Consider the following 57,671-nt stretch of genomic DNA (forward strand, 5'->3'; position numbering starts at 1 on the left):
CCTGTGACCCCATCATTATGAGTGATGTGCTCTAACCAGCTGAGCTACGTAGCCATTTCCATATTGTTGATTCTCTTCGAAAGTTGCCTTATCGCTGAGAACGGGGCGCATTATGCGGAGTTGAGTGTGATGCGTCAACTTTTTTTGTGAAGAAATTTGCGAAAAAGTGCCGTTCGAACTTTTTTTAATCAAACAGCTCTGTTTATGATCTAAAACTGCTAAAAAATTGTCGATTTTCTGAAGTGCTGTTTGCTCTGAAGTAAGGTCTCATTGTGAGTTGATAGCCTTGTAAAACAACAAAAGCCAGCAACTGCTGGCTTTTTAAACAATAACGAGTATGTAGAAATTACACGTTGAAGCGGAAGTGAACTACATCACCATCTTTAACGATGTATTCTTTACCTTCTAGACGCCATTTACCTGCATCTTTTGCTCCAGACTCGCCGTTGTATTGGATGAAGTCGTCATAACCAACAACTTCTGCACGAATGAAGCCTTTTTCGAAGTCAGTGTGGATCTTACCTGCCGCTTGCGGTGCAGTTGCACCAATAGGAATTGTCCAAGCTCGAACTTCTTTAACACCCGCTGTGAAATAGGTTTGTAGAGTCAGTAGCTCGTAACCAGAGCGGATCACTCGGTTAAGACCTGGTTCTTCAATACCCATATCAGCTAGGAACTCTTCGCGATCTTCGTCGTCTAGCTCAGAAAGCTCAGACTCGATAGATGCACAAACTGCAACAACCACGTTGTTTTCTTTTTCTGCGTACTCGCGTACTGCATCAAGATACGGGTTGTCTTCAAAACCATCTTCATTCACGTTTGCGATGTACATGGTTGGTTTTAGCGTTAGGAAGTTTAGGTAACCAACGGCTGCTAGCTCTTCTTTTGCAAGATCAACAGTACGCGCCATGCCACCTTCGGTAAGAACCGGTAGTAGTTTTTCAAGTACCGTTAGCTCGAACTTCGCGTCTTTATCGCCGCCCTTTGCTTTCTTAGCATTACGCTGAATTGCACGCTCACAAGAGTCTAGGTCAGCAAGAGCGAGCTCAAGGTTGATCACCTCGATATCTTCGATTGGTGATACTTTACCTGCAACGTGAACGATGTTTTCGTTCTCAAAACAACGAACTACGTGACCGATAGCGTCAGTTTCACGGATGTTCGCTAGGAATTTGTTGCCCAGACCTTCACCTTTAGATGCACCAGCAACAAGACCTGCGATGTCCACAAATTCCATTGTTGTTGGAAGGATCTTTTGTGGATTAACAATTTTCGCCAGCGCGTCTAGACGTAGATCTGGCACAGGTACTACGCCTGTGTTTGGTTCGATAGTACAGAACGGGAAGTTTGCTGCTTCGATACCAGCTTTAGTCAGTGCGTTAAACAGAGTTGACTTACCTACGTTTGGTAGACCAACGATGCCACATTTAAAACCCATGATTGTAAACCTTATTCAGCTTTGAAGGTGTGTAAGCGATTTTGTGCTTTTGTCAGGCCATCTTTCAGTAAGATGTCGAGACTGCGTACGGATTCATCGACAACAGCATCAAGGCATTCTTGCTCTTTTGCTGGTGCTTTACCGAGAACATAACCCGCTACTTTGTCTTTGTGCCCAGGATGGCCAATGCCGATCCTTAGACGATAAAATTCTTTATTGTTGCCCAGCTTGCTAATGGTGTCTTTTAAACCATTGTGTCCGCCATGACCACCACCTTTTTTGAACTTGGCAACGCCCGGAGGTAAGTCTAGCTCATCGTGAGCGACCATGATCTCTTCAGGCTTGATCTGATAAAACTTCGCAAGTGCTGCAATCGCTTTGCCAGACAGGTTCATAAATGTGGTCGGGATTAACAGTCTTAAGTCACTGCCATTGACCAGAATTCGTCCTGTGAGACCGAAGAACTTTGGTTCGTTTTTTAAAGTGACGTTATGGATACGAGCGAGTTCCTCTACCACCCAAGCACCTGCATTGTGACGCGTACGAGCGTATTCAGGTCCAGGATTGGCAAGGCCTACAAGCAATTTTATCTGCTGAGTCAACGTTAAGATCTCTCTTGAATCTCAAAAGCGCGGTATGATAGCACACTAAATTGGCACAAAAAAATGTGAATATAAAAAAACCACTTCGAAGGGAAGTGGTTTTCTCATTTCTAGGCGAGGATTACTTTGAAGTAAACATCGCAGAGATAGACTCTTCGTTGCTGATGCGACGAATAGCTTCAGCAAGCATGCTAGATAGAGTTAGCTGAGTCACTTTACCAGTGGCAGCCATCTCTTTAGAAAGCGTGATTGAGTCAGTCACGATAACTTGGTCAAGTACAGAGTCTTTGATGTTCTTAGCAGCGTTGCCAGAGAATACAGCGTGAGTTGCGTAAGCGAATACACGCTTAGCACCGCGCTCTTTAAGCGCTTCTGCTGCTTTACATAGCGTACCGCCAGTATCGATCATGTCGTCAACGATCACACAGTCGCGACCTTCAACATCACCGATTAGGTTCATCACTTCAGATACGTTAGCGCGTGGACGACGCTTGTCGACGATTGCGATATCGATGTCGCCTAGTGCTTTAGCTGTCGCACGAGCACGCACAACGCCGCCTAGGTCAGGTGAAACAACTACTGGATCTTCTAGACCACGCTCAGCCATATCTTCAAGAAGCACTGGCGTACCGAAGATGTTGTCTACAGGTACATCGAAGAAGCCTTGAATCTGCTCTGCGTGTAGGTCGATAGTAAGAACGCGGTCAACACCAACGTTTGAAAGGAAATCTGCAACAACCTTTGCAGTGATTGGCACACGTGCAGAACGTACTCGACGGTCTTGACGAGCGTAACCAAAGTAAGGAATAACAGCAGTAATACGGCCTGCTGAAGCGCGGCGCATTGCATCAATCATTACCACTAACTCCATTAGGTTGTCGTTAGTTGGCGCACAAGTTGACTGAATGATGAATACATCACTACCACGAACGTTTTCGTTGATTTGAACAGCGACTTCGCCGTCAGAGAAACGGTCAACAGTAGCATCTCCTAGAGAGATGTATAGACGGTCAGCAATACGTTGGGCTAGTTCAGGTGTTGCGTTACCAGCAAATAGCTTCATATCAGGCACGGTGGAAACCTCAGGGTTGCGTCCAGTTTAAACAGATTGTAATAGGGCTAATTCATAGTTAGCCAGGGTCTCTAGTAAAGGAGAGCGGTTGCACCCTTTCGCCACATAAGCGGAGACAGTGTCAGGAAGCAGTTCTAGGACTTTTTGTGCATTTTCCTGAGTTTTAAACTCTGAAAACACGCACGAGCCAGTACCCGTCAATCTTGACGGCGCGTATTGTAGCAGCCATGAAAGTTGGTTATCAACCTCTGGATACAGCATTCGGACAATTTTTTCGCAATCGTTTCCGTAAGGGCTGTCTAGAAGCGTTGCCAGCTCTTGCTTCGGCGTATTTCGCGTCAAGTCGGGATGGGTAAAGATATCCACGGTCGCAATGCTGACTTTTGGTTTTACGACCAAATACCAAAGCTCCTCGGGCTCGGCTGCGCTGAGTTTTTCACCAACACCTTCTGCAAATGCGGCGAAGCCACGCACAAATACCGGCACGTCAGCACCGAGCTTGAGACCAATTTCCGCCAGTTCATCAAAACTAAGTTGGGTTTGCCATAAGAAGTTCAGCGCTACCAATGCCGTTGCAGCATTCGATGAGCCGCCACCAATACCACCGCCCATTGGAAGAATTTTATCGAGCTTAATATGGGCGCCATAAGAGCACTGAGCCTTCGCTTGAAGCGCACTGGCTGCTTTCCAAATGAGGTTGTCTTGTGTGGCTACCCCTTCGATTTCTGGCGACAGCGTAATGTCGCCGCTGTCGTTAGCGGTGATTTCTAGTGAGTCACAAAGATCAATGAATTGAAACAGGGTTTGCAGCTCATGATAGCCATTGGCTTGTCGACCCGTGATGTAGAGAAACAAATTGAGTTTGGCTGGGCTTGGCCAAGTGGTGGTGTCGGTGATCATGGTACGTTCGGTCACTGTTTGATAGTCCATTTGGAAACAACGAGATTGAGTTTGGTATCGTCTTGCACTAGCTGCATTCGAGTTGGCATAGGTAGTGTGCGAGCTTCATCTTCAAGGGTGAAGCTGCGATATTCGGTGTAGTTTAGCTGCCAGTCCTTCTTGTTAAGTTGCTTGGTCAGGCTCGCTACCGTGTTGAACTCGTTAAGCTGATAGCTATCGGCAGAGTTTGGCTGACCAATAAGCCAACCTGACAACTGCTCGATAGGAATATTGAGCCCTGTTAACTGGTAAATAAGCAAGTTAGCGTCTTCACCAGACAGTTTTTGGTCGTCATAGGTTTCAATAAACGCGCCATTGGGCGTTGACGTGAGGTTAAAAACCGTTTGGCCAAGGAAGGTGGTAAGGCGAACTTGAGTCAAATTAGCAGAGTAAGTCCAATAGAAGTTCAAGGTTTGGCGCTGCTCTGGCGAAATGTAGCCAAGTTTACCACTAGCCTTATATTGGGTTAGGGCGTTGAGTTCGGCTTGGTGAGCTTGCCATTCGACACTTTGTGGCTCAGGCGGCATTGTGCTACAGCCAAACAAAAACAGTGCCGTCAATGTGTAAAACAGGCGACGAAAAAGTCTGTGCATAGGAAACTACTTACGTGATGGATTATTGTGCAAATTCAATACAATATTGACAGACTATAGCATCAATCCCACAAACTCAGGAAAACATATTGGTCAGAGTCTTTCAATAAGTGGTGCCATCAAGTAAAATTCTGCCCTATTTGTCAAATCTGTATCAGAGAATTCGCGTTACATGTCATTGCTTGCTATTGGTATTAACCACAATACAGCGTCAGTGGATCTGAGAGAAAAGGTGGCGTTCCCACCGGAAAAACTCGACCGAGCATTGAATGAGCTGAGAGACAATGCCAAAGTTAATGGCTCGGTAATTTTGTCGACCTGTAACCGCACAGAAATCTACTGCGACACCGGTGATACCAATAAAGCACAACTTATTGATTGGTTGGTGCGCTTTCACGACGTGCCAGCAGATGAGTTAAAGCCTTCTTTGTATGTGTACGAAGAGCAAGCGGCGATCAAACACTTAATGCGCGTGTCTTGCGGCCTAGACTCTTTAGTACTGGGTGAGCCGCAAATTCTTGGTCAAGTTAAGCAAGCCTATAGTGACGCTCGTGACCACCAATCGGTAGAAGGTGGTATAGAGAAACTGTTCCAAAAAACCTTCTCTGTTGCGAAACGCGTTCGTACTGAAACCGAAATTGGTGGCAGTGCGGTTTCTGTCGCTTATGCGGCAACGACACTGGCAAGACAGATCTTTGAATCTTTGGCGGACTCAACCGTGTTGCTGGTAGGCGCTGGTGAAACCATCGAATTGGTTGCTAAGCACCTCGAAGGACAAGGCTGTAAAAAGATGATCGTCGCCAACCGAACCAAAGAGCGCGCAGAAGTGCTCGCCACCCAGTTCGGTGCGCAGGTTATTGCGCTGAATGATATTCCCGAGGTATTGCCACAAGCCGATATCGTAATCAGTTCAACAGCGAGTCCATTGCCTATTATTGGTAAAGGCATGGTAGAGACCGCGATTAAGAAGCGCCGTTTTCAACCAATGCTGCTCATCGATATTGCTGTACCGCGTGACATTGAGTCACAAGTCGGCGAGCTAAATGATGCTTACCTTTACACCGTTGATGACCTACAGTCTATTGTCGATAGCAATATCGAGCAGCGTAAAGTAGAAGCCATTCAAGCTGAAGCGATTGTCAGCGAAGAGAGCGCGCAGTTTATGTCTTGGATGCGCTCATTGCAGGCAGTGGATAGTATTAGGCAGTATCGCAAACAAGCGAATGACACTAGACAAGATATACTTTCAAAAAGCTTACAAGCATTAGCAGCAGGGGGAGACCCAGAAAAAGTGCTGTTAGAGCTCAGTAATAAATTAACAAACAAGCTTATTCACGCGCCGACCAAAGCGCTGCAAGATGCTGCTGAGCAGGGTGATCCTGCGAAATTGGCAGTTATCCGACAGAGTTTGGGTTTAGACCAAACGAAATAAGCCTCACCCCGAGAAAAGACGCAATTATGAAAGCCTCCATTCTAGTAAAATTGGAAACTCTGGTTGAACGCTACGAAGAAGTTCAACATCTACTTGGTGACCCTGGTATTATCGGTGATCAAGACAAGTTCCGTGCTCTATCAAAAGAGTACTCTCAACTTGAAGAAGTGACCAAGTGTTTCCAAGCCTATCAGCAAGCGCAAGACGATCTTGAAGCAGCAGAAGAGATGGCAAAAGAAGACGATGCAGAAATGCGCGAAATGGCTCAAGAAGAGATCAAAGAAGCAAAAGCATCGATCGAATCGCTAGCGGATGAGCTGCAAATTCTTCTTCTTCCAAAAGATCCAAACGATGAGCGCAACTGTTTCCTTGAAATCCGTGCTGGCGCAGGTGGTGACGAAGCGGGTATCTTCGCGGGCAACCTATTCCGTATGTACTCTAAGTTTGCAGAGAAAAAAGGCTGGCGTATTGAGGTGATGAGCTGCAATGAGTCAGAGCAGGGCGGTTATAAAGAGATGATCGCGAAAGTATCTGGTGATGCAGTTTACGGTACAATGAAGTTTGAATCTGGTGGTCACCGTGTACAGCGTGTTCCAGAAACAGAATCGCAAGGTCGTGTTCACACGTCAGCATGTACTGTTGCGGTAATGCCTGAGATCCCAGAAGCGGATCTGCCAGAAATCAAAGCAGCGGATCTTAAGATTGATACCTTCCGTGCATCCGGCGCTGGTGGTCAGCACGTTAACACCACTGACTCTGCGATTCGTATTACCCACTTACCAACAGGTACAGTGGTAGAGTGTCAGGATGAGCGTTCACAGCATAAGAACAAAGCGAAAGCGATGGCTGTACTAGCAGCACGTATCGTTCAAGCTGAAGAAGCTCGCCGTGCGGCAGAGGTTTCTGATGCTCGTCGTAACCTACTAGGTTCTGGTGACCGTAGTGACCGTATCCGTACTTACAACTACCCACAAGGCCGTGTGTCTGATCACCGCATCAACCTAACACTGTACCGTTTGAATGAAGTAATGGAAGGTGATATGGCAAGCCTTATCGATCCAGTACTTCAAGAACACCAAGCGGATCAGCTGGCTGCGCTTGCAGAGAACCACTAATTCATGTCGCTAGATATGTCTATAGAAGCGGTGCTCAAACGAGCATCGTTTGTTCTTTCTGAGTCAGGTAGCGACTCGCCAAGCCTAGATGCGGCAGTATTGCTGTGTCACGCCCTTGAAAAGCCGCGAAGCTACTTGCTCACATGGCCGGAAAAAGAGCTAACCAAAGAGCAGACAACCCAGTTCGACGCGCTAATGGCAAGACGCACTGCAGGTGAGCCTGTCGCATATATCCTAGGCGAACGAGAGTTTTGGTCATTGCCACTCAATGTTGCACCTAGCACGCTTATCCCAAGACCTGATACTGAACGCTTAGTCGAGCTTGCCCTAGATAAAGCGATGCTTATCGATGGTGATCTGCTCGATCTAGGTACGGGTACTGGCGCGATTGCGCTTGCTTTGGCATCGGAGCTTCCAAAGCGTCAGCTTCAGGGAGTGGACTTTCAGCAAGAAGCCGTAGAGCTTGCCAACAGCAACGCCGCTAAACTGAATATTCGCAATGTTCGCTTTGCTCAAGGCAGCTGGTTTAGGCCAATTGACCATGGTCACAAGTTTGCGATTATTGTCTCCAACCCACCTTATATTGATGAAAACGACCCCCATCTTTCTCAAGGGGATGTGCGTTTTGAGCCGTCGTCTGCATTAGTTGCAGAAAATAACGGTTTGGCCGATATAGAAACGATTTCAGCGGCTGCACCAAGCTATTTGCTTGATGGTGGCTGGCTTTTGTTCGAACACGGTTTTGAACAGGGGGACGCGGTGAGACGCATCATGGAACACCATGGTTTTACCGAAGTCACCACAGAGAAAGATTACGGCAACAACGATAGAGTGACACTCGGAAAGTGGCACCCATAACAACCAAAAGAAAGTAAGAGAGACGCTCATATGTATGAAGGATTAAAGCATTTTCACTTGTTGACGATTGCGATTTCAGTGGCTTTATTGTCGGTTCGATACGGACTGATGATGATGAATTCCCCAAAAGTGAATTTACCGTTTCTAAAACGCTTCCCGCACATTAACGACTCTCTTTTACTGCTTTCTGGTTTTGGACTTATTGCTTACACCGGCTTTGTCCCTTTTACTGATGCAGCGCCTTGGATGACCGAGAAAGTGACTTGCATTATGGCCTACTTTGCATTGGCCTTTTTCACGCTAAAGCTGGCAAAGAACAATTTATTAAGAACATGCGCCTTTTTTGGTGCGCTAGGGTGGCTATTGATGGCAGCGAAGATTGCCATGCTAAAAACGCCATTCCTAATGGGGTAAACCATGATTGAACTGTTTGACGAAGATTTTGATGCGATAGAGTTAGCAGAAGGTGCACTGATCTTAAACAAAGCAGTGGATCCAGAGACGCAGCAGCATTGGGCTGAACTTGAACTCGCGCGCTTAGCCAAAGAGGCTGAGCAGCAATTGTTTCACGAAGTGGATGATAAGCAGCGTTTAGATGCGCTGCTTCGCTTGTTTTATACTGAGTGGCAATTTAAAGGTGATGACGATGAGTACTTCTCATCGGACAATGCCTTCATCGATAAGGTACTAGAGCGCCGTAAAGGTGTGCCAGTGAGCCTTGGCTCTATTTTGCTCTACCTTGGTAGCAAGCTTGGCTTACCTATGGAAGCTGTCACTTTCCCGACTCAATTTTTGGTCAAAGTGTGTTGGCCGAATGAAGCGCCAGTTTACATCAATCCATACGACGGTGAGTATGTTAGCAAAAAACGTTTACAGGCATGGCTGATTGGTCATGAAGGCCCACTTGCTAAGCTAGAAGCTAAGCACCTTGAAACGGTTGATAATCCAACTGTGATTGGTCGTTGGTTAGCGCTACTAAAAAGTGCGCTGCTACGTGAAGAGAAATATACCTTAGCTCTGCAATGTACCGATTTGGCTCTGACGTTTGTACCAGACGATCCATACGAAATTCGCGATCGCGGCTATATTTATCAACAGCTAGATTGTCATCAAATTGCGGCAAGTGATTTTCAATACTTTATTGAACAATGCCCAGATGACCCAGCAATCGAATTACTAAAAACACAGGTGACTGCGATTGGCCGTACCCCTGTGACCCTTCACTAAACTCTGAGAATAACAACATGGAAATGAAAACTGTACACGTAGGCGATATCCCAGTTGCGAATGACAAGCCTTTCACGCTATTCGCGGGTATGAACGTATTGGAATCACGTGATCTTGCGATGCAGATCTGTGAGCACTATGTGAAGGTAACAGAGAAGCTGGGTATTCCTTACGTATTCAAAGCTTCATTTGATAAAGCTAACCGCAGCTCTGTGCACTCATACCGTGGTCCAGGTCTGGAAGAAGGCATGAAAATCTTCCAAGAGCTGAAAGACACCTTCGGTGTGAAAATCATTACCGACGTTCACACTGAAGCGCAAGCTCAACCAGTCGCAGACGTAGTGGACGTGATTCAACTACCAGCATTCCTAGCTCGTCAAACAGACCTTGTTGAAGCGATGGCTAAGACAGGCGCTGTAATCAACGTGAAGAAGCCTCAGTTCATGAGCCCTGGCCAAGTTGGCAACATTGTGGATAAATTTGCTGAGTGCGGCAACGACAACATCATCCTTTGTGAGCGCGGCTCTTGCCATGGTTACGACAACCTAGTGGTTGACATGCTTGGTTTTGGTGTAATGAAGAAAGCCTCAAACGGCAGCCCAATTATCTTTGATGTGACGCACTCACTGCAGATGCGTGATCCATCTGGTGCAGCTTCAGGTGGCCGCCGCGAACAGACGGTAGAACTTGCGAAAGCAGGCCTTGCGACGGGCATTGCTGGTCTATTTATCGAGGCGCACCCAGACCCAGACAAAGCACGTTGTGACGGCCCATCAGCTTTACCACTCGACAAGTTAGAGCCGTTCTTAGCTCAAATGAAAGCGCTGGATGATTTGATTAAAGGGTTCGATCATATCGACATCAAATAGTCTCTAGCGACTCAATAGAAAACACAAAGCCAGCTTGTACTCGAGCTGGCTTTTTTTCATGTTAACTAATCCTGTTGGGCAATCGTTTCTTCGCAGAAAAATCGATCTTAACTGGTTGAATAGCTCGCTTTGTGGCGTCTCTATCCAGTACAGTTTCCGAGCAGCAGTATATATTACTGACTATTATGCCAGCGAGTTTATATCAACTTGTGATATAGATTACATAAAAGTGAAATCGGAATGTTATGTTTGGTAGCTTACTTTAAACTAACGCAAATTTTGTCAATGTTCTTCTTGGCATTTTAAAATATTTATCGGCAAAAAGAGAGCGATTTCAATATGCTCTAGGCAGTGGATCCCCAAAGTTCAAAAGGTATGACAATGAAAAAAAGCCTTATGTTTAAGTCCGTACTCAGTGCGGCTATCATCGCGTCACTAGCAGGATGCGCAACTCAACCCGAGCAAGAATGGAATGCTGATGAAACGTACAAGCTAACCATCCTGCATACCAATGACCATCACGGTCGCTTCTGGCAAAACAAATATGGCGAATATGGCATGGCAGCGCGTAAGACGTTGATCGACCAAATTCGCTCTGACGTGGAAGCTGAAGGCGGCAGCGTATTGCTACTTTCTGGTGGTGACATCAACACAGGTGTACCAGAGTCTGATCTTCAAGACGCTGAGCCGGACTTTAAAGGCATGAGCATGATTGGTTACGATGCGATGGCGCTAGGTAACCACGAATTTGATAACCCACTAGAAGTTCTGTTTAAACAGAAAGAGTGGGCAAACTTCCCAATGCTGTCTGCCAACATCTACGACAAAGAAACTGGCGAGCGCCTATTCGATGCCTACCACATGTTTGATAAGCAAGGCATCAAGATCGCGGTTATCGGTCTAACGACCGAAGATACGGCTAAAATTGGTAACCCTGAATACATCGGTGACATAGAATTCCGTGATCCAAAAGTAGAAGCGAAAAAGCTTATCGCTGAACTAAAAGAGACAGAAAAACCTGATCTTATTTTTGCTGTGACTCACATGGGCCACTATGAAAATGGTCAACGTGGTGTCAATGCACCAGGTGACGTAGCACTAGCGCGTTACTTGAATGAAGGCGACCTAGACATGATTGTGGGTGGTCACTCACAAGAGCCTGTATGTATGGAAGGGCCAAACGTCGTTAAGAAGAACTTCAAGCCAAGCGACGAATGTAAGCCAGATATGCAAAACGGTACTTGGATTGTTCAAGCGTACGAGTGGGGTAAATACGTAGGCCGTGCTGACTATGAGTTCAAAAACGGCGAGCTGAACATGGTGAGCTACGACTTGATTCCAGTGAACCTGAAGAAGAAAGTCAAAATTGACGGTAAGAAACAGCGCGTATTGGTTGAAGATGAAATCAAGCAAGATGCAGAGCTACTCGCTTTCCTATCACCATTCCAAGAAAAAGGCCAAGAGCAGCTAGGGGCGAAAATTGCTGACACAAACGGCAAGCTAGAGGGTGATCGTAATGTGGTTCGCTTTAGCCAAACTAACCTAGGCCGTTTGATTGGTACTGCACACATGGAACGCGCAAAAGCGGACTTTGCTGTGATGAACTCTGGTGGTGTTCGTGATTCTATCGCTGAAGGCGATGTCACTTATAAAGATGTACTGATCGTTCAACCATTTGGCAACATCATTACTTATACCGACATGACAGGTGCAGAAGTTCTTGATTACCTAAATGTTGTCGCGACAAAACCAGTAGACTCAGGTGCTTACGCGCAGTTCGCTGGCATTGAAATGACAGTGGGTAAAGAGTCAGTGTCTAACGTCGTTATTAATGGCAAAGCACTGGATCCTAAAGCGACTTACCGCTTTACCGTACCAAGCTTTAACGCTGCAGGTGGTGACGGCTATCCAAAACTGACGGGTCACCCAGGTCACGTCAACACAGGCTTTGTTGATGCAGAAGTACTAAAAGAGTACCTAGAAGCGAACAGCCCAATTGATGTGAATAAGTATCAGCCAAAAGGCGAAATTGTTTATAAAAACTAGACTTTAACTGGTTTTTATTCAATAAATAGAACGGTGCCGAAAGGCGCCGTTTTTTTGGTCTGCGAGTTTTGGAGTAAGCAATGACCCCGGCAATCAACCTAGCTAAAAAGAAGAAAATCACTCACACCGTTCACCAATACGATCACGATCCTCGCCATGAGAGTTATGGTTTGGAAGCGGTCGAAGCACTAGGGCAAGATCCCGCAACTGTATTTAAAACCTTACTGTTTGCTATCAATGGTGAACCCAAGAATCTAGCGGTTGCCGTCATTCCTGTGGCAGAAAAGCTCAATTTGAAGTTGGCAGCCAAAGCCGCTGGTGGCAAAAAAGCCGACATGGCAGATAAAGAGATCGCACAGAAAACGACAGGTTATGTGCTTGGTGGTATTAGCCCTCTAGGCCAGAAGAAAGCATTGCCGACGTTTATTCACAGTTCGGCCGAGAGCCTAGAGGCGATGTGCGTCAGTGCAGGAAAACGCGGGTTGGAGATTGAGTTAGCACCGACTGATTTGGCGGCACTAACTCGAGCGAAATTTGTGAATTTATGTGACGCTTAGTTTGCTGCTGAACTGAAATATCATTTTTTCAGCGATAAAGTCCCACCGACACGAGGCTTACGTTGTCCCGAATCTGACTGACCGGATTTCGGGTTGGCAGGTCTTTTGGCAGCAGGCCCAGTCTTTGACACAGGTTTAGCAGGGCGTGATTTATTACCAGAATGACTCGGTTTACGCTGGCTAGGTTTGCCTCCACGACCACCTTCACTGCGTTGGTTCTCTGAATCAGAATGACGACGCTTGCTTGGGCTACGGCGGTACTCATCGGCACCGTGACCAGAATATGTTTTCATGTTGTCACGGTTGTTGCGACTCGCTGAGCGCGGGTTTTTTCCGTCACGCTGGTTCTTCTCAAACTCAGCTTCTCGACGCGCATCGTGCAACTTAGCATCGGTAGCCTTAGTGATACGGCGACCCTTAGCGTCTTTGCGTGAAGCCTCTTCTGTACTGACAGAACCCTCACACATGCGCAGAATTTCTGCCACTTCTTCATCGCTTAGGTAGCGCCATTTGCCGTTAGGAATGCCATCAATAGAGATGTTCATAATACGCACGCGACGCAGTTTTAGAACGTCATAGCCTAATGCTTCACACATACGGCGGATCTGACGGTTGAGGCCTTGTGTCAGCGTAATACGGAACGAGAACTTGGTCTCTTGCTCAACTTTACACGGCAAAGTGACGGTATCAAGGATAGCGACACCTGCGCCCATCTTTTTGATGAAGTCTTTAGTGATCGGCTTATCGACGCGGACGACGTACTCTTTTTCGTGGTTGTTGCCAGCACGAAGAATTTTATTCACGATGTCGCCGTCATTGGTTAAGAAGATAAGACCATCGGAAGGTTTATCTAATCGACCAATAGGGAAGATACGCTTGTGGTGACCAACAAAGTCGACAATGTTTCCTGGCACATCACGCTCAGTAGTACAGGTAATACCCGTCGGCTTGTTAAGCGCGATGTAGATTGGCTTTTCCTTGCTACGAACAGGTTTACCATCAATCTCAACATCATCGCCAGGTAGCACCTTTGTGCCCATTTCCGGCACCTTGCCGTTGATCGTTACGCGTTGCTGCTCAATGAGCCTATCCGCTTCACGACGCGAGCAAAAGCCCGTTTCACTGATGTATTTGTTGAGACGTTTTCCGTCAGCAGGGTTCGACATGCGAGGTTATCACTCTATGTTGGTCAGTTTTAAAGGTCGCGTATTTTATACCCAACTTGGCCTTAAGTCACTTAACTCATGCGCTTTTGATGGCGTTCGCGGTTTTCAAGCTTCTTTTCTTGGCTCTTTCGCAACATAACATACACCGCACCACTGCCACCGTGGAAGCGTTGAGCACTATGAACACACTGGACATCTTTGATTTGCATTAGCCAGTTTGCCAAGTAGCTTTTCATAAGAGCGGGCGGGTTTGAGCGCTCCCCACGACCATGGACAATAATCACGGTGCGAATGTCCATTCGCATACATTGCTGCAAGAACTTAATCACGTCATCACGAGCTTCTTTCAGTGTTCGTCTGTGTAAGTCGAGTTTTGCTTGAAGCGGGTATTTGCCCAGCCTGAGCTTGCGATACACCCCTTCCTGCACACCATCACGTTTGAATTCGATAATGTCGTCAGGCTTGACCATAGGAGCATAGTCGATGGAGAGATATTCCGGGGCTTGCTCAGATAGCCAAAGTGCGGCCTGGCGCTTTGCTATTTGCGAGTCAGAAACCTGGTGGGACTTTTTCAGTTCGACGGTGTCGTGCTGGATAGGCTTCACATCGCCCATCATTTGTTGAAATAGGTCTAGATCATCGTCTTGAGACATAACTGCATCTCGAAATAAGCCAATTTAATCGCAGTATATACGAAGTCAGCACAAAAGTGAGAGCATAAAAAACCGGAGTGAACAGGCGATCCACTCCGGTGCATAGCAGTTATCTATTTACATAGACGCTAAGCGATTCTAGTGAGGAGATTTGTCATTCATTACTTTGTATATGAAGAAAGCACCGTAAAACAGCATCAGACCAAACGCCCCGAAGATGACAATCATCGAAGACAAGCCCACTGCATTACCAAATAGGAGATCAAGCCAAAAGTCCATGTTTCCTCCAAAAAGTAGTGAAGACAGAGTTACGTTAACGTTTGGTGTAAAAATGAACACTGATCTGGATCAATTGTACCCAGACTGTTAATGACCTGTATGTTAGTGTGTGTATTTGGTCACATTTTTCGTGCTTCTGGCTAGTTGCTGACCAAACAAGTCGGTTTTAGCAAAAAGATGCTATAAAAGCCTTGCACGCCTCAGAATTATCAGTAATATACGCATCCGTTGACAGGCAATAAGCCACTCAGCAATCTCGGTGAATAGCGCAGCTTGGTAGCGCATCTGGTTTGGGACCAGAGGGTCGGGGGTTCGAATCCCTCTTCACCGACCATTTTTAAAAAACCTCGCTAATCAGCGAGGTTTTTTTGCATTCTGACCTCTAGAAATACGAGATATTAAGAATGCGCATGAGGGGCGGGGGCTGGAAGCCCAGTCGCATCGAATCCCTCTTCACCGACCATTTTTAGAAAAGCCTCGCTATTTAGCGAGGCTTTTTGCGTTCTGGGGATATAGAATTCAAACAGTGTTGTTCGTGTTCCAAAGACAGGCGATGTGACGGTAGGAACGAGCCAGCCAGTTTAACCCACAGCAACCTCACGGCGCGCCATTACCTTCCCAATAACTCCTTCCACACCCAACACAGCAAAAATAATCGCAAAAAACGCCACAATTCCACCAAACGCACCAGTAAATGCCACATGCTGACCAAATAGCATCGCAATTACACCCATGGCCACAAACTTAGAGCCGACCAAAATAATGTATGAAGACACACCGCGTTTAAGTTTTGGCATCTTTTTGTGCGTTAGGAAATAAGCCGCCATCACTTTCTCCAAAGAAATCGCCCCTTTTAGCATTCCAGCCAATATGACAGAAGCCAGCACTGCCACTTCTAAGCTAGCAATAAATACCCAGTCCCAAGACGCGTTTAACACCAACATAACGATAGTGGTGATAACTGAGCTGATGGCGATATCTTTAAGCATTTTCATTGATTGATTCCTCTTGGAGTAGTTCTTGCTGACGTGCTTAAAGTATCAATTACGGGAGAGCTACATTTACCATTTTACGCCACCCTCTGACGCTGATTAAGTGTTATTGTCACACATTTTGTGGGTTTATTTTGACCTTTAAAAGTGTGTGGTTATACTAGAGGCAGTTATGCTCCTATTTGTAAATCCCCCTTTGCGGTGGACCCCCTGAGAGCGAAAAAAATTCTCATTTTAGATTTGTTCTACCACTGTGACGACGATCATAATCAGCTTGGTTGCTGACGATTTGCTGTACCTGCCACATCTTTATTGATTTGCTCGCAAAATGTAGCGTGCGAACTTATTGATGTTGATTCTGGGAGCGATCCGTCTTGATGCTACTCGGCATTCACAGTGGGCTAATAATCATCTGTCTAAAAAGAGATAGCTCTATGAATGTAATTATCAATGGTCAGTCTTACCTACTGCGCGAAAGCAAGAGCATTCTTGATGTGGCCAAAGATATCAAATTGGATGTTCCGTCGCTTTGCTCAATAAGCAAGCACGCCGAGAAACAATCATGCGACATGTGTGTGGTGGAAGTGGTCGGCCAAGGGGTGGTCAAAGCCTGTGAAACCCAAGTGCAGGATGGAATGACCATCGTCACCGAATCCACTCAACTCAACACATTGCGCCGTCAAGCGCTCAATAAGATATTCGCCGACCACAATGCCGATTGTGAAGCGCCTTGCAAAGTCGCTTGCCCAGCGAATGTCGATATTCAAACCTACCTGTACCACATCGCTGAGGCCGATCATCATCAAGCAGTGAAAGTCATCAAAGACACGCTGCCGATGCCAATATCCATAGGCCGAGTCTGCCCCGCATTTTGTGAGCACGAATGTCGCCGCAGCTTAGTCGACGAGCCGCTGGCCATTCGTCAGCTTAAGCGTCATGCCGCTGATATTGACTTGTCTCTTGCCGAGCAGTTCGAGCCTCCAAAGCTGCCATACAACGGCCATCGAGTCGCTATCGTTGGTGCTGGCCCTGGTGGTCTAGCTTGTGGTTACTACCTCAGTTACCAAGGTTTCGCTGTTGATGTGTTTGAGTCGATGCCGCAAGCGGGCGGTTGGCTGCGTTACGGCATCCCAGAATACCGTCTGCCTAAAGATATCCTAGATAAGGAAATTGAGCTGATGTGTCGTGGTGGGATGCAAATTCGAACCAACACTGTGCTTGGAAAAGACATCACACTCGATGATCTGACCGCGAATTATGAAGCGGTTTGCCTTGCCGTTGGCGCAACCAAAGCGGTGAATATGCCTTATCCAGGCTCCGATTTGGATGGCTGCATTCTAGGTGTTGATTACCTCAAAGATCATATGACCGATAAGCACTTTACTATGGGGCGTAAAGTGGCGGTGATTGGTGGCGGCAATACTGCGATAGACTGTGCGCGTACCGCTATCCGTGAGGGGGCAGATACCACGATTATTTATCGTCGTACTCGCAATGAAATGCCTGCAGAGCTACATGAAATTGAAGCGGCTGAACTTGAAGGTGTGAAGTTCAAGTTCTTGACCAACCCTAAGAGCAACGTTGCTAATGAAAAAGGCAGGGTTAAAGCGATTGAGCTAGAAATCATGGCATTAGGTGAACCGGATAGCTCAGGACGTCGCCGCCCAGTGGCTACTGGTGAAACCCAGACTTTGGAGTTTGATACCGTTATCTCTGCTTTATCACAAAAGCCGGATGTGGAGTTTCTAAAAACTGCCCGCCAATCTCTACCGCTGACCGATTGGGGAACCGCGTCCGCCGATGGTGATTCCATGCACCATGGCTATAACGTCTATAGTATCGGTGATTTTAGACGAGGCCCTGCGACCGCCATTGAAGCCATTGCCGATGGTAAAAAAGCCGCCGACGCCATTGAGCGCTACATTCTCGAAGGGCACTTTAAACCGGAACCAGCGCCGTTTAATAGCCGTAAAGCTGAGCGATTAACCGAAGTTCGTCAAGCGGAGTATTTACAAGAGCGCGCCAAGTCGAGAGCCAAAGCCACTCATCTCGATGCTGAACTGTGCCAAACCAGTTATCAAGAAGTAGAACTGGGAATGAGTGATGCGGACGCAATCGCAGAGGCCGCTCGCTGTTTAGAATGTGGTTGTCAGGCGAATACTCAATGTGACTTGCGCGATTACGCCAGTGAATATCAGGTTGATTATCGAGAGATTGATACCGAAGAACGCAAGATGTTTCCGGTGGACAAATCCAGCGAGTTCATTGTGTTCGATGCTAACCGTTGTATTAGTTGTGGTTCGTGTGTTCATGCCTGTCAGACCGAATCAGTACACGGCATTTTAAACTTCTCTGAATCTGCCCATAGACCGTCATTCCCAGATGGTGCCACAATGGGAGACAGTAATTGTGTTCAATGCGGTGCTTGTGTTCAGGTATGTCCAACAGGAGCGCTGGTGGATAAGCGAGACAAATCCCATAGCCGGATAGAGATGCTCACACCAGTCAAAACCATCTGTACCTATTGCGGGGTGGGTTGCCGCGTTGAAATGTATGTCGATGCGGAAAACAACAAAATTCGCTATGTCAAAGGTGACCCAACATCACCGGTCAACCAAGGTATGCTATGCGTGAAAGGTCGATTTGGCTTTGATTTCATTCATAGTGACGAGCGATTAACTACGCCTCTCATTCGCAAAGCGGGTGAGCTAGTACCGGCGTCTTGGGATGAAACCATCAGCTACGTTGCGGACAAACTAACCAAGATTAAGTCGATGTACGGCAATGATAGTTTAGCCGGGTTCTCGTCAGCCAAAACCACCAACGAAGATAACTTTGCGTTCCAAAAGTTGTTTAGACGAGAGTTGGGCACTAATAACATCGACCACTGTGCAAGACTTTGTCACTCATCAACGGTGACTGGTCTTGAAGCTTCATTTGGCAGTGGCGCAATGACCAATGATATTCCGAGCATCGCGCACTCCGATGTCATTTTTATCATTGGATCTGATACCAGTGCGGCGCACCCAATTATCGCGTCACACATCAAACAGGCGATTGCTGGTGGCGCTCGTCTTATTGTCGCGGATCCAAAACGCATCGATATGGCCGACCACGCCAAGCTTTATGTGCGTCATCGTCCCGGTACGGATGTGATGCTGCTCAATGCCATCATGCATGTTATCGACAAAAATGGCTGGCACGATCAAGCGTTCATCAATGAACGCACCGAGGGGTACGAGTCGTTCGTCACTGAGATCCGTAAATCGGACTACAGCCCAGAAAATGCAGCGCTCATTACTGGTGTCGCGGCATTTGATATTGAGCGAGTTGCCGAACTGATCGGTACCGCTAAAGTGACGTCTGTGTTCTATTCGATGGGCATCACCCAGCACACGACGGGTCATGATAATGTACGCTCTATTGCTAACTTGCAGATGCTTTGTGGCAATGTCGGCGTTGAAGGTGGCGGTATTAACCCGCTTCGCGGTCAATCAAACGTACAAGGCTCTTGTGATATGGGGGCGCTGCCAACCGACTTCCCGGGCTATCAAAAAGTCACCAACCCAGAAGTGCAAGCGAAGTTTGCTAAAGCATGGAACAGAGACAATTTGCCAACCGAGCGCGGTAAGACGCTGACAGAGATCATCGACGGTGCCTGCGATGGTGACATCAAAGCCTTATACGTAATGGGCGAGAACCCAGTATTGAGCGACCCAGATCAAGCACATGCGGTGCATGGCTTAAAATCTTTGGACTTCTTGGTAGTGCAAGATATCTTCCTCACCGAGACCGCGCAGTTAGCCGATGTCGTGTTGCCGTCCTATTCCTTTGCCGAAAAAGCGGGGCACTTCACTAATACTGAGCGACGAGTACAACGTTTGGTACCGGCTGTAAAAGCCCCAGGCGAGGCCTGTGAAGATTGGCAAATTATCCAATCTATCGCCAATGCGATGGGTAGTGATTGGCAGTATGAATCCGTTCAAGACATCACCGAAGAGATTGCTGATGTGACGCCGCAATACCATGGTATTCGCTGGCAATCGGTGGGTAAAAATGGATTGCAGTGGCCGTGTAACAACGTGAAGCCATTTGGTACTCGCATTATGCACCAAGACCAGTTTATTCGTGGTAAAGGGGCAATGGCGGCGATTCCGTTTGAATATGCGGCTGAGCTGCCGGACAAAGAGTTTCCAATGATACTCACCACAGGGCGATTACTTGAGCAGTTCCACACCGGAACCATGACGCGTAAAACCAAAGGGTTAGATAACCTTGCAGGGCCGCGAATCATGATAAGCGTAGAAGATGCCGAAGCGATGGGCGTCGCGAACGGTGAGCCAGTTAAGCTGGTATCACGCCGCGGGGAGATCTCCGCACCAGCGTTTGTGACCAAACGTATGCAGCAAGGCGTGGTGTTTGTTCCGTTCCATTTTGCTGAATCGGCGGCAAACAAGCTCACCAATACTGCGACCGATCCCCATGCCAAAATTCCGGAGTTTAAGGTATCGGCAGTACGTTTAGAGCGAGTTGAACAGCCAGTGGTGTAGCGTCATTCAAGCTTTCGAAATATCGAAATATCGAAATATCGAAATATCGAAAAGGAGCAAGCCAGTTGGCTTGCTCCTTTGTTTCTAGGCTGTGTTTTAGGCTGAACGCAACTTGCGATCATGTTATGGCTACTTTTGGAATGAAATGGTGGGAAGGAGCAATTGATTCACCCTGTGACAATAAGTATGACGGGGCTAGTTGCACTACACTATTGTGACGGCGCATATCGAAAAAAACCGTTTTTTGGTGAAAAAAGTTGGCTCAATTTCAAATAATTGTGCGACGTATGTTGTAAAAATGGCCGTTTCGTCCTAAGTTGTAATTGTAGTGTAATAAAAAGGAGATATTGCCTATGCATCAAGAAATGATTCAACCTACCAACCTTGGCGTTATTAGTCGCACTTGCCTTTTCTCTCTAGGTACAGTAATCGCAATTCTTGCGATGCTCTAATAACAATACTTCTTAGGGGACAGCCCAAACGCTTCGATTCTCTGTCGTTTCCGCATCTAGCAGGCAACGCAGCCAACAATCATCGCAAATGGGCGTTCCTCTAGGCAAAACACCTCACAATACCCACACTGTTCGCTTCTGTTTTAAACCTTCTTAGGCGCTATACTCATATCCATTGTCTTAATCATCTCGTAATGAGACCGATATGCCTTTGCTAGATCGAATCGCGATTACCCACCGATATGCAACGTTGCCTTCAGGCTTCTATCAGTATGTTATGCCTACTCCGCTCAACAATCCAAGGTGGGTGAGCTGGAATCAATCCCTTGCCGAACGTTTTGGGTTTCCTTACGACGCGAATCAATCGCTAGAACTATTAGGCGTTCTGTCTGGCTCCGTTTCTAATGAACAGTTTAAACCGTTGGCAATGAAATATGCTGGACATCAGTTTGGGATCTACAATCCAGATTTGGGTGATGGAAGAGGATTGCTGTTTGGGGAGCTCATATCGAACTCTGGTACTGTGTTCGATCTGCACCTCAAAGGCGCAGGGCAAACGCCATACTCACGCTCAGGAGACGGACGTGCTGTGTTGCGTTCAACTATTCGTGAGTATTTGTGCAGCGAGGCTATGGCAGGGTTGGGCGTTCCGACTACTCGAGCGCTTGGAATGATGGTTAGTGATACGCCAGTATATCGTGACAAAGTCGAACAAGGTGCTTTACTGCTTCGCTTAGCTGAAACTCATATTCGTTTTGGCCATTTTGAGCACTTCTTCTATACCGAACAGCATGTTTACTTGCGGTATCTAGCGGATAAAGTGATTGAATGGCACTTCCCCATGTGCCAACAAGCAAAGCAGCCTTATCTTGCAATGTTCGAGTGCATTGTCGAGTTAACAGCGGACATGATTGCCCATTGGCAAGCAAAGGGGTTTGCTCATGGGGTAATGAATACCGATAACATGTCGATCCTTGGGCAAACATTCGATTACGGGCCATTCGGGTTCATCGACGACTATGAGCCGAGCTATATCTGCAATGATTCGGATTACCAAGGGCGCTATGCCTTTAACAATCAACCTTCCATTGCGTTGTGGAATTTAACCGCCTTAGCACAGGCACTCACTCCTCTTATTGAGCGTGCTGACCTAGAGCTTGCCCTTGAACAGTTTAGTTCGCGACTACAAAGGCAATACAGTGCTCATATGCGTGCTAAGTTTGGGTTGATGGAAAAACATCCAGAAGATGGAACGTTTTTTAATGACAGCTTCGCGTTTTTGGAGTCGGAGGGCGTCGATTACACACGCTTTTTCCGAACCTTATCCGGCCTAGACAGTCATGACAGCGCTTCGCTAACGGATTTGTTTGTCGATAGAGCGAAAGCCAAGAAATGGCTCAATGAGTACTTCTTACGATGTGAAAAAGAGGCGCAAGGCACAGCGGAGCGCTGCGAGCGTATGCGTAAAGTCAACCCTAAGTACATATTGCGAAATTATTTGGCCCAGCAGGCCATTGAGAAAGCAGAGCAGGGCGATTTTTCATTCGTCAATATGCTCGCTGAGGTGTTAAAAGCGCCCTATGATGAACAGCCGGAGTATGAGTACTTAGCGAAATTACCGCCCGAGTGGGGCAAGAAAATGGCCATCAGTTGCTCTTCTTAACTAAGAGGGAGGTTCAAATTGGACATTTCCATGTCATTTTTGTGAACTTGAGCAAAGCTAAGTGGCAAAATTTATAAACGAATCAATAATAACTCCTCGCTAAAACCCTTACACTGTAGAGATCGCAGTGCAGACTTAAGGGAACATAATGCAGGCTAAGACTCACATTTTAGTGGTGGATGATGACGAGGAAATCCGTCTATTGCTTGAAGAGTATCTGACCAAAGCAGGCTTTCAAGTTTCAGGGGCGGAAGATGGCGTAGAGATGGAGCTGTTCATCAAAGCCAAGGGTTATCCAGATCTTATTTTGCTAGATGTGATGTTACCTGGTGATGATGGTTTCACGCTATGCCAGCGAGTAAGGCGCGAGTCTCAAGTGCCTATCATTATGCTGACTGCGGTATCCGATGAAACCGATCAGATCATTGGCCTTGAGATTGGTGCCGATGACTACATCGCTAAGCCGTTCAGCCCAAGACAGTTAATGGCTCGCATTAAAGCCTTGCTACGCCGCGCACATATTCATGAAGACAAGCATGATGACACGCCACCAAGAACCATAGACTTTGGGGATTGGCATCTCGACACTATTGCTCACCGCATGACTAACAGGGTCAATGGACGTAGCCACGATCTTTCCGGTAGTGACTTTGCGTTGCTCATGCTGTTTTTGTCGCGCCCGAATGAAATTCTCGACCGAGATACTATCTCTTTTGCCACGCGCGGCCGTGAAGCGTTACCTTATGAGCGAGGGATTGATGTTCAACTGAGCCGTATTCGTAATCGTCTCGGTACCAGTAAAGCATTTCCTCATTATATTAAAACCATGCGCGGCAATGGTTACATCCTCTCTGTGCCTGTCGAATACGGTCAATAATTCATGTCTAGAACACGCTGGTTCAGGCGACTGAGTCCGAATTCTTTGGTCGCTAGAACACTTTTGCTGACTTTACTTGCGGTTTTTTGCTCTCAGGGGGTTCTGACTGCCATTTGGTATCAGAAAACCAAGCAGGATGAACTCTCTGGTATTCGCGATACGTCAGCCAGTATGGCGACCATGTTTGCTTCTACCGTGACCTTTTTTCAAAAGTTACCGATTAAATATCGTCATATTGTGCTGGATCAAATCCGTAATATGGGAGGAACTCGTTTCTTTGTTTCCTTCAACCATGAAGAGTTGTTGGTTGAGCCCATTCCAGATACGCCGCTAAAAGAAGCGGCGATGATGTCGGTGAAAAGGGTGCTGATTGATAAGCTTCCGACCATCGAAGCGGTCAAAGTGGATTTCTCAAAAGCTGAGAATCTCAGGTTGCTTAAAAACGATATCTTTCTGAATGATTTACCGAGGTCGTGGGCTCACCACACGTTGACTTTAGGGCCGCTCGATCCACCGATTTTGGTGGTACAGCTCAAGCTCAAACAAGGGGAGTGGATTTATATCGCTGCTTTGCTGCCTTCTCCTTACATGCAGCTCGATGATCAGTTTTTCTCTAAAGATCAATTGGTATTTTTGGTTATTTTCACCTCACTGATGCTGCTGCTGACATTTTTGCTCGTGCGAGCGCAAGTGAAACCACTGAAACGTTTGTCGAAAGCCGCCAATGAAATGAGCATGGATATTGATCAGTCGCCACTCAAAGAAGAGGGGGCGACGGAGTTGGTGACCGCAACGCGGGCATTCAATCGCATGCAAACTCGGATTCGAAAGTATGTATCTGATAGAGAACATTTGTTTTCTTCCATCTCTCATGACTTAAAAACGCCTATTACCCGGCTGAGACTGCGTGCTGAATTACTTGACGATGACGCTAGGCGTTACAAGTTCAATCAAGATCTCGATGATCTAGAGATGATGGTTAAAGGCGCGTTGCAGTGTGTACGTGATACGGATTTGCATGAGAACAATGACTTTGTCGATCTCAATGAGATGATCAGAAACGTCTCGGAAACTTATAATCAAGTGCACACACAAGTGAGCTTTACTGCATTACCGATGGAGCCGGTGGTACTTAAGCCATTAGCGATAAAGCGTGTGTTAACCAACCTCATCGACAATGCAGTGAAGTACGGTAAGCATGCATTTGTCTCGATAGAAGAGAATCCGACATGGATCGTTGTCACAATTCTAGACAAAGGTAACGGCATTCCAGAATCGCAATTGGAAGCGGTTTTTGAGCCTTATACTCGTCTTGCCAATGATAAAGATGGGCACGGTTTAGGTCTTGGGATCTGCCGCAGCATCTTACACGGCCTAGGCGGAGACCTTGTGCTGCAAAATTCTGAGCAAGGCGGTTTAGAAGTGAAGATCTATATTCCACCTAACTTGGAAGCTTAGTGATAGATTTCACAGTGTAACATCCCTGTTACCTTTGGTTAACGGTTTGTTGCAGTGAGTGTTGCTGGTTTTTTCTACACTGTGTATCGAACAGGGGCAAGAATAGCCCTTTGTCTAATCCAATACATGGAAGATAACAATGAAAATGAATAAAACCCTACTGACTCTATCCCTCGCTGCTGCCACCCTACCTTCGCTATCTAGTGCAGGTGAAGTGGAAGTCCTTCACTGGTGGACCTCTGGTGGTGAAGCGAAATCCGTACAAGAACTGAAAGCGATGCTAGAAGAGCAAGGTCACTCTTGGAAAGACTTTGCTGTTGCAGGCGGTGGCGGTGAAAGTGCTATGACAGTACTAAAAACACGCGCTGTGTCTGGTAACCCACCTTCAGCGGCACAAATCAAAGGTCATGATATTCAGGAATGGGGCGGCTTGGGCTTCCTAACGAATCTTGATGATGTGGCACAATCTGGCGGTTGGGATCAAAGTGTTCCTAGCATGGTGACTGACGTCATGAAGTTCAATGGCGAATACGTAGCAGTACCTGTCAACGTGCACCGTGTTAACTGGCTTTGGGCTAACCCAGACGTTCTGAAAAAAGCCGGTGTTGAAGTGCCGAAAACGCTGGATGATTTCTTTGCAGCGGCAGAGAAAATCAAAGCAGCAGGTTTTATCCCTCTCGCACACGGTGGTCAGCCTTGGCAAGATGCGACCGTTTTTGAAGCGATTGCTCTAGATGTACTAGGTTCAGATGATTATCGCAAGGCGTTCGTCGACCTAGATATGGACACGTTATCGGGCGACAAGATGGTAGAAGTGTTCACTAAGTTCCAAAAAGTACATGACTACATCGATGCGAACTCACCGGGTCGTGACTGGAACGTTGCTACCTCGATGGTTATCAATGGGGAAGCGGCGATGCAAATCATGGGTGACTGGGCGAAAGGTGAGTTCACTGCTGCAGGTAAGGTACCGGGCAAAGATTATATCTGTGCTCCAGCTCCGGGTACAGATGGTCAATTTACGCACAACGTCGATAGCTTCGCGTTCTTTGAAATCAAAGATGAAAGCAACGTAGCGGCGCAAAAAGCGTTAGCAGCAACGATCTTGGATAAGAAGTTCCAAGAAGTGTTTAATCTCAACAAGGGTTCTATCCCTGTTCGTACTGATATGGACATGAGCGCGTTTGACCAATGTGCTCTGGACTCAATGGCGAGCTTCAAAGCAACGGCGAAAACCGGTGATCTTGTCCCGAGTATGGCACACGGTATGTCGACAACCAGTTACGCTCAAGGTGCTATCTACGACGTAGTCACAAACTTCTTTAACGATCCAAAAGCGGATCCAAAAGAAGCAGCACAGAAGCTAGCGAAAGCAGTTAAAGCGGCTATCTAGTCACTTCCTCCTAAACTAAGCGTTAAAGCTGACTCTCTCCCTTGAATTAGGGAGAGAGCGGTGCCTTGCACCCTTAGCGCTTGCTCAATTCCGAAAGCAGTTATCATTAAGGAAAAGTTATGGAGCAGGCTTTGAATGCACAAGACTCAAATAAGCAGTCCGCGCCAAAACTCAGCATGGTAGATCGCCTCCAACATTGGCTACCGAAAATAGTCATGGCACCCACCATGCTCGTTACCGTAGTGTGTATTTACGGGTTCATCTTTTGGACCGCGGCGATCTCATTAACCAACTCGCGTTTTCTCCCTTCTTTCAACTTCGTAGGCTTTACTCAGTATGAGAAGCTGATGGAAAACGACCGTTGGATCACTTCCATTACCAATCTCGGTATTTTTGGGGTGCTGTTCATGCTAATTGCGATTGTCCTCGGTGTTGGACTTGCAATATTGCTTGACCAAAATATCCGCCAAGAAGGCGCAATTCGTACTATTTACCTCTACCCGATGGCACTCTCTTTCATTGTCACAGGTACAGCGTGGAAATGGATCTTAAACCCAGGTCTCGGCATCGAAAAACTTATGCATGACTGGGGATTTGAAAACTTTCAGTTTGATTGGCTGGTTAACTCCGATATGGCGGTTTACACCCTTGTTATCGCCGCGGTTTGGCAATCATCTGGCTTTGTGATGGCGATGTTTCTAGCCGGGCTTCGCGGGATTGATTCGTCGATCATTAAAGCGGCGCAAATAGATGGTGCGAACTTACCAACCATCTATTGGAAAATCATTCTGCCTTGTTTGCGCCCGGTGTTCTTTAGCGCCGTCATCATCACGTCTCATATTGCGATCAAGAGTTTCGACTTGGTGACGGCGATGACCGCAGGCGGCCCAGGTTACTCCTCTGACTTACCAGCGCTCTTCATGTACGCACACTCATTTACCCGTGGTCAGGTTGGTCTCGGCGCTGCTAGTGCCATGATGATGCTCGCAGGGATATTGGCGATTTTGGTCCCGTACTTGTACTCAGAACTTAGGGAGAAGAAATCATGAATTCGTCGATGAATCTCTCAAGACTTTTTATCTACTCGGCGTTGACCTTCTTCTGCTTGGTATACCTGATGCCACTGTTTGTCATGGTCATCACTTCATTTAAGACGCTGCCTGACATAAAAGCCGGCAACCTGATGTCGCTACCAACAGAGTGGGTATTTGACGCATGGCGTAAAGCATGGAGTGGTGCTTGTACTGGCGTGAAATGTGAAGGGGTGAAGAGCTATTTCTGGAACTCATTCCAAATGGTGATCCCGGCTGTCGCCATTTCAACCTTGCTGGGGGCGTTCAACGGCTACGTAATCACTAAGTGGAAGTTCCGAGGCTCTGACCTGTTTTTCAGCTTGCTACTGTTCGGATGCTTTATTCCATTCCAAGTCATCTTGCTACCCATGGCAGCGCTACTTGGCAAGCTAGGTCTAGCGAACACAACTGCGGGTTTGGTCGCGGTACACGTTATCTATGGTATGGCGTTTACGACACTGTTCTTCCGTAACTTCTACATTGCGGTGCCAGATGAGCTTGTCAAAGCAGCCAAACTGGATGGTGCAGGCTTCTTCACTATCTTCTTTAAAATCCTGTTGCCACTCTCGACACCTATCATCATGGTGACGGTTATCTGGCAATTTACCTCAATCTGGAATGACTTCTTATTTGGGGTCGTCTATTCGGGCTCTGAGACGCAACCAATAACGGTCGCGCTCAACAACTTGGTCAACACGAGTACTGGCGTCAAAGAGTACAACGTTGATATGGCCGCTGCGATCATCGCTGCGTTGCCAACGCTGGTGGTCTACGTACTGGCAGGGAAGTATTTTGTTCGCGGTCTCACTGCGGGTTCAGTAAAAGGATAATCAACATGGCAACATTAGAACTTAAACAGATCCGCAAAACCTATCGCAATGCGGACAACGAAACCCTTAAAGGTATCGATATCAGTATCGACTCCGGTGAGTTCCTTATCCTTGTAGGGCCATCGGGCTGCGGCAAATCGACTTTGATGAACACCATTGCGGGTCTTGAGGATATCAGCGCAGGTGAAATCGTGATTGATGGTCGCGATGTCGCTCAGGTGCAGCCAAAAGATCGCGATATCGCTATGGTGTTTCAATCTTATGCTCTTTACCCAAATATGACGGTACGTGGCAACATCGCCTTTGGTTTAAAAATTCGTAAGATGCCTCAGGAGCAAATTGATGCCGAAGTAAATCGCGTTGCCGAGATGCTGCAAATCGACCATCTACTCGATCGCAAACCATCACAGCTCTCAGGCGGTCAAAGACAAAGGGTCGCAATGGGCCGAGCGCTCGCACGTCGTCCGAAGCTCTACTTGTTTGATGAGCCGCTGTCTAACCTAGATGCGAAACTGCGCGTTGAGATGCGCCATCAGATCAAACGTCTGCATCAGCAGTTAAATACGACGATTGTGTATGTAACGCATGATCAAATCGAAGCGATGACACTCGCTGATCGCATCGCTGTCATGAAAGATGGTGAATTACAGCAATTGGGCACACCTAAAGAGATCTATAACGAGCCAAACAACGTGTTTGTCGCAGGCTTTATGGGTTCTCCTTCGATGAACTTCATCAAAACACACGTTGATCTGGACGAGAACGACAAGCCAATTATCCGAGTTGTATCTGGAGACAATGAGCAGCATGTAGTCGCACTACCAGAATCTCTGCGTCCACAAGATGGCAATGAGATTGTGATTGGCTTGCGTCCGGAACACATTACTGAAAAGCTTGAAGACGAGACAGTCGATGCGACTCAAGTCAGCCTTAAATTGGAAGTACTTGAGCCAACGGGGCCTGATGTCATCGCTATGGTGAAAGTCAATGACCAAGAAGTTGCGTGTCGTTTGTCTCCTGAATTTGATGCCAGTGTAGGGCAGGTGGCTCCGCTATACTTTGATATGTCTAAGGCAGTGTTTTTTGATGCTGTGACTGAGGAGAGGTTGTTGGTGTAGGGTTGTGGGGCTTGATGCTTCGCATTTTTAAGAGCTTTACCCCTCCTAGCCTGTTGTTCTCCCCCTTAATAACGGGGCGCGCAGCCGGGGGAGCTAGAGGGGGAGCTCTTCTTTTTTTCGGCCATTTCCCACCAATCCCCTACCTCCCAATGTGTCACTTTCCACCCGTCCCCCAACACCAGAATCGTTTTCTTTACGCGCTATCAATCTATCTTATTGAAAAACAACAACTATCTAGTTCTGGCACTCTTATTGCTCCTTTAAGCCCATCAGTACCCATAGACGGGACTGCATCAATCCAAAGGAGAATAATAATGTTAAAGCCTCTATCCCTACTGTCTGCCTCTGCTCTTGCACTTGTTAGCTTCAATGCCGCTGCGAACTGTGACCCGGGTGAAATTGTCATCAAGTTCAGTCATGTAACCAACACGGACAAGCACCCGAAAGGTATCGCGGCATCACTGCTTGAAGAGCGTGTGAATACTGAGATGAACGGCAAAGCGTGTATGCAGGTATTCCCTAACTCGACACTGTACGATGACAACAAAGTTCTCGAAGCCCTTTTGAACGGCGATGTTCAACTCGCCGCTCCTTCACTTTCTAAATTCGAGAAGTTTACTAAGAAATACCGCATCTTTGATTTGCCATTCTTGTTTGAAAACGTAGAAGCAGTCGATCGCTTCCAAAATTCAGAGTCGGGTGAGAAGTTGAAAAATGCGATGAAACGCCGTGGCCTTCAGGGCCTTGCGTTTTGGCATAACGGCATGAAGCAAATGTCGGCGAACAAGCCGCTTTTGGTACCCGGCGATGCGAAAGATCTGAAATTCCGTGTTCAAGCATCAGACGTGCTGGTTGCACAGTTTGAGCAGCTTGGTGCTAACCCTCAGAAGATGTCATTCAAAGAGGTGTACGGTGGTCTACAAACTAAGGTTATCGATGGTCAAGAGAACACATGGTCAAACATCTACGGTAAGAAATTCTTCGAAGTTCAGGATGGTGTAACAGAAACCAACCACGGTATTCTTGACTACTTGGTCGTGACTTCTCGTGAATTCTGGGACGGCATGCCAGAAGATACGCGTAGCCAGTTTGCACAAATTCTAAAAGAAGTCACTGACACCCGTAATGCTGAGTCAACCCAAGTAAACCTAGCCAACAAGAACAACATTGTTGAGTCGGGCGGCGTGGTACGTACTCTAACGCCAGAACAACGTCAGCAGTGGGTAGAAGCGCTTCAACCGGTATGGCAGAAGTTTGAGAAAGACATCGGTTCTGATCTCATCGAAGCGGCGCTAGCGTCTAACCAACAGTAACCATTAAGTCGTACATGGCCTCACCGGATGTGAGGCCATCTCCCTGTGCCAATTATTACAAAAGCGATGTATCACATGGAACAGTCTCTTATTTCTCGTATTGGTAGGGTCACTGATGCCTTTGAAGAAACGCTGATTGCGTTCTTTCTTGGAGCGATGACGCTGTTGACCTTTGCCAATGTTATTTCTCGTTATGTATTTAACGACAACATTTTGTGGGCACTTGAACTGACCGTCTTTATGTTCGCCTGGATGGTGCTGGTTGGCGCGTCTTATGGTGTGAAGAAACATTTTCACATCGGTGTGGATGTGGTGATCAACATGGTGTCGGAGAAGCACCGCAAGCTGTTTGCCATCTTATCTGTTTTATCTTGTCTGACGTTCTCAGTCCTACTTTTTATTGGCTCATGGAACTACTGGTATCCCTTTGTCACCGAAAGAGCTTGGTATGAAACCGATGATATCCCAATGCCCGAAATGCTCCAGTTTTTAGCAGACTGGCTCAATGAAGGTGAACGTTATGAAAAAATGCCGCGCTTTATTCCCTACATGGCGCTTCCTATTGGTATGGCACTACTGACTTTTCGATTTGCTCAGGCGGCCTATCAAATCTTCAGCGGAAAGCTGGATCGCTTAATCGCGGGTCATGAAGCAGAAGAGGATTTGGAAGCACTAAAAGCTGAAATGCAGGACAACGCGTTTGATAACGTAAAGGACAAGGATAAATAAGCATGGACATTCTATTACTCTTTTTGATGGTGATAGGCTTTATGCTTATCGGGGTACCGATCGCGGTATCACTTGGCCTATCGAGTATTCTTTTTCTATTGATGCATTCCGACGCATCATTAGCTTCGGTGGCCCAAACCCTATTTAATGCGTTTGCTGGTCACTACACACTACTGGCGATTCCCTTCTTTATTTTGGCATCAAGCTTTATGTCGACGGGCGGTGTGGCGAAGCGAATTATCCGCTTTGCGATTGCGATGGTGGGCTGGTTCCGCGGTGGCCTTGCAATGGCATCTGTGGTGGCGTGTATGATGTTCGCGGCTTTGTCTGGTTCGTCACCTGCGACGGTTGTTGCCATCGGTAGTATCGTCATCGCAGGTATGATCAAAAACGGCTACACCAAGGAGTTTGCCGCAGGGGTTATCTGTAACGCAGGTACTTTAGGCATTCTTATCCCACCTTCCATTGTTATGGTGGTCTATGCGGCGGCAACCGACGTGTCAGTAGGACGTATGTTCCTTGGGGGCGTTATTCCTGGACTGCTAGCGGGTCTTATGCTGATGATTGCTATCTACATTGCTGCAAAAGTGAAAGGGCTTCCTAAGCAGCCATTTGTGGGCTGGAAAGAGGTGTTTGATTCTGCGCGTGAGGCGAGCTGGGGTTTGCTGCTAGTGGTTATCATACTTGGTGGTATCTATGGCGGTGTATTCACTCCTACGGAAGCGGCGGCAGTGGCAGCGGTTTACTCGTTCCTGATTGCCAATTTTATCTACAAAGATATGGGGCCGTTTGCCGATAAAGAAAATACTAAACCAGCGCTGATTAAAGTGTTTGAGACATTTGTGCACAAAGACACTAAGCATACGCTCTTTGAAGCGGGCAAACTCACCATTATGCTGCTGTTTATCATCGCTAACGCGCTGATTCTTAAGCACGTGCTGACTGAAGAACGTATCCCACAGATGATCACAGAATCCATGTTATCTGCGGGTTTGGGGCCTATTACCTTCTTGATTGTGGTGAACGTACTGCTGCTTATTGGTGGTCAGTTTATGGAACCATCAGGCTTATTGATTATTGTGGCACCCTTGGTGTTCCCTATTGCTATAGCGCTTGGCATCGACCCTATCCATCTGGGGATTATGATGGTAGTGAATATGGAAATAGGCATGATAACGCCACCTGTCGGGCTTAACTTGTTTGTGACGGCGGGTGTGGCGAAGATGTCGATGATGGGCGTAGTGAAAGCCGCACTACCGTGGGTGGCCGTGATGTTCTTGTTCCTGATCATTGTGACTTACGTGCCTTGGGTATCAACTTGGTTACCAACGACCTTGATGGGGCCGGAAATCATCACCAAGTAACTTAGCGCAAAAAAGCAAAAGGAGGTCGTTAGACCTCCTCATCAATATGCTTACCGTAATTCTCGCGCGGATCGGATTGAAAACGTCTTTCATACAGAACACGTTTTGACTTTACCTTGCGTCTTTCCCCAGCAGCGACACGTTGTTCAACGTAAAAAATGCCATCTATCTCAACTGTGTCAGAAATGAAGGGCACTTTGGTTTTTTCCCCCATAACGACTCCTTATAAATGATCTTGTATGCAACTCCTTGGCTACATTTTCAATTATAGGAGATATGTATCACAGTTCTACCTTATTTTAGCTATCGCTTTTGTAGGATTCCTTAATGAGCTGATATTTCTGCATTTTATCGTACAAGGTTTTTCTCGGAACATTGAGCTTTTGCATGGTTTGCTTGATGCTGCCATGGGTTTCGACTAGAGCTTGCTCAATGACACTTTTTTCAAACAATCCCACCTGCTCAGCGAGGCTTTGGTCACTTTCTTGGTCATTATTTTGGGCATTTCCAGCTTGAATTTTACCAAGCAGGACAAAACGCTCGGCGCAGTTTCTCAGCTCTCTGACATTCCCAGGCCAATCATGGCTGATTAATTGGCTGAGTTCACCTGCGGAGAGGGCGTTGGCGGTTTTGCCATAACGTGAGGCAGCGACCAGTTGAAAATGGTGGAAAAGCGCCGCGATATCCTCTTTTCGGTCACGAAGTGGCGGGAGATCAAGCGTGACAATATTAAGGCGGTAATAGAGATCTTGGCGAAAGTCGCCCGCCAACGAGGCCTGGTTGAGATCCGCTTTGGTTGCGGCAATAACACGGATATTCAGCGGAATAAGGGTGTTGGAGCCCACTCGCTCGATTGCTCGCTCTTGTAATACACGTAGCAAGCGGATTTGTGCCTGCATTGGCATTGATTCAATTTCATCAAGAAACAACGTTCCGCCATTAGCATGTTCAAACTTACCAATTCGAGTGCTTTCAGCGCCAGTAAACGCGCCTTTCTCGTGACCATACAGTTCGCTTTCAATCAGGTTTTCTGGCACAGCACCACAGTTGACCGCGACAAAGTTCGCTTCTCGCCGACTGCTCTGCTCGTGTAGCGAACGGGCGACCAGCTCCTTACCTGTACCCGTTTCGCCAAACAGTAGAATATCTGCGTCAGTATCGGCAATCATACTTATAGTCTCACGCAGATTTTGAATAACTGAGGTATCCCCAATGATCCTTGGCCCTAAGGTTTGGCTGGCTTTTAGGGAGCGTTTGAGCTGCTCGTTTTCCAAAGTCAGGTGGCGCTTTTCTATTGCCCGCTGGGTAATCTCAATCAAACGCTCAGCAGAAAACGGCTTTTCAATGAAATCGTAAGCACCATCTTGGATTGCTTGAACCGCCATGGAAATATCGCCATGCCCTGTAATCAGAATCACAGGAATGCCGGCGTAATGGCGGCTGACGGTATTGAGTAGGTCTAAACCTGACAAGCCTGGTAGGCGAATATCGGAAATAATGGCCAACGGTGTTTCTTGCTTGAGAGCGAGTAGAGCGTCTTCAACACTGGCAAAACACTTTGCGTCGATGTCGGAAAGCTCAAAGCTTTGTTCCAAGGCGATTCGAATATCAGATTCATCATCAATTAAAAACACTTGGCTCATAAAGGCTTCCTTGTGGAGGGTTGGGTAGATCGTGAGACAGGCAACTCGACGCTAAAGCGCGCACCACCGAGTGCAGACTCGCTGACATGGATATGTCCATCTAGGTTATGAATAATTTGCTGAGAAATGGAAAGTCCTAGTCCTAAGCCGTTCTCTTTGGTGGTGTAAAAAGGCTCAAACAGCGTTGGTGAGGAGTAATCGGCTAGTCCTGGACCTGAATCATCCACATGGATCATGACTGCCGAGTCAGTGGATTCTATTGTCAAACTTAACTGCTTTTCGGGGCTGCTTTCCATCGCTTGCATGGCGTTGGTCATGAGGTTAATCAGCACTTGCTCTAGCTGAATTGGGTTGATGACGATTAGGAGGTCTTGTTGGTCAAAGACGCAATCTAGCTTGACCTGATGGCTCTTAAGTTGTGGCTGAATAAGCTCAATAGTCGAAAACACCACGGGTGCCAACTTCACTTCACTAAGCTCGTTAGCATCACTGCGTCTGGCAAAGGATTTGAGTTGTTGACTGATCTTTGCCATTCGCTCGGTAAGGGCAACAATACGGCTAAGGTTATCTTTGGCTCGATCGACTTTGTGTTTGTCGATAAAGCGCTGACCATTTTCAGCAAAGCTGCGGATAGCGGCGAGTGGATTGTTAAGCTCATGGCTAATGCTGGCTGACATCTGTCCTAATACCGCCAGTTTGGCCGCCTGAACCAATTCATCTTGAGCTTGCCGAAGCGCTTTTTCGGTTTTGACACGCTCATCAATTTCTACATGTAACTTCGCTGTTCTTTCCATCACTTGAAACTCAAGTTTTTGCTTCGCTTCTGCTTGCAGTTGTTCGATTTGCCTGTGGCGATAGCGGCGATTTTCGGCAAGGGCGACGAACAAGTAGAGTGAAACAAACACCAAAGCCAGCACGCTGATAAAACCGAACAGATCGACGTAGAGTGCAGATAATGGCGTTAGAACGCGCAGTATTAGATTAGGAATGCCAGACTCACGCTGAGTGGCCAAATAGTGCTTAGTAAAGAGGTTCCCTTTGGGGTTAGTGAGTAAGGAAGTGCTTGCCAGCAGATCGCCTTGAAAGCCAAGGCTTTTGATATTAGTTTGCAGATATTGCCTAGAGTCACGCACGGAAGTGAGGGTCTTGGAGTCAATATCCGTCAGGCTGTTAAACAGCCACTCAGAGTCACTGGACATAAACACGATATTGTTGCTATCGGTGGCGACGTAAATGCTGGTGTCGCTCTGCCAACTTCGCTCTATGGAAGAGAGGTCCATTTTCACCACGACCACACCGATGTGATCAGCCGCATAAGTGACGGGGAATGAGTAGTAATATCCTCTTTGTCCAGAGGTAGAACCGAGCGCAAAGTAGGCGCTCTGTTTGCCTTCAATCGCATGTTGAAAATAAGGGCGAAACGCAAAGTTCTTGCCGACAAAGGAGTGGGGAAGATTCCAGTTGCTAGAAGCGATGGTGTTGCCATAGCGGTCTAGCAGGTAGGTGTCAGAGGCGAGGATGATCTTGTTCGCCTGTTGTAAATAGCGGTTGGTGACCTCAATTTGAGCCGAGTTATTGGGTGATTGCAATGCATCGACTAACTCTTTGTCTTGAGATAACAGCTGGGGGATATGACGGTATTTGTCGAGCTTACTATCTATGGTCTCAACGAAACGATTGAGCCAGTTTTGATGCTGTAATTGCATGGTCTCTAGGCTGTGATGCCAGTACCAATGCCCCGCTGCTGTGGAGATAAAAACAAACAGCGCTATAAAGCTCACTAAAATTCGTTTCAATCGCATGAATCCACCTCTACAACCTAACATCTATAGGTTAACGAATATGACTAACTTGTGGCGAAAAAGTTATGAGTTCTGAGAGGTGGGAAAGCTGCAAAACAGGAGCAAGATCTCTTTTTTGGTCTTTCACTAAAAAAAGCCCTTCAATCTCTTGAAAAAGACGATATTGTCCCCATTTCATTGTGGACTTGGGAGAAAACAGCAATGATTTCCCAATTCTTTGGGTAATTAGCGACAAAAGCGTCGATTGACCCGACTTCGACTCGACAGGGTAGGTGGAGATCGCTAGAATGTCGCGTCTGAAATTTTGTCCTGAGACTAATCAGAGATGCCTTTAAGTTGACTCGTTCAGCATGACGAAGACGTCACTCATTAGTCCGATAGCCAGAGTAACGTGCTATATAAAGTGCTGCTGACTGGTTATCGATGCTCATTTTAAAGAAGTACCTTTGGGTACTAACAAGGATGAAGCGGAAATATCCTCGTGATATCGACGCTCATACGCTCAGCCAACACTGAGCCAAACTGAGGTTTATACAATGCAAGTTACTGTTGAAACTCTAGAGGGCCTAGAGCGCCGTCTAAACATTACTGTTCCTGCTGCTAACATCGAAGACGCAGTGACAGCTGAACTACGCAACATCGCGAAAAACCGTCGTTTCGATGGTTTCCGTAAAGGCAAAGTGCCAATGAAGATGGTTGCTAAAATGTACGGCCAAGCAGTACGTCAAGACGTGATGGGTGAAGTTATGCAACGTCACTTCATCGAAGCAATCGTTTCTGAAAAAATCAATCCAGCAGGTGCACCAACTTTCGCTCCTGTTGAGAACGAAGCTGGTAAAGATCTAGTATTTACTGCAACTTTCGAAGTGTACCCAGAAGTAGAACTTAAGGGTCTAGAGAGCGTTGTTGTTGAAAAACCAACGACTGAAGTACAAGACGCTGACGTTGAAGAGATGATCGAAACTCTACGTAAGCAACAAGCATCTTGGACTGACGTTGAAGAAGCTGCTGAAGATGGCAAGCGTGTAACTATCGACTTCACTGGTTCTATCGACGGTGAAGAGTTCGAAGGCGGTAAAGCTGAGAACTTCCCACTAGAAATGGGCGCTGGTCGCATGATCCCAGGTTTCGAAGACGGTATCCAAGGCAAGACTGCGGGTATGGAATTTGAAATCGACGTAAACTTCCCAGAAGATTACCACGCTGAAAACCTAAAAGGTAAAGCAGCTAAATTCCTAATCAAAGTGATCAAGGTTGAAGCTCAAGAACTTCCAGAAATCAACGACGAGTTCGTTGCTAAGTTCGGTGTAGCTGAAGGTGGCGTTGACGCTCTTAAAGCTGAAGTTCGTAAGAACATGGAGCGTGAGCTTAAGCAAGCAATCAAGAACCGCATCAAAGAGCAAGCTCTTGACGGTCTAGTTAAAGAGAACGACATCGACGTTCCTGCTGCGCTAATCGACCAAGAGATTGGTGCTCTACGTCAGCAAGCTGCACAGCGTTTCGGTGGCAACCCAGAAGCGGCTGCACAGCTTCCACGTGAGCTATTCGAAGAGCAAGCTAAGCGTCGCGTAGTTGTAGGTCTTCTTCTAGGTGAAGTGATCAAATCTGAGAAGCTAGAAGCTAGCGATGAGAAAGTGAAAGAGCTTATCTCTGAAATGGCAACAGCATACGAAGATCCAACAGAAGTTATCGCTTACTACGAGCAAAACGAGCAAATGATGAACAACATGCGCAACGTTGCACTAGAAGAGCAAGCGATCGACGCGATCCTAGCTAAAGCACAGGTTTCTGACAAAGAAGTTAGCTTCAATGAGCTAATGAACCAACAGCCTGCAGCTTAATAAGCAATATCTTGTATAGAAGGTTGACTTAGAGTCGACTTCTCTGCTAACAATGGTCCGTATGATGTTTATCATCCGGGCCATTTATTTTAGGGACATAAGAATATGAGCTACCAAGAAAAAAATGCAATGTCGCCAATTATGAACGCGCTAGTACCAATGGTGGTTGAACAAACTTCCCGTGGTGAACGCTCTTACGATATTTATTCGCGACTTCTAAAAGAACGAATCATTTTCTTGACTGGTCAAGTGGAAGACAACATGGCGAACCTAATCGTCGCCCAAATGCTTTTCCTAGAATCAGAAAATCCTGACAAAGATATTTTCCTTTACATCAACTCACCGGGCGGCAGTGTTACAGCTGGTATGTCAATTTACGATACGATGCAGTTCATCAAGCCAAACGTCAGCACGCTTTGTACTGGTCAAGCATGCTCTATGGGTGCTTTCCTGCTTGCTGGTGGTGCACCAGGCAAACGCTTTGCACTTCCAAACTCTCGCGTGATGATTCACCAACCACTTGGTGGCTTCCAGGGTCAGGCGTCAGACATTCAAATTCACGCGCAAGAAATCCTGACAATTAAAGAGAAGCTGAACAAGCTTCTTGCTGAGCACTCAGGCCAACCACTCGAAGTTGTTGAAAAAGATACCGACCGTGACAACTTCATGTCAGCAGCTCAAGCCGCTGAATACGGTATTATCGACGAAGTTTTAACCCATCGCGGTTAACCCGTCATCGTTTGAGTGAAATAAGACTGGATTGCTACCCTTGAAAAATGAATTCTCGGGCGCAATATAGTCTAAATTGATATACACTCAAAACATAGAAAGTAAAGGCTAAGAGGTTAGCGAATGACAGATAAAAGCAAAGAGGGCGGTAGCGGTAAACTGTTGTACTGCTCTTTCTGTGGTAAAAGTCAGCACGAAGTTCGCAAGCTAATCGCAGGTCCGTCTGTTTACATTTGCGACGAATGCGTTGATTTATGCAACGACATTATCCGCGAAGAAATCAAAGATGTGCTGCCGAAGAAGGAATCTGAAGCGTTACCAACGCCAAGAGACATTCGCGCGCACCTAGACGATTACGTAATCGGCCAAGACTATGCGAAGAAAGTTCTCTCTGTTGCCGTGTACAACCACTACAAGCGCTTGCGCAATGGTGATACAACGGCAGACGGTGTTGAACTCGGTAAGAGTAACATCCTTCTTATCGGTCCAACAGGTAGTGGTAAAACTCTACTTGCTGAGACGCTTGCTCGTTTCCTTGATGTTCCATTCACTATGGCCGACGCAACAACACTAACCGAAGCTGGTTATGTTGGTGAAGACGTAGAGAACATCATTCAGAAACTACTGCAAAAGTGCGACTACGACGTAGCAAAAGCAGAGCGTGGCATCGTCTACATCGATGAAATCGATAAGATCTCACGTAAAGCTGAAAACCCGTCAATTACACGTGATGTGTCGGGCGAAGGTGTTCAGCAAGCACTACTCAAACTGGTTGAAGGTACAATCGCTTCAGTGCCACCACAAGGTGGTCGTAAGCATCCACAGCAAGAGTTCTTGCAAGTGGACACGTCTAAAATCCTATTTATCTGTGGTGGTGCGTTTGCCGGCCTAGATAAAGTGATTGACCAGCGTGTAGCGACAGGTACAGGTATTGGCTTTGGCGCGGAAGTTCGCTCTAAAGACGAGACTAAAACCGTTGGTGAGCTGTTCACTCAAGTAGAACCAGAAGATTTGGTTAAATACGGCCTTATCCCTGAGTTCATCGGACGTCTCCCGGTCACCACGACCCTGACTGAACTTGATGAAGATGCACTTATCCAAATCCTAAACGAGCCGAAGAACGCCCTGACTAAGCAATATGGTGCATTGTTCGAGCTTGAAGGTGTTGAACTTGAGTTCCGCGAAGATGCGCTGCGTGCGATTGCTGCTAAGGCAATGGAGCGTAAAACAGGTGCTCGTGGTCTTCGTTCAATCCTTGAAGGTGTGCTTCTCGAGACCATGTATGAGCTTCCATCGGCAACCGATGTAAGCAAAGTGGTTATCGATGAAAGTGTGATAAATGGTGAGTCAGAACCGCTACTTATCTACACCAACAACGACAATCAAGTGGCCAGCGCAGAGTAATTTGCCAAGTTCACTCAAAAAGGAGGTATTGATTACCTCCTTTTTTTATTTCTTTATTGAATCCAACGAATACGCCCCCATATACTGAAAATAATACTAAGCGGAAGAGAGAATAATATGAACTTGGAACGTTCCGAGCGTATAGAAATCCCGGTATTGCCTCTGCGCGACGTTGTGGTTTACCCGCACATGGTGATTCCTTTGTTTGTTGGCCGCGAAAAGTCGATCAGCTGTCTAGAAGCTGCGATGGACAATGACAAGCAAGTACTCCTCGTGGCTCAAAAAGAAGCAGACACTGAAGAGCCAACCATTGATGACTTGTACACCACAGGTACAGTGGCAACGATTCTGCAGCTGCTGAAATTGCCTGACGGTACAGTGAAGGTGCTTGTTGAAGGTCAGCAACGTGCGAAAATCAGTAGCTACCGTGACGAAGATTTCTTCGTTGCGGATGCAGAATTCCTAATTACCCCTGAGCTTGAAGAGCGTGAAGAAGAAGTCATTGTGCGCAGTGCCATTGATCAATTCGAAGGCTTTATCAAGCTTAACAAGAAAATTCCACCAGAAGTGCTCACCTCTCTGGGTGGCATTGATGAAGCAGCGCGCCTTGCAGATACCATCGCTGCGCATATGCCGTTAAAACTTGCTGATAAGCAGCAAGTCCTAGAGTTACTTGATGTGACTGAGCGTCTAGAGTTCTTGATGGGCCAGATGGAATCCGAAATCGACTTACTGCAAGTAGAGAAGCGAATCCGCGGCCGTGTTAAGAAGCAGATGGAAAAATCTCAGCGCGAGTACTATTTGAATGAGCAAATGAAGGCTATCCAGAAAGAACTGGGTGACCTTGATGATGCCCCAGATGAGTTCGAGACGCTAAAAGCGAAAATCGAAGAATCAAAAATGCCAGCGGAAGCAAAAGAGAAGACAGAGCAAGAGCTGCAAAAGCTCAAGATGATGTCTCCTATGTCAGCAGAAGCAACCGTGGTTCGTAGTTACATCGACTGGATGGTGGGCGTACCTTGGGCGAAGCGTTCTAAGGTTAAGAAAAACCTCGCGAAAGCAGAAGAAGTACTGAACGAAGACCACTACGGTCTAGAGCGTGTGAAAGAGCGCATCCTTGAGTACTTAGCGGTACAAAACCGTATCAACAAGCTTAAAGGCCCAATCCTTTGTCTTGTCGGTCCTCCAGGTGTTGGTAAAACCTCATTAGGTCGCTCTATTGCGGCGGCAACGGGGCGTAAGTACGTTCGTATGGCGCTTGGCGGCGTACGTGATGAAGCGGAAATCCGTGGTCACCGTCGTACCTATATCGGTTCTATGCCGGGTAAGCTGATTCAGAAAATGTCGAAAGTAGGGGTTAAGAACCCGCTATTCCTGCTTGATGAAATCGATAAAATGTCATCAGACATGCGTGGTGACCCGTCATCGGCGCTGCTTGAGGTTCTAGACCCAGAGCAAAACAATGCCTTTAACGATCACTACCTTGAGGTGGATTACGATCTGTCTGATGTGATGTTTGTGGCGACGTCGAACTCGATGAACATCCCAGGCCCTCTTCTAGACCGTATGGAAGTGATTCGTCTGTCAGGTTACACCGAAGACGAGAAACTTAACATTGCCACGCGTCACCTTGTGTCTAAGCAGGTGCAGCGTAATGGTCTGAAAGAGCACGAGATTGAGATTGAAGACTCAGCAATCATCGGCATTATCCGTTACTACACTCGCGAAGCGGGCGTACGTAGCCTAGAGCGTGAAATCTCGAAGATCTGTCGTAAAGCAGTGAAGAACATCCTGCTTGATCCAGAACTTAAGAAAGTAACGGTCAACCAAGACAATCTGAAAGAATATCTTGGCGTTCAGCGTTTTGACTACGGTAAAGCTGATGACAGCAACCGCATTGGTCAGGTGACAGGCCTTGCATGGACGGAAGTGGGCGGCGACCTACTGACTATCGAAACTGAAGCGATGGTCGGTAAAGGCAAGCTGACACAAACCGGCTCGCTTGGTGATGTGATGCAAGAGTCTATTCAGGCTGCTATGACAGTGGTTCGCTCTCGAGCAGAAAAACTGGGCATCAACACTGACTTCTACGAGAAGCGTGATATTCACGTACACGTACCAGAGGGTGCAACACCTAAAGATGGTCCAAGTGCGGGTATCGCTATGTGTACTGCGTTGGTTTCTAGCTTAACGGGTAACCCTGTGAAAGCAGAAGTGGCGATGACAGGTGAAATCACCCTACGTGGTGAAGTACTGCCTATTGGTGGCTTGAAAGAGAAATTGCTTGCTGCACACCGCGGTGGTATCAAAACAGTGTTGATTCCAAAAGACAATGAACGTGATCTAGAAGAGATTCCTGACAACGTGATTGCTGATTTGAAGGTGATTCCTGTCCAATGGATTGATGAAGTTCTTGAAGTAGCACTAGAGCGCGCACCGCTTGGAGCGGCGTTTGAGCCTGTAAAATAGTGATGTGCCCCAAATTTAGCTAAAAGAAATACGCTGATAAGTAAAAAAAGCTTGTCAGCGTTTTTTTGTGGCACTAACTTTAGCTATGTAACTCTGAAGCCCTTGATGGACAAGGCTTGGAGTCTTTAACTACGAGAATGGAACTAACGTTACCTTTTAAAAATAATAACTGGGTAACAGAAAGGGGAAACACAGTGAACAAAACACAATTAGTGGAAAAAATCGCAGAAAACGCAGATCTATCTAAAGCTTCAGCTGGTCGTGCACTAGATGCTTTCATCGAAGCAGTGAGCACTACGCTAGAAGAAGGTGATCAAGTGGCTCTAGTTGGCTTTGGTACATTCAGCGTACGTACTCGTGCTGCTCGTACTGGTCGTAACCCAAAAACTGGCGAAGAGATCCAAATCTCTGAAGCTAAAGTTCCTGCATTCAAAGCGGGCAAAGCACTTAAAGACGCTTGTAACTAATCTTTTGGTGCAGTTAGTTGCAAACCTTGCGTTAACTGCACAAAAATTAAGCTTTCAACAAGCTTAATCGACAAATAAAGTCGAACCTTTTTTAAATATGCGCATCTTACTGATGCGCATTTCTTTTTCTGATATTATCCCATGCAGTTGAAGATAAACCTTCCTATCTGGAGAGTAATAAAATTATGATGGAGCGAATTCGCGAAGGCGTGAATAGCATCGCGGTTAAAATTATCTTAGGACTCATTATTTTGTCTTTTGTGTTTGCAGGTGTTGGCAGCTATATCGCTGGTGGTATCGGTAACACAGCTGCCAAAGTGGGTAATGTTGAGATCGGTCGTGGCGAGTTTGAGCAGGCGTATCAAAACGAGCGTAATCGTATGCAGTCGCAAATGGGCGAGTACTTCTCGACTCTACTTGGCGACCCAAGCTATGTCGCTTCTTTCCGTAAATCGGTACTTGATCGCATGATCGACGATGTGCTCATCGAGCAACATGCGGAATCTCTAGGTCTTCGCATCAGCGATTCTCAAATTCGTACAATGATGCTTGAAATGCCGCAGTTCCAAAATGACGGTAAATTTGACTCAGACATCTATCAAGCAACGCTACGTCGTGCAGGTTTCACTGCAGACAGCTTTGCAGAATACCTTCGTCGTGACCTAGTGCGCAGCCAATTGCTAAGCGCGCTTCAAGGCAGCGAGTTCACTTTGCCAAGTGAAATTGAAACTCAAGGCAAACTGCTGACTCAGACGCGTGACATCAAAACTCTAACGCTATCGCTTGAAGAGTTTGCGAACAAAGCTGTGATTACAGACGAAGAAGTCCAGCAGTACTACCAAGAAAACCCAGCTCAATTTACTCGCCCAGAGCAAGTAAAAGTGTCTTACATCGAACTATCTGCACAGACGCTAAAAGATAGCGTAACCGTGACAGATGAAGATGTTCAGCAATACTACGATGAGCACCTAGATAAGTACTCGACGGATGAGCAGCGTGAAGTTAGCCACATTCTTGTTCAAGGCGATGATGAAGCGAAAGCACAAGCTATCCTTGATGAGCTAAATGCAGGCGCTGACTTTGCAACGCTAGCGCAAGAAAAGTCTGAAGATATCGGCAGTGCTGAAGAAGGCGGTTCACTAGGTTGGATTGAACGTGATGTTATGGATCCTGCGTTCGAAGAAGCAGCTTTTGCACTGGTTAACGTTGGTGACCGCACGGGTCTGGTTAAATCAGATTTCGGTTACCACATCATTCAATTGGACGCGGTGAAAGCATCAGAATCTAAGCCACTTGCTGAAGTGAAAGCTGAGATTGTCGCAGAGCTTAAAGACCAAGTTGCGATTGATGAGTTCTACAGCCTGCAAAATGAGCTAGAGAAAGTGGCGTTTGAATACCCAGATTCACTGGATGACGCAGCGCAAGCGGTTAACCAGAAAGTGGTGACGACTGACTTTATCTCGCAAATCGATGCACCTGAAATCTTGAAGTCAGCAACAGTGATGCAAGCTATCCAATCACCAGAAGTGAAAGAAGATGGCCTGAATTCTGAAGTGATGGAAGTGGCTCCAGAGCACATTATTGTGGTTCGTGTAGACGATCTTCGCGAGCAAACTGTACTTCCTATCGAAGAGGTGCAAGAGCAAGTTGAAACTCAGCTAGCGAAAGTGAAAGGTGAGCAAGCGGCAATGGAACTTGGCGTTCAACTGGTTAATGAGCTTAAAGAAGGCAAATCGGATGCGCTTAACGCAAACGGTCTAACCTTTGGTGAGCTAGAAACTATCGACCGTAGTTCACCGCTAGCAGGTACTGTGTTCGCAATGTCTAAACCAGAAGAAGGCGCAGCAAGCTTCGCTCAAACCAAAGATATGCAAGGCAATGTTGTTGTCGTTGAGCTGAACAAAGTGATGTCAGATTACAACAGTGCTTACAACGAGCAAATCGGTGCACAGATGATCCGTGAAGCGACTCAGCAAGACATCAGCTCTGTGATTGCTATTCTTCGCAGCAATACTGAGATTGAGTACTTCCTAGACGCTCAATAATCAGTTGCTCAGCAAGTAGAGACAACATTAGTTCATTCACATTTGAATGTAACTGATAGTTCAATAATAACGGACTGCTTATGCAGTCCGTTATAGTTTCTACCTGTCAGACTTCCTTCCAAACTCGCTTCCCTTATGTTGGCTCACTCCTAAACCAACTAAAAAAGGGACAATTATGAAATTACTCACAACACTTTGGCTTGCGGTTATGTTGCTAGCAGCACCAACTGCGACTGTATGGGCTGCTGACGGTGATAAACTGGAAGGTATAGATATTACAGTGAACATTAACCAAGCCGAGCCAGAGGAGCTGGCAGAGCTCTTAAAAGGAGTCGGTATTGAGAAGGCGCAAAAAATCGTTGATTATCGAAAGCAGCACGGCAAGTTCACGTCTGCAGATGATTTAACTCAGGTGAAAGGCATCGGCGCGGCGACGGTAGAGAAAAACCGAGACCGAATTATCCTTTAGCGGCTGCGCAGCGATTGTGATGGAGCAACGCTAACCCAAAGCCCGCAGCTAAACCAATAGCGTGGGCTTGTACTGCCACATTGGCTTCAATGAGCGCTGATGTAGCCGCTGAGCCGCCAAAATACAGCTCCCATCCGACTTTCAAACCACCACCAAACACCAACAGCCAGCTTGACTTTCGCCCCTCGAGAGACTCTTTAAGCGCCCAAAATGCGAAGATTGCGTGCAAAATGCCAGAGAGTCCTAAATAGTAGCTGAGTGAGCTAAGCAGCAAGCCAGTGCCAACCAAAACGGCGCTGGAAAATGTGACTAACATTAATAGGCGCCAACTGGGGCGAAACAGATAACAGATCACCCAGAGAGCGGCGAGGTTCATGCCAAGGTGTGCTAAGTTGGTGTGTGAGAAATTTCCTGTTACTATCCGCCACCACTGGCCGGAGTAGATTGCCAGTTTGTTCCATTCAACCCAGTTTTGTAGCGCAGGGATTTGCAGCAATGCGCACAGTAAACTAAACAGCGATAGCCTTATGACGAAAGAAGTGTCCATGTCTCGTTATTGTCCAAAATGCCTCAAAGCTAAGCGGGCATGTATTTGTCAGTGGATAGAGCCCATCCACTGTGACACACAATTGATCATTTTGCAGCATAGCAGCGAAGAAAAGCGGCCACTGGGTACCGCACGCATCCTGTCGTTATCCCTTAAGAATGCTCGTTTGTTTGTTGGCGAAGATTTTAGTCAGCATGAAGAGCTCAATACGCTACTGGCCGACGAGCACTATCAAAGTGTGGTTCTCTATCCGGGGGAAGGGGCGCGAACCGTGTCAGATGTGAAAACCGACGCGGGAGACAAACCTCTTCGCGTAATACTTCTTGATGGGACGTGGAAGAAAGCCTTTAAGATGTGGAAGTTATCCTCCAACTTACATTCCCTAGCGCTTGTTAAGCTTGCCGATGACTTGATAGGGGACTACCGCATCCGCAAAGCCCCATCGAGTAATGCGCTATCAACGGTGGAAGCCGGCTTTTATCTGCTTGAGTCAATTGAACCGAATGTCGACTTTACGCCGTTAATCACAGCGTTTAATGAGATGATCGGCTTTCAAATCGACAATATGCCAAAAGGCGTGTTTGAGCGTAACTACCTAGACAAGCAGTAGGGGTTCAAATAAGGTTAGCCTTCGTAGGGTGGACTTGTCTTAGCTTGCGGCAAACAATTGCTGATGCATCTTCTGCGCATAACCATCGGTCATCGCTGATATGTAGTCAGCGATAACGCGCATGCCATCGTCATGCTGGCCACACGCCTTTCTCCACAGCTGACATGTCGATTCAGGCAACAGCCTCTCAGGATCGGCGTTGAAGGCCTCGAACAAATCCATAATGATTTGCTGTCCTTTGTACTCGACAATCTGCACTCTTGGCACCTGAATCACATATTGACTAACGAACTGTTTGAGCACGTCGAGCACTGCTGCCATCCCTTCTTCAAGATAGGCGTTATAGGCCAGTAGCGGACTTTCAAATTGGCTGTCGGGCACCGGTTCGACTTTAATACTGGTCAGTAGCGCATTAACGATACCGCCAATGGCGTCTTTGCGCTCATAATGCTTACCGGAGAACAAGAGCTCTGAGATAGAATCAATATTTTGGGTCAACCAGTTTGGCTCGAGGTTTCTTAACGCTTCTGCCGCACTTTGCTGCCATCGCTGCTTATCAATAAGCTCCAACACAATCGCATCTTCTAAATCATGGACGCCGTAAGCGATGTCGTCAGCGAGCTCCATAATGGAACAATCAAGCGACTTAAATCGAGTCTTACGATGCCCGAGTGGCGATGTTTGCTGTGCACGCATGGTCTGAAATAGCGCCTTGTCGGGCGGGGTTAACGGCTGTAAAATCCAATTGAACTGCACCGAGTCTTTATCGTAGATACCTTTTGCAGGCGACCAGTCTTTGGCTTTTAACTGGCGCTGATTGGCCACCGCATGAGGCTGCTTGTCTGAGCGCGTCTGGCTAATAAATGCTGGATACTTCAAAAGCCCTAACAAGGCTCTTCGGGTCAGGTTCATCCCGTGGGCTTCAGTGTATGGCTCTAACTGGGTCACAATACGAAACGTTTGGGCATTACCCTCAAAGCCGCCGTATTCTCGCATCATATAGTTCAGCGCGACTTCACCACCATGACCATAAGGCGGGTGACCTATATCGTGTGCCAGACACAATGCTTCGATTAACGCATCACTTGGCAGTAACTCTGCGAATTGTGGCTGCTTTTGCTTGAGCTGAGCCACGATGCCAGAGCCAATTTGCGCGGCCTCTAAGGAGTGCGTCAATCGGGTGCGATGAAAGTCATTCACGCCTGTGCCATGAACCTGCGTTTTCGCTTGTAGTCGACGAAATGCAGCAGAGTGAAGAATACGCGCTCGGTCGCGCTGGTAAGGGTCGCGATGGTCATTACGACGAAGTTTGTGCTCGTCACTATGCCTGACCTGCCAGATGTCTAATGGTTCAAGAGAAATGGCGTTTGGAGTGTCGGTACCTAATGTCATTATCTCTCCTGTTGCTAACTAATTTCGTCGAGTGACAACTCGAAGCTTGGCGCAAAGGTATGAAGAAAGTAATCCATCTCAGGTGTCTTTCGCTCTTGAAGGGTTTCATCTAAGCGTTTTTTGGCAAGAGCGTACTCGTGATTGCCTGCACTGAGTTCTTCAAGACACTTGAGGTAGGCACAGATCGAGTCAGCCTGCTTCACTATTTGTGCGTCCTCTTCGTGAGCGGCGTTAGAGATCAAGAATGGCTTAAAGTCTTCTTGAAACTCTTCTGGGAGAAGTGACAAAAGTTTGTGCTCGGCGGCGGCTTCTATCTTTTTGTATTCTTTGGCGATTTCCGGGTTGTAGTATTTAACTGGCGTGGGCAGATCACCAGTCAACACTTCACTGGTGTCGTGATACATGGCTAAAATAGCAACCCGTTCTGGATTGGTATTACCACCGAATTTTTTGTTTTTGATGATGGCCAGAGCATGAGCGACAAAGGCGACTTGCAGGCTGTGTTCGGAAATATTTTCGGTAGAGACTGAGCGCATGAGAGGCCAACGCTGGATCAATTTCATGCGTGCAAGGTGAGCGAAAAAGTGACTTTCTTTCATACAACGTTTTCCCCTTAAATCCGCGCCCAGTAGAGGTTGGGCGCGTATTAAGAATAGGCTTTATTGTATCAATATGAAAGAGTTACTGACTGTAGGTCGACAGGAACTTCTCAAATCGGCCAATGGCCATTTCCAAGTCTTCCACATGTGGAAGGGTCACGATTCTGAAGTGGTCCGGTTTCGGCCAGTTAAAGCCAGTACCTTGTACCAGTAACACTTTTTCCTGTTTGAGGAAATCGAGCACCATCTTCTGGTCGTCTTTGATGTTGTACATCTTCGTGTCGATTTTGGGGAACAGATACATGGCGCCTTTTGGTTTGACGCACGATACACCAGGGATCTGAGTGATCAACTCATACGCTTTATCGCGCTGCTCGAGTAAGCGGCCGCCCGGTAAAATAAGCTCATTGATACTCTGATATCCACCCAGCGCCGTTTGAATCGCATGCTGCATAGGTACGTTGGCGCAAAGACGCATCGAAGCCAGCATTTCAAGACCAGCGATGTAGCCTGTTGCCATTTCCTTTGGTCCTGTCATGAACATCCAGCCGCCGCGGAAACCACAAACGCGATAAGACTTGGACAGACCGTTAAAGGTCATCACGAGCACATCTTCTGTTAGTGTTGCGACTGAAGTGTGAGTCGCACCGTCATAAAGAACTTTGTCGTAAATCTCGTCAGCAAAGATAATCAGTTTATGCTGGCGTGCAATTTCGATGACTTCTAGCAGGAAATCACGACTGTAGACGGCTCCGGTAGGGTTGTTAGGATTGATAAGAACAATGCCGCGTGTTTTTGGCGTGATTTTCTTTTTGATGTCATCAAGATCCGGATACCAGTCCGCTTCTTCGTCACATAGGTAGTGTACTGGGTTACCGCCGGAAAGTGACACCGCAGCAGTCCATAGCGGGTAATCAGGAGCGGGAACTAACATTTCATCGCCGTTGTTTAACAGCGCTTGCATCGCCATTACAATAAGCTCAGATACGCCGTTACCAATGTATACGTCTTCAACGTCGAGACTGCGGATGCCTTTGCGTTGGTAGTGTTGAACTACCGCTTTACGAGCGGAGTATATACCTTTGGAGTCACAGTAACCTTGTGAAGTCGGCAGGTTTCTGATGACATCGACTAGGATTTCATCAGGGGCGTCAAAACCAAACGGGGCCGGGTTACCGATATTGAGTTTCAGTATTTTATGTCCCTCTTCTTCCATGCGCTTAGCATGTTTGAGTACAGGACCCCTAATGTCGTAGCAGACATTATCGAGTTTTGACGACATCCCGATATTTTTCATTGTTTAATTCCTAAAAATTCGATAATTTCTTTACTAAATTACACCAAATTGGCTTTTGAAAGAATAAAAATCTGATCAAAGTGGAAAATAAAGCACGCTGCCAAAAGGCGGAGATGTGAGCAGGTTGACATCATGAGCAATTAATCGCCTTGTGGCTTGATCTATAGGGTTGGTAGAAATAGAGTATTTCGTGTATATAGGAACAAATTTTAAGGTTATGAGGTTGATTTGTCTCAGTTAACAACAGCTATCGCTCAACTTGTCAGCAAACTTGAAACTGCCCCGCAAGGTTGTAAACGACTGGAGCAAAACATCGAGGGATGTCCTAAGTCTCACTGCATTGACTGGCTGGAAGCGCAACCTCATTATCCGAAGTTTTATTGGCAATCTCGCGACACTCGTGAAGAGGTAGTAGCGCTTGGTCAATTACACACATTCTCTGAAGCCGCACCCGCTTATACTATCTTGGCAGAAAATCAGCGTGTTTGGGGTGGGCGCTCCTTCGATGGCCATACAGACAAAAGCCGCCGCTGTATGCCAGCCTTTTTCTTCTTGCCGAAAATTGAACTGATACGCTTCGATGAAAGCTGGCGTATTGCCGTCAACATCAGTATGAGCGTCGAAAAAGCAATAGCCGCACTCAAGCAACTGGTGATCGATGTTGCTGAATTGCCACCGCTTGCCACGTCAATTTCAAGCCTAACTCACACTCCAAGCGAGCAGCAGTGGCATCAACTTGTTGGTGACGTGCTAACGGGCATTGAAAATAATCAGTTCAAGAAAGTGGTACTCGCGCGCAAAACCACGGTTGATGTCAAACAGCCGATTTCACCTGCACAATTGCTCAAAGCCAGTTATCGAGAAAATCATCATAGCTTCCATTTTATGATGGTGCTTTCCAAAGAGTTGGCATTTGTTGGCTCGACACCAGAGCGGCTCTATCGCCGAGTAGGTCAGCAGCTTGAGACGGAAGCCTTAGCGGGCACCATCGGACGCGGTGATAATGCCGCTGATGATATGAAGCTGGCTAACTGGCTGACGCAAGATGTGAAAAACATCAACGAGAACCAATACGTGGTTGATGACATTTTGCAAAGCTTAGCGCCTCATTCCAATGAGGTTCATTTAGAGCAAGAGCTTCGCTTAGTGCGCCTTCGCAAGGTGCAGCATTTAAAACGCAATATTGTTGCCCAGTTAAACAAAGGCATCAACGCGGTGCAGCTACTGCAAGCACTCCAGCCGACAGCGGCGGTAGCCGGCTTGCCTCGCAACGAAGCAATGGCGTTTATAGAACAAAGAGAGCCGTTCGCTCGGGGATGGTATGCAGGCTCTGTGGGTTACTTAAGCCATGAACGTGCTGAGTTTTGCGTTGCTATTCGCAGCGCTCTACTAATGAAAGATGAGGTTCAATTGTTTGCCGGTGCGGGCATTGTTCCAGGTTCAGTCGCTGAACACGAATGGCAAGAGTTAGACAAGAAAATGTCGACACTGCTTAGCCTTATTTCTGATAACCCGTCTCTTGGAGTGGCTTCATGAGCCAGCATCAAGCAGCCCTCAATCGCGTTTGGACACAAGTATTACTGGAAGAATGTTATCGCCAAGGCGTAAGACATGTTTGTATCGCTCCAGGTTCCCGCTCAACGCCGCTTACTTTAGAGGCGGTTGAACATTCAGAGCTCACGATTCACACACATTTTGATGAGCGTGGTCTTGGCTTTTTCGCGTTGGGGCTTGCTAAAAGTACGCAAAGCCCAGTGGCCGTTATCGTCACGTCTGGAACCGCTGTTGCGAACTTATTGCCGGCGGTGGCAGAATCCAAACTTACCAAAGAGCCATTGATATTGCTTACGTCCGACAGGCCTGTAGAGCTTGTCGGTTGCGGTGCTAACCAAGCTATCGATCAAACCGGAATTTTCTCTTCACATGTCAATCATGCGCTTGGTTTGCCTTCGCCATCGACACAAGTGCCCTTGCCTTGGCTCCTCACCTCCATCGATTATGCTTTCGCTGAGCAAAAACTGCGTGGCGGTAGTATTCATATTAACTGTCCATTCCCAGAGCCTCTTTATGGTGGGGAAGATAAAACGGTATTTGCCGACTACCTAGCCAGTGTTGGTGTATGGCAAGCAAGTAGTGATTGCTTCTCTGGTTACACAGAAAACAAGCTGCATGACTTCGCTCAAGATTCAAAGTCACTTAATCTTGCTGCTCGTAAAGGCGTCATTGTTGTCGGTAGCGTTCGTCTTGCTGAAGCCAAACAGGCGCTAGCGCTTGCCAATCACCTTGGTTGGCCTGTGCTTTGCGATCCGCAATCAGGTGTGAGTGAGCGTTGGCAGCGTTACGATATTTGGCTGCAAAACAAAGCGGCCAGTGACGCACTGGCGCAGGCTGATTTTATCTTGCAGGTCGGGTCGAGACTGGTGTCCAAGCGATTATTAAGTTGGATTGATCATCAAGTCGAAGTAGGGTGCGAGTACGTACTACTTGCTTCTGTTCTTGATAGGCTAAATCCAAGTCACCTCAGACAAAAGCAGCTTTGTGTCAACGTTAAGGATTGGCTCTATGCGGCATTAAAAACGCTTCCACAAGCTCAATTTTCAGGCTGGGCAGAGGGGCTCATCGACGCTTCGAATACGGTGAGGTCGAATCTTCTTAGCACGCCACATTTAACTGAGTTTGATGTGGCGAGAAGTATTGAGACGCTGCCAGACAGTGTGGACTTGTTTATCGGTAACAGCTTGATTGTACGCCTGGTGGATATGCTGACATCTATGCCAGCGATTGAAACCTACAGTAATCGTGGTGCCTCGGGTATCGATGGTCTGGTGGCAACGGCAGCAGGTGTGCAAAAGGGGAGTGGACGCTCTTTAGTGCTGTATATCGGTGATACCTCACTACTGTACGATTTGAACTCGTTGGCTCTGTTCTCACATTCTAATAAGCCATGTGTGATTGTCGTGACCAATAATGATGGCGGCGCTATTTTTGACATGCTACCCGCGCCTTCAGAGCAAAAGTCACAGTATTATCAAATGCCTCACGGTTACCAATTCCATCATGCTGCGGCGCAATTTGGTTTGTACTATCATGCGCCACAAGACAAATCTGAATTAGAGTCAGCTGTGGCTCACCATCTCTCTCAGGGTGAAGGTACTTTACTATTAGAAGTGACCACTCAACCTCGCGAAGTTGGGGAGATGATTCGCCAGCTTGGGCAAAGCGTGGCTAATGACTATAACTCTGCCCAATGACATCCAATATGTCTGAGCTTGAACGATTAGCGTATTGCTACATACCTTCTCACTCATTGCCTGAAGCGCCTTTGGTGGTGTTTGCTCACGGTTTTTTGGGGGCAGGTGATGACTGGGATGCGGTAAATCAAGCGCTACCTGAATATCACCAGTTGACGATTGACCTTCCTGGACACGGAAAAAGTTGCCCCGTTCAAGGCGTAAGTTTTGATCAAGTTTGCAGAATGATCACTGCGACAATACTAGACTGTATTCAAGCACATACATTAAGTGCAACAGTGCCGGTTTGTTTGGTTGGTTACTCACTTGGCGCACGTCTTTTGATGTATTTGATGACCAAGCACCGCACGACACACGAAATGATCAATGAGCTAAATATTAGTGGCCTAGTGATTGAGGGGGGCAATTTTGGCTTACCTGACGATGAGCAAAAAGCCGCACGTTGGTGCAGTGATAGCCAATGGGCTCAGCGCTTTAAGCAGGAAGAGATTGGTGTGGTTTTGGCCGATTGGTATCAGCAAAATGTGTTTTCTTCACTAAATCATGAGCAAAGACAACTTTTGATTGCTAAGCGCAGTGTTAACCTTGGAAGTGCATTGAGCGACATGCTGCTGGCCACATCATTGGCTAAGCAGCCAGACTTACTCCCAAGTGTGAGAACGCTGTCGTTCTCAGAACATCGAAAGCCACTTTATATTTGTGGTGAGTGCGATACTAAATTTACTCAGCTTGCCGTTGTCAGTGGGCTCGATTATGAGCCTATTGCCCATGCAGGCCATAACGTACACAAAGAGCAGCCTGTGGCTTTTGCCTCACGGCTGCGCACTTATCTAGAACAAATGAGCTTAGGCTCAGTAAAATAGTTGGAATAGATCATGGCTAAAACCGTTGGATTAACAGAAGAAGAGCTATACGCACCCGTTGATTGGGCTGATGTAACTGGTGACTTTGAAGAGATCACCTATCACAAGTCAAAAGATGGCATTGCAAAAATCACCATAGCTCGCCCACAAGTACACAATGCGTTCACGCCACGTACCGTCAACGAAATGATCAAAGCGCTAGCGGATGCACGCTACGATGAAGGTGTCGGCGTTATCATCCTAACCGGCCTTGGTGAAAAAGCGTTCTGCTCTGGTGGTGATCAGAGTGTCCGTGGCGACTACGGCGGCTACCAAGATGATTCAGGCACTCACCACTTGAATGTATTGGATTTCCAGCGTCAGATCCGTACTTGTCCAAAACCTGTGATTGCATCGGTAGCGGGCTGGGCTGTTGGTGGTGGTCACGTACTGCACATGATGTGTGACCTAACGATTGCCGCAGACAATGCGCAATTTGGTCAAACGGGACCAAAAGTTGGCTCGTTTGATGGTGGTTGGGGTGCGTCCTACATGGCACGTATCGTTGGCCAGAAGAAAGCTCGTGAGATTTGGTTCCTATGTCGTTTCTACGACGCGCAAGAAGCTGTGGACATGGGACTGGTTAACACCGTTGTGCCAATTGCTGATCTTGAGAAGGAAACCGTACGCTGGTGTCGTGAAGTTCTTCAGCATAGCCCAATGGCGCTTCGCTGCCTGAAAGCGGCGCTGAATGCTGACTGTGATGGTCAAGCAGGTCTTCAGGAGCTTGCGGGTAACGCAACTATGATGTTCTACATGACCGAAGAAGGTCAGGAAGGTCGTAACGCGTTTAACGAAAAACGTCGCCCTGACTTTGACAAGTTCCCAAGAAACCCATAATTTACACGTGTAATGGCTGCCTTTTGGCAGCCTATTTACGTTTGGTAGCGGTGGGTTGAGAGAGCGCTCAATATAGTGCATGAATACCATATTTTGGGGAACTCTTAGCCCTTACCGCGGCCTAACCCGGTGTATTGTTCATAGTCACCGTTCTTCTCAAGGTGGCTGTGATGACTTCTTATGAAGTGGGAACGACCATGAGACAAGCAAAACTCTATCGCTACTGTCTGCCTATGGACAGCGGTGTTATTCTTCGCGAGCAAAAGCTCACTGCAAGGGAAGGTTGGATTATTGAACTCAGTGACAACGGCCGCGTTGCATTGGGTGAAATCGCCCCGTTACCTGGATTCAGTCAAGAGTCGCTCGAAGCGGCTGGCGTCCAAGCTCAAGCCCAGCTCGAATTATGGGTTCACCATCAACCGACCGATATCGAAAGCTGTTACCCTTCGGTGGCGTTTGGCCTCTCGGCCGCGTTGCTAGAGCTGGACGGTAAGCTACCTGCGGAAGGCAACTATCGCGCAGCGCCACTATGCAGTGGTGACCCAGACGAGCTGATCCCTAAGCTCAATAACATGCAAGGTAAGAAAGTCGCCAAGATTAAGGTTGGCCTTTACGAAGCTATCCGTGATGGGATGATTGTTAGCCTATTGCTAGAATCCATACCAGACCTCACATTAAGGCTCGATGCGAACCGTTCTTGGACGCTGGAAAAAGCCAAACAGTTCGCCAAATATGTCGCGCCATCGCTCAGACAGCGTATTGCCTTTATTGAGGAACCTTGCCAGCAACCTGGTGACAGCGTGTCATTCGCAATTGATACTGGTATTGCTATCGCTTGGGATGAAACCTTGCAAGCGTCTGTTCACCAAAGTGACTTCGCAGTTAAACATCTTACTGGCGTGAAAGCGCTGATCATAAAACCGACCTTAGTTGGCAGCATCGACAAGTGCATGGCGTTGGTGGAAGAAGCAAAAGCACATGCCATTCAAGTGGTGATAAGCTCTAGCCTTGAATCGAGTATCGGACTTGGGCAGCTTGCACGACTGGCAAATTGGCTCAATCCAGAAGAAACACCAGGGCTGGATACGATGCAGTTATTTGGCGCTCAGCTTGAAACGCCATGGCCCGGATGTTTGCTGCCGGTGCAAACGCTGGCAGAGCAAACCTTGTATTGGCAGTCACATGGCGATGATGAGGCTTAATGACCTCCGTTAATTCTCCGCTCCCTCTTTGGGAGCATTGGGCGCAGCTCACTCCGGACAAGATTGCGATTAAAAACGGAGCCCACGCTATGACGTGGCGTGAGCTTTGTGAACACATTCAATCACTCGGTCAATGCTTAGTTGAGCAAGAATTAGCACCGGGAGATGTCGTATGTCTTGTTGGCAGAGCAGAGCAGAGCTTGGTACTTCGTTATCTCGCCTGCCTCGCTCACGGCGTTATTCCTGCCTTGCTCAGTGACCAATCCAAATCTCAGCTTATCGCTAAGTTTGATACCTTGTATCGCACTGATGAGCCGGCGAATGTCTGGGGTCACTGTCAATGGGACGAGTTAACGGCTCAGCGTGATGAGCATGAGCTTTATCGCGTCGAACGATTCGATGATGATAGTCCCATAGCGGATTCACAGCTCACGAGTGCCATTGAGATGACCGAACCCGTTGTCTCAATTGTCTTCACTTCTGGTTCAACGGGACGACCTAAAGCCGTCGCTCATCGTGCATCTCATCATCTCGCATCGGCAGAGGGCTTATTGCAGCGGTTTCGCTTTACCGCTGATGACTCTTGGCTGTTAAGCCTACCTATGTTCCATGTCTCTGGGCTGGCCATTGTTTGGCGCTGGCTAACTGTGGGTGCAACGCTCAACATTGCTTCTGGAAACTTTGCAGCAGATATTGCGAATGTCACCCATGCCTCGCTTGTTGCGACTCAGCTTAAGCGAATCATTGATAATCAGTGGCCGACATCACTAGAGCAAGTGTTGCTTGGAGGCAGTCATATTGCTCAGACATTAGTGGAGAGTGCAGAGGCTCGTGGGATTGAGTCTTGGATGGGCTATGGCATGACAGAAACCGCATCAACGGTGACCGCAAAGCGTGTTGATACGATTGCTTCTTCTGGTACTCTACTGCCACACCGAGCGCTAAAAATAGAAAATGAGCGAATCTATGTCGCGGGTGACACTCTAGCCTGTGGTTACTTTGTGCAAGGAAAGATTAGCCCGCTTGTGATGGAGTCTGGTTGGTTTGATACCAAAGATCTTGGTTGCTGGAATACACAACAAGAGCTGTGTGTTATTGGCCGCGCTGATAACCTGTTTATTTCCGGCGGTGAGAATGTTCACTGTGAAGAGGTTGAAGCAGCACTGAATAGTCTGAGCTTTATCAGCCAAGCAATGGTGGTGCCTGTTGAGGATGAAGAGTTTGGTGCACGATGTGTGGCTGTCGTGCAGGCAACGAGTCAACCTGAGATTAGCAAAATGCGTGAACAACTCACCCCTCTGCTGGCAAAATTCAAACACCCAATTGGCTACTTCTTAATGCCAAATCGACTGACCTCATCAGGGATAAAAGTCGCTCGTCGAGACGTCAAGCAGTGGCTTGCTGCCACTCAGTCGGATTTTATCGTTATTTCATAGTCCAAATCGGCATTGTTCATTCCAAGCAAGGCTCACCATAATAGCCACTATTGAATTGGCTAAGCGAG

The 57,671-nt window shown here is 47.1% G+C and carries 49 protein-coding genes and 1 tRNA gene; 34 read left to right on the plus strand and 16 right to left on the minus strand.

Annotation, left to right across the window (positions count from 1 at the left end):
- Positions 1–346: 346 nt before the first annotated feature.
- The 5 genes from ychF to lolB form a co-directional block, all read right to left on the minus strand.
- Positions 347–1,438 (minus strand): redox-regulated ATPase YchF, encoded by a 1,092-nt coding sequence (gene ychF / locus ACJB0T_RS13925; RefSeq protein WP_479288978.1) that lies wholly within the window; start codon positions 1,436–1,438, stop codon positions 347–349.
- 11 nt (positions 1,439–1,449) lie between these two features.
- The gene (gene pth / locus ACJB0T_RS13930; RefSeq protein ID WP_479288980.1) at positions 1,450–2,040 is read right to left on the minus strand and encodes an aminoacyl-tRNA hydrolase; all 591 of its coding nucleotides are present in this window, start codon (positions 2,038–2,040) and stop codon (positions 1,450–1,452) included.
- A 121-nt stretch (positions 2,041–2,161) separates the two neighbouring features.
- Positions 2,162–3,112 (minus strand): ribose-phosphate pyrophosphokinase, encoded by a 951-nt coding sequence (locus ACJB0T_RS13935; RefSeq protein WP_479288982.1) that lies wholly within the window; start codon positions 3,110–3,112, stop codon positions 2,162–2,164.
- Positions 3,113–3,139: 27 nt separating this feature from the next.
- Positions 3,140–4,012: a 4-(cytidine 5'-diphospho)-2-C-methyl-D-erythritol kinase gene (gene ispE / locus ACJB0T_RS13940; RefSeq protein ID WP_479292202.1), complete on the minus strand. Its 873-nt coding sequence runs from the start codon at positions 4,010–4,012 to the stop codon at positions 3,140–3,142.
- Positions 4,013–4,023: 11 nt separating this feature from the next.
- Positions 4,024–4,644 carry a lipoprotein insertase outer membrane protein LolB gene (lolB, locus tag ACJB0T_RS13945; protein WP_479288984.1) on the minus strand — a complete coding sequence of 207 codons (621 nt, stop codon included), beginning with the start codon at positions 4,642–4,644 and terminating at the stop codon, positions 4,024–4,026.
- A 172-nt stretch (positions 4,645–4,816) separates the two neighbouring features.
- On the opposite strand from lolB, the gene hemA reads away from it, so the two are divergent.
- The 8 genes from hemA (at position 4,817) to ybaK (ending at position 12,748) form a co-directional block, all read left to right on the plus strand.
- On the plus strand, positions 4,817–6,076 hold the full coding sequence (gene hemA, locus ACJB0T_RS13950; RefSeq protein ID WP_479288986.1) for a glutamyl-tRNA reductase: 1,260 nt from the start codon (positions 4,817–4,819) through the stop codon (positions 6,074–6,076).
- 26 nt (positions 6,077–6,102) lie between these two features.
- The gene (prfA, locus tag ACJB0T_RS13955; RefSeq protein ID WP_479288988.1) at positions 6,103–7,191 is read left to right on the plus strand and encodes a peptide chain release factor 1; all 1,089 of its coding nucleotides are present in this window, start codon (positions 6,103–6,105) and stop codon (positions 7,189–7,191) included.
- Between the two features lie 3 nt (positions 7,192–7,194).
- Positions 7,195–8,049, plus strand: a complete 855-nt coding sequence (gene prmC, locus ACJB0T_RS13960; RefSeq protein WP_479288990.1) for a peptide chain release factor N(5)-glutamine methyltransferase — start codon at positions 7,195–7,197, stop codon at positions 8,047–8,049.
- A 30-nt stretch (positions 8,050–8,079) separates the two neighbouring features.
- A complete protein-coding gene (locus ACJB0T_RS13965; protein WP_112462325.1) occupies positions 8,080–8,463 on the plus strand; it encodes a SirB2 family protein in 384 nt (127 codons plus the stop codon).
- A 3-nt stretch (positions 8,464–8,466) separates the two neighbouring features.
- Positions 8,467–9,276, plus strand: a complete 810-nt coding sequence (locus tag ACJB0T_RS13970; RefSeq protein ID WP_479288993.1) for a SirB1 family protein — start codon at positions 8,467–8,469, stop codon at positions 9,274–9,276.
- Between the two features lie 17 nt (positions 9,277–9,293).
- Positions 9,294–10,145, plus strand: coding sequence for a 3-deoxy-8-phosphooctulonate synthase (gene kdsA / locus ACJB0T_RS13975; protein WP_479288995.1), 852 nt, complete (start codon positions 9,294–9,296; stop codon positions 10,143–10,145).
- A gap of 381 nt (positions 10,146–10,526) precedes the next feature.
- Positions 10,527–12,191: a bifunctional UDP-sugar hydrolase/5'-nucleotidase UshA gene (gene ushA, locus ACJB0T_RS13980; protein WP_479288997.1), complete on the plus strand. Its 1,665-nt coding sequence runs from the start codon at positions 10,527–10,529 to the stop codon at positions 12,189–12,191.
- Between the two features lie 80 nt (positions 12,192–12,271).
- Positions 12,272–12,748, plus strand: a complete 477-nt coding sequence (gene ybaK / locus ACJB0T_RS13985; RefSeq protein WP_479288999.1) for a Cys-tRNA(Pro) deacylase — start codon at positions 12,272–12,274, stop codon at positions 12,746–12,748.
- 20 nt (positions 12,749–12,768) lie between these two features.
- On the opposite strand, the gene rluF is transcribed toward ybaK, so the two are convergent.
- The 3 genes from rluF to ACJB0T_RS14000 all read right to left on the minus strand — a co-directional run bounded on the left by rluF (position 12,769) and on the right by ACJB0T_RS14000 (position 14,846).
- Complete coding sequence (rluF, locus tag ACJB0T_RS13990; RefSeq protein ID WP_479289001.1) at positions 12,769–13,914, minus strand: 23S rRNA pseudouridine(2604) synthase RluF; 1,146 nt, start codon at positions 13,912–13,914, stop codon at positions 12,769–12,771.
- A 71-nt stretch (positions 13,915–13,985) separates the two neighbouring features.
- The gene (smrA, locus tag ACJB0T_RS13995; RefSeq protein WP_479289003.1) at positions 13,986–14,567 is read right to left on the minus strand and encodes a DNA endonuclease SmrA; all 582 of its coding nucleotides are present in this window, start codon (positions 14,565–14,567) and stop codon (positions 13,986–13,988) included.
- 138 nt (positions 14,568–14,705) lie between these two features.
- Entirely contained in the window at positions 14,706–14,846 is a 141-nt protein-coding gene (locus ACJB0T_RS14000) for a DUF3149 domain-containing protein (RefSeq protein WP_042473952.1), read from the minus strand.
- Between the two features lie 257 nt (positions 14,847–15,103).
- Here ACJB0T_RS14000 and ACJB0T_RS14005 point away from each other — a divergent pair.
- Positions 15,104–15,180: transfer RNA gene (locus ACJB0T_RS14005), tRNA-Pro, on the plus strand.
- A gap of 247 nt (positions 15,181–15,427) precedes the next feature.
- Here the strand turns inward: ACJB0T_RS14005 and ACJB0T_RS14010 are convergent.
- On the minus strand, positions 15,428–15,841 hold the full coding sequence (locus ACJB0T_RS14010; RefSeq protein ID WP_479289006.1) for a hypothetical protein: 414 nt from the start codon (positions 15,839–15,841) through the stop codon (positions 15,428–15,430).
- Between the two features lie 431 nt (positions 15,842–16,272).
- Here ACJB0T_RS14010 and fdhF point away from each other — a divergent pair, with 431 nt between their 5' ends.
- From fdhF to ACJB0T_RS14065, 11 genes are all read left to right on the plus strand, one after another.
- Positions 16,273–20,388 (plus strand): formate dehydrogenase subunit alpha, encoded by a 4,116-nt coding sequence (fdhF, locus tag ACJB0T_RS14015; RefSeq protein WP_479289008.1) that lies wholly within the window; start codon positions 16,273–16,275, stop codon positions 20,386–20,388.
- A gap of 657 nt (positions 20,389–21,045) precedes the next feature.
- A complete protein-coding gene (locus tag ACJB0T_RS14020; RefSeq protein ID WP_479289010.1) occupies positions 21,046–22,503 on the plus strand; it encodes a protein adenylyltransferase SelO in 1,458 nt (485 codons plus the stop codon).
- Positions 22,504–22,651: 148 nt separating this feature from the next.
- Complete coding sequence (locus ACJB0T_RS14025) at positions 22,652–23,380, plus strand: response regulator (RefSeq protein WP_479289011.1); 729 nt, start codon at positions 22,652–22,654, stop codon at positions 23,378–23,380.
- A gap of 3 nt (positions 23,381–23,383) precedes the next feature.
- Positions 23,384–24,838, plus strand: coding sequence for an ATP-binding protein (locus tag ACJB0T_RS14030; protein WP_479289014.1), 1,455 nt, complete (start codon positions 23,384–23,386; stop codon positions 24,836–24,838).
- Positions 24,839–24,977: 139 nt separating this feature from the next.
- Positions 24,978–26,231 (plus strand): ABC transporter substrate-binding protein, encoded by a 1,254-nt coding sequence (locus ACJB0T_RS14035; RefSeq protein ID WP_479289016.1) that lies wholly within the window; start codon positions 24,978–24,980, stop codon positions 26,229–26,231.
- 119 nt (positions 26,232–26,350) lie between these two features.
- Complete coding sequence (locus tag ACJB0T_RS14040) at positions 26,351–27,280, plus strand: carbohydrate ABC transporter permease (RefSeq protein WP_479289017.1); 930 nt, start codon at positions 26,351–26,353, stop codon at positions 27,278–27,280.
- Positions 27,277–28,134, plus strand: a complete 858-nt coding sequence (locus ACJB0T_RS14045) for a carbohydrate ABC transporter permease (protein WP_479289019.1) — start codon at positions 27,277–27,279, stop codon at positions 28,132–28,134. Before ACJB0T_RS14040 ends, ACJB0T_RS14045 begins: the two co-directional genes overlap by 4 nt.
- 5 nt (positions 28,135–28,139) lie before the next feature.
- Complete coding sequence (locus ACJB0T_RS14050) at positions 28,140–29,252, plus strand: ABC transporter ATP-binding protein (protein WP_479289021.1); 1,113 nt, start codon at positions 28,140–28,142, stop codon at positions 29,250–29,252.
- A gap of 314 nt (positions 29,253–29,566) precedes the next feature.
- The gene (locus ACJB0T_RS14055) at positions 29,567–30,565 is read left to right on the plus strand and encodes a TRAP transporter substrate-binding protein (protein WP_479289023.1); all 999 of its coding nucleotides are present in this window, start codon (positions 29,567–29,569) and stop codon (positions 30,563–30,565) included.
- Between the two features lie 75 nt (positions 30,566–30,640).
- A complete protein-coding gene (locus ACJB0T_RS14060) occupies positions 30,641–31,294 on the plus strand; it encodes a TRAP transporter small permease (protein ID WP_479289027.1) in 654 nt (217 codons plus the stop codon).
- A gap of 2 nt (positions 31,295–31,296) precedes the next feature.
- Positions 31,297–32,658, plus strand: coding sequence for a TRAP transporter large permease (locus ACJB0T_RS14065; protein WP_479289029.1), 1,362 nt, complete (start codon positions 31,297–31,299; stop codon positions 32,656–32,658).
- Between the two features lie 28 nt (positions 32,659–32,686).
- On the opposite strand, the gene ACJB0T_RS14070 is transcribed toward ACJB0T_RS14065, so the two are convergent.
- The 3 genes from ACJB0T_RS14070 to ACJB0T_RS14080 form a co-directional block, all read right to left on the minus strand.
- Positions 32,687–32,872 (minus strand): hypothetical protein, encoded by a 186-nt coding sequence (locus ACJB0T_RS14070; RefSeq protein WP_112462277.1) that lies wholly within the window; start codon positions 32,870–32,872, stop codon positions 32,687–32,689.
- An 85-nt stretch (positions 32,873–32,957) separates the two neighbouring features.
- Positions 32,958–34,301: a sigma-54-dependent transcriptional regulator gene (locus ACJB0T_RS14075; RefSeq protein ID WP_479289032.1), complete on the minus strand. Its 1,344-nt coding sequence runs from the start codon at positions 34,299–34,301 to the stop codon at positions 32,958–32,960.
- The gene (locus ACJB0T_RS14080; RefSeq protein WP_479289034.1) at positions 34,298–36,103 is read right to left on the minus strand and encodes a sensor histidine kinase; all 1,806 of its coding nucleotides are present in this window, start codon (positions 36,101–36,103) and stop codon (positions 34,298–34,300) included. The genes ACJB0T_RS14075 and ACJB0T_RS14080 overlap by 4 nt, the downstream gene beginning before the upstream one ends.
- A 536-nt stretch (positions 36,104–36,639) precedes the next feature.
- On the opposite strand from ACJB0T_RS14080, the gene tig reads away from it, so the two are divergent.
- The 7 genes from tig to ACJB0T_RS14115 all read left to right on the plus strand — a co-directional run bounded on the left by tig (position 36,640) and on the right by ACJB0T_RS14115 (position 45,527).
- Positions 36,640–37,944: a trigger factor gene (tig, locus tag ACJB0T_RS14085; RefSeq protein ID WP_479289036.1), complete on the plus strand. Its 1,305-nt coding sequence runs from the start codon at positions 36,640–36,642 to the stop codon at positions 37,942–37,944.
- Between the two features lie 105 nt (positions 37,945–38,049).
- On the plus strand, positions 38,050–38,673 hold the full coding sequence (clpP, locus tag ACJB0T_RS14090; protein WP_042474027.1) for an ATP-dependent Clp endopeptidase proteolytic subunit ClpP: 624 nt from the start codon (positions 38,050–38,052) through the stop codon (positions 38,671–38,673).
- A gap of 123 nt (positions 38,674–38,796) precedes the next feature.
- Positions 38,797–40,077 carry an ATP-dependent protease ATP-binding subunit ClpX gene (gene clpX / locus ACJB0T_RS14095; RefSeq protein WP_042474030.1) on the plus strand — a complete coding sequence of 427 codons (1,281 nt, stop codon included), beginning with the start codon at positions 38,797–38,799 and terminating at the stop codon, positions 40,075–40,077.
- Positions 40,078–40,194: 117 nt separating this feature from the next.
- Positions 40,195–42,546 carry an endopeptidase La gene (gene lon / locus ACJB0T_RS14100; protein WP_479289039.1) on the plus strand — a complete coding sequence of 784 codons (2,352 nt, stop codon included), beginning with the start codon at positions 40,195–40,197 and terminating at the stop codon, positions 42,544–42,546.
- Positions 42,547–42,740: 194 nt separating this feature from the next.
- Positions 42,741–43,013, plus strand: coding sequence for an HU family DNA-binding protein (locus ACJB0T_RS14105; protein ID WP_006075676.1), 273 nt, complete (start codon positions 42,741–42,743; stop codon positions 43,011–43,013).
- Positions 43,014–43,198: 185 nt separating this feature from the next.
- A complete protein-coding gene (ppiD, locus tag ACJB0T_RS14110; RefSeq protein WP_479289041.1) occupies positions 43,199–45,058 on the plus strand; it encodes a peptidylprolyl isomerase in 1,860 nt (619 codons plus the stop codon).
- Between the two features lie 175 nt (positions 45,059–45,233).
- Positions 45,234–45,527 carry a ComEA family DNA-binding protein gene (locus ACJB0T_RS14115; RefSeq protein ID WP_479289044.1) on the plus strand — a complete coding sequence of 98 codons (294 nt, stop codon included), beginning with the start codon at positions 45,234–45,236 and terminating at the stop codon, positions 45,525–45,527.
- Here ACJB0T_RS14115 and rrtA read toward each other — a convergent pair.
- The gene (gene rrtA, locus ACJB0T_RS14120) at positions 45,517–46,074 is read right to left on the minus strand and encodes a rhombosortase (RefSeq protein WP_479289045.1); all 558 of its coding nucleotides are present in this window, start codon (positions 46,072–46,074) and stop codon (positions 45,517–45,519) included. The genes ACJB0T_RS14115 and rrtA overlap by 11 nt on opposite strands.
- Between rrtA and ACJB0T_RS14125 the strand changes: the two genes are divergently transcribed.
- Positions 46,073–46,684, plus strand: coding sequence for a tRNA-uridine aminocarboxypropyltransferase (locus ACJB0T_RS14125; protein WP_479289047.1), 612 nt, complete (start codon positions 46,073–46,075; stop codon positions 46,682–46,684). The genes rrtA and ACJB0T_RS14125 overlap by 2 nt on opposite strands.
- Positions 46,685–46,723: 39 nt before the next feature.
- Here the strand turns inward: ACJB0T_RS14125 and ACJB0T_RS14130 are convergent, their stop codons facing one another.
- From ACJB0T_RS14130 to ACJB0T_RS14140, 3 genes are all read right to left on the minus strand, one after another.
- Complete coding sequence (locus ACJB0T_RS14130; protein WP_479289049.1) at positions 46,724–48,076, minus strand: anti-phage deoxyguanosine triphosphatase; 1,353 nt, start codon at positions 48,074–48,076, stop codon at positions 46,724–46,726.
- A 14-nt stretch (positions 48,077–48,090) separates the two neighbouring features.
- Positions 48,091–48,675 (minus strand): 5'-deoxynucleotidase, encoded by a 585-nt coding sequence (gene yfbR, locus ACJB0T_RS14135; RefSeq protein WP_479289050.1) that lies wholly within the window; start codon positions 48,673–48,675, stop codon positions 48,091–48,093.
- 82 nt (positions 48,676–48,757) lie between these two features.
- On the minus strand, positions 48,758–49,972 hold the full coding sequence (locus ACJB0T_RS14140; RefSeq protein WP_112478927.1) for a pyridoxal phosphate-dependent aminotransferase: 1,215 nt from the start codon (positions 49,970–49,972) through the stop codon (positions 48,758–48,760).
- Positions 49,973–50,200: 228 nt separating this feature from the next.
- Here ACJB0T_RS14140 and ACJB0T_RS14145 point away from each other — a divergent pair, with 228 nt between their 5' ends.
- The 6 genes from ACJB0T_RS14145 (at position 50,201) to menE (ending at position 57,603) form a co-directional block, all read left to right on the plus strand.
- Positions 50,201–51,508 carry an isochorismate synthase gene (locus tag ACJB0T_RS14145; protein WP_479289052.1) on the plus strand — a complete coding sequence of 436 codons (1,308 nt, stop codon included), beginning with the start codon at positions 50,201–50,203 and terminating at the stop codon, positions 51,506–51,508.
- Complete coding sequence (menD, locus tag ACJB0T_RS14150; RefSeq protein WP_479289055.1) at positions 51,505–53,223, plus strand: 2-succinyl-5-enolpyruvyl-6-hydroxy-3-cyclohexene-1-carboxylic-acid synthase; 1,719 nt, start codon at positions 51,505–51,507, stop codon at positions 53,221–53,223. The genes ACJB0T_RS14145 and menD overlap by 4 nt, the downstream gene beginning before the upstream one ends.
- An 8-nt stretch (positions 53,224–53,231) precedes the next feature.
- Positions 53,232–54,086: a 2-succinyl-6-hydroxy-2,4-cyclohexadiene-1-carboxylate synthase gene (gene menH / locus ACJB0T_RS14155; protein WP_479289056.1), complete on the plus strand. Its 855-nt coding sequence runs from the start codon at positions 53,232–53,234 to the stop codon at positions 54,084–54,086.
- A 12-nt stretch (positions 54,087–54,098) separates the two neighbouring features.
- Complete coding sequence (menB, locus tag ACJB0T_RS14160; RefSeq protein ID WP_353498138.1) at positions 54,099–54,965, plus strand: 1,4-dihydroxy-2-naphthoyl-CoA synthase; 867 nt, start codon at positions 54,099–54,101, stop codon at positions 54,963–54,965.
- Positions 54,966–55,162: 197 nt separating this feature from the next.
- Positions 55,163–56,167 carry an o-succinylbenzoate synthase gene (gene menC, locus ACJB0T_RS14165; RefSeq protein WP_479292204.1) on the plus strand — a complete coding sequence of 335 codons (1,005 nt, stop codon included), beginning with the start codon at positions 55,163–55,165 and terminating at the stop codon, positions 56,165–56,167.
- Complete coding sequence (gene menE, locus ACJB0T_RS14170; RefSeq protein ID WP_479289058.1) at positions 56,167–57,603, plus strand: o-succinylbenzoate--CoA ligase; 1,437 nt, start codon at positions 56,167–56,169, stop codon at positions 57,601–57,603. The genes menC and menE overlap by 1 nt, the downstream gene beginning before the upstream one ends.
- Positions 57,604–57,671 lie beyond the last annotated feature (68 nt).

It is taken from the genome of Vibrio sp. CB1-5 (assembly GCF_059412285.1).

Excerpts from the sequence above, each read along its gene's own strand:
- ychF (WP_479288978.1), bottom strand. The coding sequence starts at position 1,438 with ATGGGTTTTAAATGTGGCATCGTTGGTCTACCAAACGTAGGTAAGTCA.
- ispE (WP_479292202.1), bottom strand. The coding sequence starts at position 4,012 with ATGATCACCGACACCACCACTTGGCCAAGCCCAGCCAAACTCAATTTG.
- lolB (WP_479288984.1), bottom strand. The coding sequence starts at position 4,644 with ATGCACAGACTTTTTCGTCGCCTGTTTTACACATTGACGGCACTGTTT.
- hemA (WP_479288986.1), top strand. The coding sequence starts at position 4,817 with ATGTCATTGCTTGCTATTGGTATTAACCACAATACAGCGTCAGTGGAT.
- prfA (WP_479288988.1), top strand. The coding sequence starts at position 6,103 with ATGAAAGCCTCCATTCTAGTAAAATTGGAAACTCTGGTTGAACGCTAC.
- prmC (WP_479288990.1), top strand. The coding sequence starts at position 7,195 with ATGTCGCTAGATATGTCTATAGAAGCGGTGCTCAAACGAGCATCGTTT.
- ACJB0T_RS13965 (WP_112462325.1), top strand. The coding sequence starts at position 8,080 with ATGTATGAAGGATTAAAGCATTTTCACTTGTTGACGATTGCGATTTCA.
- ACJB0T_RS13970 (WP_479288993.1), top strand. The coding sequence starts at position 8,467 with ATGATTGAACTGTTTGACGAAGATTTTGATGCGATAGAGTTAGCAGAA.
- kdsA (WP_479288995.1), top strand. The coding sequence starts at position 9,294 with ATGGAAATGAAAACTGTACACGTAGGCGATATCCCAGTTGCGAATGAC.
- ushA (WP_479288997.1), top strand. The coding sequence starts at position 10,527 with ATGAAAAAAAGCCTTATGTTTAAGTCCGTACTCAGTGCGGCTATCATC.
- ybaK (WP_479288999.1), top strand. The coding sequence starts at position 12,272 with ATGACCCCGGCAATCAACCTAGCTAAAAAGAAGAAAATCACTCACACC.
- rluF (WP_479289001.1), bottom strand. The coding sequence starts at position 13,914 with ATGTCGAACCCTGCTGACGGAAAACGTCTCAACAAATACATCAGTGAA.
- smrA (WP_479289003.1), bottom strand. The coding sequence starts at position 14,567 with ATGTCTCAAGACGATGATCTAGACCTATTTCAACAAATGATGGGCGAT.
- ACJB0T_RS14000 (WP_042473952.1), bottom strand. The coding sequence starts at position 14,846 with ATGGACTTTTGGCTTGATCTCCTATTTGGTAATGCAGTGGGCTTGTCT.
- ACJB0T_RS14010 (WP_479289006.1), bottom strand. The coding sequence starts at position 15,841 with ATGAAAATGCTTAAAGATATCGCCATCAGCTCAGTTATCACCACTATC.
- fdhF (WP_479289008.1), top strand. The coding sequence starts at position 16,273 with ATGAATGTAATTATCAATGGTCAGTCTTACCTACTGCGCGAAAGCAAG.
- ACJB0T_RS14020 (WP_479289010.1), top strand. The coding sequence starts at position 21,046 with ATGCCTTTGCTAGATCGAATCGCGATTACCCACCGATATGCAACGTTG.
- ACJB0T_RS14025 (WP_479289011.1), top strand. The coding sequence starts at position 22,652 with ATGCAGGCTAAGACTCACATTTTAGTGGTGGATGATGACGAGGAAATC.
- ACJB0T_RS14030 (WP_479289014.1), top strand. The coding sequence starts at position 23,384 with ATGTCTAGAACACGCTGGTTCAGGCGACTGAGTCCGAATTCTTTGGTC.
- ACJB0T_RS14035 (WP_479289016.1), top strand. The coding sequence starts at position 24,978 with ATGAAAATGAATAAAACCCTACTGACTCTATCCCTCGCTGCTGCCACC.
- ACJB0T_RS14040 (WP_479289017.1), top strand. The coding sequence starts at position 26,351 with ATGGAGCAGGCTTTGAATGCACAAGACTCAAATAAGCAGTCCGCGCCA.
- ACJB0T_RS14045 (WP_479289019.1), top strand. The coding sequence starts at position 27,277 with ATGAATTCGTCGATGAATCTCTCAAGACTTTTTATCTACTCGGCGTTG.
- ACJB0T_RS14050 (WP_479289021.1), top strand. The coding sequence starts at position 28,140 with ATGGCAACATTAGAACTTAAACAGATCCGCAAAACCTATCGCAATGCG.
- ACJB0T_RS14055 (WP_479289023.1), top strand. The coding sequence starts at position 29,567 with ATGTTAAAGCCTCTATCCCTACTGTCTGCCTCTGCTCTTGCACTTGTT.
- ACJB0T_RS14060 (WP_479289027.1), top strand. The coding sequence starts at position 30,641 with ATGGAACAGTCTCTTATTTCTCGTATTGGTAGGGTCACTGATGCCTTT.
- ACJB0T_RS14065 (WP_479289029.1), top strand. The coding sequence starts at position 31,297 with ATGGACATTCTATTACTCTTTTTGATGGTGATAGGCTTTATGCTTATC.
- ACJB0T_RS14070 (WP_112462277.1), bottom strand. The coding sequence starts at position 32,872 with ATGGGGGAAAAAACCAAAGTGCCCTTCATTTCTGACACAGTTGAGATA.
- ACJB0T_RS14075 (WP_479289032.1), bottom strand. The coding sequence starts at position 34,301 with ATGAGCCAAGTGTTTTTAATTGATGATGAATCTGATATTCGAATCGCC.
- ACJB0T_RS14080 (WP_479289034.1), bottom strand. The coding sequence starts at position 36,103 with ATGCGATTGAAACGAATTTTAGTGAGCTTTATAGCGCTGTTTGTTTTT.
- tig (WP_479289036.1), top strand. The coding sequence starts at position 36,640 with ATGCAAGTTACTGTTGAAACTCTAGAGGGCCTAGAGCGCCGTCTAAAC.
- clpP (WP_042474027.1), top strand. The coding sequence starts at position 38,050 with ATGAGCTACCAAGAAAAAAATGCAATGTCGCCAATTATGAACGCGCTA.
- clpX (WP_042474030.1), top strand. The coding sequence starts at position 38,797 with ATGACAGATAAAAGCAAAGAGGGCGGTAGCGGTAAACTGTTGTACTGC.
- lon (WP_479289039.1), top strand. The coding sequence starts at position 40,195 with ATGAACTTGGAACGTTCCGAGCGTATAGAAATCCCGGTATTGCCTCTG.
- ppiD (WP_479289041.1), top strand. The coding sequence starts at position 43,199 with ATGATGGAGCGAATTCGCGAAGGCGTGAATAGCATCGCGGTTAAAATT.
- ACJB0T_RS14115 (WP_479289044.1), top strand. The coding sequence starts at position 45,234 with ATGAAATTACTCACAACACTTTGGCTTGCGGTTATGTTGCTAGCAGCA.
- ACJB0T_RS14125 (WP_479289047.1), top strand. The coding sequence starts at position 46,073 with ATGTCTCGTTATTGTCCAAAATGCCTCAAAGCTAAGCGGGCATGTATT.
- rrtA (WP_479289045.1), bottom strand. The coding sequence starts at position 46,074 with ATGGACACTTCTTTCGTCATAAGGCTATCGCTGTTTAGTTTACTGTGC.
- ACJB0T_RS14130 (WP_479289049.1), bottom strand. The coding sequence starts at position 48,076 with ATGACATTAGGTACCGACACTCCAAACGCCATTTCTCTTGAACCATTA.
- yfbR (WP_479289050.1), bottom strand. The coding sequence starts at position 48,675 with ATGAAAGAAAGTCACTTTTTCGCTCACCTTGCACGCATGAAATTGATC.
- ACJB0T_RS14140 (WP_112478927.1), bottom strand. The coding sequence starts at position 49,972 with ATGAAAAATATCGGGATGTCGTCAAAACTCGATAATGTCTGCTACGAC.
- menD (WP_479289055.1), top strand. The coding sequence starts at position 51,505 with ATGAGCCAGCATCAAGCAGCCCTCAATCGCGTTTGGACACAAGTATTA.
- menH (WP_479289056.1), top strand. The coding sequence starts at position 53,232 with ATGTCTGAGCTTGAACGATTAGCGTATTGCTACATACCTTCTCACTCA.
- menB (WP_353498138.1), top strand. The coding sequence starts at position 54,099 with ATGGCTAAAACCGTTGGATTAACAGAAGAAGAGCTATACGCACCCGTT.
- menC (WP_479292204.1), top strand. The coding sequence starts at position 55,163 with ATGAGACAAGCAAAACTCTATCGCTACTGTCTGCCTATGGACAGCGGT.
- menE (WP_479289058.1), top strand. The coding sequence starts at position 56,167 with ATGACCTCCGTTAATTCTCCGCTCCCTCTTTGGGAGCATTGGGCGCAG.